Genomic DNA, 41,874 nt, shown 5'->3' on the forward strand with positions numbered 1-41,874 from the left:
TCTAACTTATGCATTTACCATTGCAATAGCTGCAATATTTATTGCATTAGGATTAGGAATGGGACTTGCAATTGGATTAGGAGGACAAGACACAATTAAAAAAGTCTTAAATAAAAAACAAGCAGATATAGAAAAACTTTTTTAAGTTTTTTCTTTTTTTATTTATTTTTTCTTTTCTAATTTTAATTATTTTTTAATTAATCTTTTTCTTTTTAGGGTGAAGACCTTTTTCTTTTCTAAAGAAAAAGGGATTCAATAGAAAAACTTTTCTAAGTTTTTTCTTTTTTTATTTATTTTTTATTATGTATTTCTAATTTCTTTTGTTTCTTTTTTATTAATTAATTTTAATTTATTTTTTGGGATTATTAAACTCTGGGACAATATATAAAAATCTATTTAGATTAATTTTTAATATGCGAGAAGAAAGTAAGAATTGGTTTGAACAGGCGAAGATAGATTTAGATACAGCAAAATTTAATTTTAAAGGAGAACGATTTTATGCTTCAGTGTTCTTTTCGCAACAAGCAGCTGAAAAATCATTAAAAGCATTATATCTTGAGGAAAAAAGATGCCCAGTATTACATCATAATCTTGTAGATATTGCAGATGAGCTTGAAGCCCCTGAAGAAGTCATAAGTGCTTGTAGAATGTTAAATCCACATTATACTGTTTCTAGATATCCAGATGCAGCTAGTGGTATTCCTTCAGAAGTTTATGATAAAAAAATTACTAGTATATATTTAATGGAAGCAAAAAAGGTGGTTAGGTGGGTAAGAGACAATTTAGAGAGTTAGATGGTTTTATTAAAAATCTAAAACAAGATTATTCTGATGCAATAGTTTATTTATTTGGTTCAAGAGCAAGAGGAGATGAATTAAAAGATAGTGATTATGATATATTTATTATTTCAGATAAATTCAAAAATCAAAAATTTGTTAAAAGACTTGAAAAAATACAAGAATACTGGACACTTCCCCAATTACTTGAGTCTTTATGTTATACAAAAGAAGAATTTCAAGAAAAGATGAAACAAATAAATATTGTAAGTCATGGGATGAAAGATGCAATAAAACTTACTTCTTGATTAATTATTTTTAATTAATTTTTACTTTTTGAAATAAGAATTAGATATAATAAAAAATGGACCTGGGGGGAATTGTTCATTTCCCAGTTTCTTTTTGGGATAAAGACCTTTTTCTTTTCAAAGAAAAAGGGATTTAATTGAACCCCCGGCCTCCTGCATTCTCGAGCCCTTTCTTTTCCCTAAAAGAAAGGTCTAGAGTTCACCCCAAAGAAAAGGGTTTTTCTTTCCCTAGGCTTTCTTTTTTCAAAAAAGAAAGGCTATGCCAAGCAGGCGCGCTTTAGCGAACCAAGAACACAAAATATTCTTTACATAGTTTTTTTCGCCATGCGTTTCTTTTTCTTTACAAAGAAAAAGAAAGGCTGACCGCTGCGCTACAGGCCCATATTTTAATAAAATATAAAAAAGAAAATTTATGAAGGAGAGATATAAATTACTGAATCTCCTCTTAGTAATATTGTTCCAAATCCTTTTTGAACTTCACCATCTTTTAGAAATTCTGCTTTTTCTAAAACAAGATTCATATGAATATCATAAGATACCATAACTCCTCTAAATTCTAAATGTCCTTTTAATCCGACTACTACAGTATTATTTAATGCAGTGTTCAAAACATCGAATGGTCTTCTTTTTTGTTCTTCCATATTTATCACCTTTTTTAAAAAATAAAGTTTTCTTATTTTAATTTTTTACATAAAACAATTTAAACTTATGGGTAATTTTTATAAATTATCCATTTTGATTATTACATCTGCAGTATTTTTTAAAGCAATACTAAATCCGGGTTCACCACCAATTACAATTGTTTCTTTTCCATGCTCTTTTGCTTTTACAAGCACAGGTCTAAAATCAGTATCTCTTGTCATTAAAGCGATAGTATCAATATGTGGATTAAATATTTGTTCTACTGCCGCACATGCCATTGTAACATCTACATCACCAGAAGTAATTACTGGTTGATATCCTTGATTTATCATAGCTTCAATTAATTTATCAGAAGCATACTGATCGAGAAAAACAATTCCTATTTTTAATTTTCCATGTTTTTTTAACTCTTTTTTAATTGCTTCTAAATCAAGATGCATATCTTTTCTAATTACATTAGGCCCATCTATAAATAATGCGATGTTTCTATCCTTTTTCTTTTTAAGTAAATCTCCTATTTTGTCAAATACAGTCATAATTATAACCTCCTATATATTGAAGAATTCCTTTGCATTTTTATATGTTTCTTCTTCAACTTTTTCTTCAGATACACCAAGGCTTTTTGATATAATTGAAATACTTTTATAAATATCATAAAGATTCTTGCCTAAATATGGTGCATCCGTTTCTACTACTAAATTATTTAATCCAACATCTTTTATTACTTTCTTTTTTAAATCAGATGAAATCGGAGATATTGAAATTAACATATTATGTTTAACAGCTTTTTTTGCAAGTTCTCTGTTTCCAGAAAAACAATGTAATAATACAGGAAAATCGAAGTTACTTAATCTATTAATTACATCTTCTTCTGCTTTTCTAGAGTGTATAATAACTGGAAGTTTCATTTTATCAGCAAGATCAAGCATCTTTTCAAAAACTATTTTTTCCTTTTCAATACCTTCAATAGTTTTTCCCCAGTGATAATCTAATCCTATTTCACCAATTGCAATAGGTTTATTTTCTTTAATAAATTCAATCCATTTATCAACAATTGTTAAATCATCTAAATCTAGTATCGAATGTGGGGCGATACCTAATGCATAATATACATTTTTATATTTTTTAGATATTTCAATTGCGTTTATATTTGCTTCGTGAGAATAACCGCAAGTAATAGCAATCTGATTTTTTATAAATTCTATTTTATCAAATTTATCCAAATGACAATGAGTATCAAATACAACCATGTTAAAATAAGTAATCATTAACTTTATAAAGTCTAACCTATAATAAGAATTACTTATTTTCTAGGTGATATTATGACAGGAGAAAAAATATTTGTTGATTCAAAGAGTTTAAAAGTAGGGAAATATATGTTAATTGATGATATTCCTTGCAGAATTGTAAATATAGAAACATCAAGACCAGGAAAACATGGTCATGCTAAAATGAGAATTACAGGTATTGGTATTTTTGATAATCAGAAAAAACAATGGCTTGGTGCAGGAGGACATGATGTTGAATCTCCAGTTATCACAAGAAGTACTGCTCAAGTTGTTTCAGTTTCTGGAGATAGTGTTCAATTAATGGATACAAAATCATATGAAATTTTTGAACTTCCACTTCCAGAAGAATTAAAAGCAGACGCAGAAGCAGGAGCAGAAGCAGAACTATTAGAAGCTATGGGAAGAAAAGCAATTCAAAGAATTAAAAAAGCATAGGTGATTTTATGAATATAAATATTGATAAAAAAATTGAAAATAAATCTTTAAAAAGAACAGAAGTTACTTTTTTAGTTTCTTATGATTCTTCTACACCAAAAAGACAGGAAGTTATAGAAGCATTAGCTAATTTGTTAAAAGTTAAAAAAGAATTAGTAATTCTTCAATCCTTAAATAATAAATTTGGAAGCAAAAGCGCAGATGGAAAAGCAAATATTTATACAGATGAAGAAGCATTAAAAAGAATTGAACGTGAATATTTATCAAAAAGATTAGAAAAGAAAGAAAAGAAATAAACCTATATATAAAAAAGGGTGTGATTTATGGGTGCAAAAAAAAGAAAAGTTAAGAAAAAAGGAAAAAAACCAGTAAAAGTAAAGAAAAAAGAAGTTAAAGAATACAAAAAAGCAAAATCTTGTCCAAAATGCGGACCTGGTGTTAAATTAGCAGAGCATAAAGATAGATTATCATGTGGAAAATGCGGTTATTACGAAAAGAAGTAGATAATCTTATTATTGTTTTATTATTTTCTTCTTTATTTTTAGTTTTATTTACTTTACCTGAAATTAATTCTTATTCTTTTAATGAATATATTATAGGAATTAGTATAGTATTTTTATTATCTTTGTTTTTACTTAAAAAATATGGTTTTATTAGATGGAGTTTAATTTTAATTTTATTTTTACTTTTTACTTTAATACGAGAAGACATATCAATATTAACTTCTTCATTAGTTTTTATTTTATTTCCTTTTTATTGGTTAAAATTAGAAGGGAAAAAATATAATTCAATTTTAAAAGAATATGGATTAATTGTAAAAGACAAATTAAAAATTATTATTTCTGGAATTTTGGGATTATTTTTGATTATTTTTATTGTTGGTTTAATTGGATCAATATTTTATTTTTTTGGTATAAATGATCAAGCAAATGTGAAAGAGGTAGTTAAATCTCTTCCTTGGATTGCATTTCCAATCGCTGTTTTAATTGCACCAATAGCAGAAGAAATCTTTTTTAGAGGATTTTTACTTAAAAAAGTAGGAATATTAATTTCAGCAGTAATTTTTGCTTTATTACATTTTGCTTATGGTTCAATAGTTGAGATAACAGTTGCTTTTGTAATTGCTTTATTATTATCTTATTTATTTATAAAAACAAAATCATTATGGCCTTCAATAATTGCACATGGTCTTTTTAATTTAATGTCATTAATAGTTATGTGGTTTTTATGAATGTTCTTGGAATAGAAAGCACTGCACATACTTTAGGCATTGGAATTTTTAATGGTAAAAAAATAGTTCATGCAAAAGATATGTATAAACCAAAAAATGAAGGTATAATACCAAGAAAAGCAGCAGACCACCATTTAGAATTTTCAAATTTATTAATTAAAAATGTACTTCAAGAATCTAACTTAAAATTAAAAGATATTGATGGATTTGCTTTTTCTCAAGGTCCAGGAATAGGTCAAACATTACAATTTGGTTGTTCTTTAGCAAGATATTTAGCAATTAAATATAATAAACCATTAATCTCTGTAAATCATTGCCAAGCCCATATTGAGATTGGAAAATGGGAATGTAATTTAAAAGATCCATTAACAGTATATGTTTCCGGAGGGAATACACAATTAATTATTGAAAGAAATAAAAAATATCATGTGTTGGGGGAAACATTAGATATTGGTATGGGAAATTTATTTGATACTTTTGGAAGAGATATGGGTTTAGAATTCGCACATGGATCTATATTATCTGAAATGGCTGAGAAAGGAAAGTATATTGAATTGCCATATTCAGTTAAAGGTATGAATATTGTTTTTGGGGGCTTATTAACTGCTTCTAAAAAAGCATTAAAAGAACATAAAAAAGAGGATATAGTTTATTCAATGATGCATAATGCTTTTGCTTCTTTAACAGAAGCCGCAGAAAGAGCATTGTGTTTAACCCATAAAAAAGAATTATTATTATGTGGAGGGGTGGCACAAAATAAAATGTTTCAATCAATGCTTAAAAAAATGCTTGAACCACATAAAGCAAAATTTGCAGTTCCAAGGAATGAGTATAATGCAGATAATGGAGCAATGATTGCTTTATTAGGGTATAGATTATTAAAAGAAAAGAAAATAATTTCAATAGAAAAAGCAATTCCAAGACAAAAATGGAGAGTTGATAAAGAATAGTAAGCAATAAATACCTTTTTCTAATAAACAAAGTATGGCAAATGAAATATTAGCTCAAATTGGATTAGGTGGATTCAAAAGTTTATTAGATGAAATTGAATTAGTAACTGCAAATGAAATTTTTTATTTATTTGTTTTGATTTTAGTAATATCTTTAGGTATGCTTATTATTTGGTATTTATATAAAAAATTAGCAAAAAGAGATATGTTTAAATTAAATTTAAAAGCTGAAGATGGAGAAAAATTAACAATTGGAAAAGAATTATTTTCTACATTAATTTATTTATTTAAATATATATTATTATTTCCTCTATTCGTAATTTTAATGTTTATTATCTTAGTAGTGTCATTTTTATTTATGTCTTCTGGAATAGAGTTATCATCTATATTTTTCTTTTCAATTGCATTAATTTGTGTTGTAAGATTATTAGCATATATAAAAGAGGATACAGCACAAGAAATTTCTAAAATGATCCCTATCGCCTTAGTATTATCTTTACTTTTAAATCCTAATTTATCTAGTGGATATTCATTTCCTTCTATTTCAGAATTAGAAATTGCATTAGCAAGTGTTTGGTATTATTTTGTTTTTATATTCTTTTTTGAAATATGTTTAAGAGTGGTACATAAAATAACAAGAGTTTTTAAAAATTAGGAGAATTAATCTTCTCCTCCTTTTGTAAAAGCCTTTTTACCTAATAATACAAGTAATACCATAGAGATTATTCCTACTATAATTCCTTGAGTTAAATCTTTGAATTGCATATACCACATATATCCTAAGAATGCTCCAAATAATCCCATTACTATACTTCTTAAATTATTAGCAAGTCCCCCAGATAAATTTTTTTCAGTAAAAAATATATATGCTATTAAAGCCACTAGAATACCAAGTCCTATTGGATAATAAATTGGATCTGTTGGAGTTTGAAAATGCCATGCAAAACCAGCCCCAAATCCTATTAATAATGCACCAACCACTTTCCCAATTTTTACTGCTTCTTTTGTTATACCCATTTTTAATCACCCATTTTTTAATACATAATTTTAAAAAGACAATTTATATAAAACTATTACTATCCCGCGGTAGCTCAAAGCTTTAAATTTAATATTTTAAAGCGAGTAATGGTAGAGCGATCGGCTGTAACTTTTTTCTTTCTTGTAAGAAAGAAAAAAATTAACAAAAAAGAAAGAACAAAGTAGCTAAAGTTTGTTTGTTCCTGAAAAGGAATTAATGAGTGCTCTACAAACCTATTAGTGTAGATCTGAAACCGATAGGTTGGGATTTCGAATATCCCCCGCGGGACTTTTTTAAAGGTGTTTTTTTATGAGAAAAATTTATATAGCTGGATATAAACCAATTGACGAAAATAGATTAGGAAGTATAAGAGGAAGAAATGTTTTTTTATTTACTGGATATAATCTCATTAGTGTTGGAAGAGTTGCAAAAATAATAAAAGAAGGAATAATCACTAAAGAAAAAACAGGTAAAAAAAGATTTTTTGAAATCTCTTTGTTATCTGATGGAACAGGTATTTTTAATGATGAAGGTTTAGATTATGAATATTGATTTTTGGGGGATAATGAGTTTGATTGGTTTTGTTTTATTTCTTATTTTTGTTATATCTATTTTATTATCTTTAATCGCTTTAATTTTAATTCATTTTTTTCATAGAAAAGGAAAAATTATATTTCCATATTTTATTTTAAGTGTAGTAAGCACGTTAGAAGTTCCTATTGAAAGAATGATTAGATTTTTTCAATTAGAAGGAATTGATTTGGATTTAACAATTACTCAATTAAGGAATAGATTAAACAAAAAAGCATTTTCAAAAGTTCCTGCGAATGAAAGAGCATTATTTTTTCCCCAATGTTTAAGAAGTATTAAATGTCCTGCAACAATGGGAGAACAAGGGATAAATTGTATTAATTGTAAAAAATGCGGGATAGGAGAAATAAAAAAAGAAGCTGAATCTTTAGGTTATAAAGTATATATTGCTCCAGGAAGTTCATTAATAAAAAGAATGTTTAAAAAATACAAACCAAAAGCAGTTTTAGGTGTTGGATGTTCAATGGAAGTTAAAGAAGGAACAGCATTAATTGAATCATATGGAATTCCAGTTCAAGCAGTTTCTTTGTTAACAGGTGGATGTGTAAATACAAGAGTAGATTGTTATGAATTATTAAAAACTATTTATCTAGGTATAGATATTTCTGAAGAAAAATTAAGAGAAAAAGCAAATGAATTTAATAAATATTGGAATTAATTTATACAAAAATCGTGGGTATTAATTGACCAATAAAGTTTGTAATTAATATAACTATCATGGCAATAAAAAGATGTTCTCCTATTGTTTCCCAAGGATTAGTTTTTCTTGTTTTTGAAATTTTATAACTTAATATACTTATTACTAATAATCCCCAAATTATACTTGCTATTATTGCAGTTGATAAATCAAATAAAAGTATTGGAATTAAAAAAGTTAAAGCAAAAATAAATTTACAAATAAAAGTGGATATAGTTGATTCCCAAATTTCACTATCTTTATTATTTTTTTGCGATTCTTCAGATATATGAATTCCAAGCGCATCTGAAAATGCATCAGCAACAGCAATAGTAATTATTCCACCAATAATTACTAATTTAGAATGTGTTCCTGCATTAAGTCCAACTATCAAACCCAAAGTGGTAATCACAGCAGAAGTTAAACCAAAAGATAAACCTATTTTTAAAGATTGTTTCATGATTTTTTAAATAAGAATAAGTTATTAAAGTTTTCTTAGTTCTATACTTATTGTTATTCCATTTTGTTCTTTTTTTAATTCTATTTTCCCACCTATTAATATTAATTGTTTTTCGATCCAATAGAGTTTTTTTAATCTATTTTCCTTTTCATAAAAAGGACATAAACAAAATACTAATTCTTCTTCATTAATTTCATGTGTTTTGAAACTTATTTTTATATCTAAATTTAAGTCATCGAAAACAGTTATATATATTGGGGAATTTTCTTTTGAATAAGGTTTCATAGTTTTTATTATCTCATAAATTGATTTTTCTAATATCATGTGCGCGTTTTTGTTTAATATATTTTCTTTGATTATTAATTTTCTAGGGCAGATTAATTGAACAGGAAAATCAAACTTTCTAATAGCACTGTTTATTATGTCTTTTACGTTTTTTGTATATTCCTTTAATTTCATTTTCATAAATTTATTGGGCGCTTCGGGCGTTTATAAAAGTATGTATTCATAAGTGAATTTAGCCGGAAAACTACTCTTTAATATTATTTATAAATATAATTATTCTAAAATAATAGAAAGGTTTAAATAGATTAATAATATAATTATGATATAATAATGCTATAATAATGCGCAAAAGGTGAGGAAATGAATATAAATTTACATTTAACTGGGGAATTAGAACAATTTATCAATAGTTTAGTTAGTAGGGGGTTGGCTGCGAATAAAACAGAAGCCATAAGACAAGCATTAGTTAATTATTATGAAACCCATAAAAATAATAAATCAAGAGAGGATAAAGATCTTATAAATTTTACAATGGAAGCTTCAGAACCTGCTTTGAAAAAAATTTGGAATAATCCAAAAGATGATGAAGTATGGTCAAAATATTAAACAGAAAAGATATAATTTTAGTTCCTTTTCCATTTAGTGATTTATCTAATTCTAAAACAAGACCTGCTCTTGTTTTAAGTAAAAATAAATTTAATAAAAACTCTGAGGATATTATTGTTTGTGCTATAACTTCAAATTTAGATACAAATAATTCAGTGTTTATAGAAAAAAAAGATTGGCAAAATGGAAATTATTCAGAGAGTGTCATAAAATATAGTAATTTAATAACTTTAGATAAAAAATTAGTTATTAAACAAATAGGAATATTAAGTGATGAAAAATTTGAAGAAGTTTTAATTAAAATAAAAGAAGTTATTTAGCCGAAAATCTACTCTTTAAAAACTATTATAAACAATTCAAGCGCATATTAATCAATGAGTATCATATTAGATATGCGCATTGAGAGATTAATTTCCGAAAGATTCAAAGATTTAACTGAAATACAAAAGAAATCCTTTAAAGCAATACTTAGTGGAAATAATACGTTAGTTATAGCGCCAACTGGACATGGAAAAACATTAGCTGTTATGCTTCCTGTTTTTAATAATATTATAGACACAGAAAATAATGGAATCCAAGTTTTATATGTCACTCCTTTAAAAGCATTAAATAGAGATTTATTAGAAAGAATTACGTGGTGGTGTAATAAACTAGGGATATCTCACGCAGTAAGACATGGAGATACATCACAAGCAGAAAGAACAAAACAATCACAAAAACCACCTAAATTATTAATAGTAACTCCAGAAACATTATGTTCTATTCTGGCTGCCCCAAGATTAAGTTTAGCTTTAAAAAATTGCAAACATTTAATTGTTGATGAGATACATAGCATATGTGATAATAAGAGAGGCGCACAATTGAGTTTAACAATTCAAAGAATAAAACAATATGCAGATCCGCAGATAATTGGTTTAAGTGCAACAGTTGGTTCTCCAGAAAAAATTGCAAATTTTTTATCTCCAGATAAAGAATGTCAAATTGTTTCTTTAGATGAACCAAAAAAGACAAAAATATTTATTGAAAAACCAAAGCCTTCAAAAAACCCACCGAAAAAATTAGATTTAGATGAAGAAGCAACAGGAAGATTATATAGAGTTAAAGAAATAACTGAACAAGATAAAACTTTAATTTTTGTTAATACGAGGCAGGTAGCAGAAGCATTATCTTCGAGACTTCATTTATTAGATGTAAAAATAGGAATACATCATGGCTCTTTAGCAAAACAAATCAGATTAAAAGCAGAAACTGATTTTAAAAATAATATTACAGATGCATTATTAGCAACAAGTTCTTTAGAATTAGGAATTGATATTGGAGATGTGGAAAATGTTATTCAATATATGTCTCCAAGACAAGTTTCAAGATTAATTCAAAGAATAGGAAGAAGCGGGCATGATATACACAGAGTATCCAAAGGACATATAATAGTTTCAGATTTATATGATACATTAGAAGCAACTGCAATTGCTTTATTACTAAAAGAAGGTAAACAAGAAGAAAATATTATTGAATCACAGGCATTAGATGTAATTGCCCACCATTTAGTTGGTATACTTTTGGAAAATGAGCAAATAAAATTAATTGATGCACACAAAATTTTAGAAAAAGCGGCTTCTTATAATATTTCATACGGGCAATTAGAAGAAATAGCAGAGCAATTAAGCAAGCAAAGAGTATTATATTTTGATAGATCAGACGACTCTCTAAAAAAAACTTTGAGTTCTAGATTATATTATTATACAAGATTATCTACTATCCCAAAAACTATGAGGAGAAAAGTTAAGGATATAGAATTAAATAAAATTGTTTCTACTTTAGATGAAGTATTTGTTTCTTCATTAGAAATTGGAGATACATTTATTACAAAAGGATTACCTTGGAGAGTTGTTGAATTAACTACAGAGGAAGTATTAGTTGAAGCAGGAGATGATTTTTCATTATCTTTGCCAGATTGGGAAGGTGAACAAATACCTGTTCCTTTTATGGTTGCCCAAAAAGTTGGAGATATCATTGAAATAATTGATAAAAATGAAACAAATAAGATTAAAGAAAAAATTGAATTAAATGCAGATATTTATCTCCCTAAAGAAAAATGGTATCCAAAAAAAGATGAATTGATAATTGAATGTTTTGCTGATTTGATAGTTATTCATTCTTTATTAGGTTCAAAAGCAAATGAAACTATTGGGCGATGTATTTCATTTTTATTAACTTTAAAACATGGTTCAAGCAATCAATTAATCACAGATCCATATAGTATTATAATAAATACCCCAAAACCTGCTAAAGCACAGGACATAAAAGATATTATAAAAGAGTTAACTGATATTGAATCAATAATAAAAAGTTCTTTAACAGATTCCAAATTATTTGTGTTTAAATTTAATCATATTGCATTTAATTTTGGTTTAATAAATGAAGGGCAGGGAGTTTCTAAGAGAGCAATAAAATACTTAATGGACACCCCAATATATAAAGAAACTATCAGGGTTTTATTATCAACGTATTTTGATATACCCAAAGCAAATGAAATTATTGATTTAATAAAAGCAAATGAAATGAAAATTATATGCAAAAATTCAAAAGAATTAAGTGAATGGAGCAGGCAAGTTTTAACAAAAGTTCATGCTGGAGAATTAATTGCGCCTATTGAGCCCCATTCAGAAATTATGAAAGCATTTGCAAATCATTTATTAGAAAAAAGAATAAAATTAATGTGTTTAAATTGCAATAAACCTTTTTATGTTAAAATTGAAGAAGCTGGAAAAAAAGTAAAATGTTTAAACTGTTCTGGTTCTGTTGTTGGTTATGCAGGAGAATTCAGGCAAGGTAAATTACAGGAAAAACCCCCTAAATTTATAGAAGAAAGCGCGCCTCTTATACAAGCATATGGAAAGCGCGCTTTAATTGCATTAAGTGTTTATGGTGTGGGTCCTGAAACAGCTAAACGAGTATTACAGAAGATACACAAAGAAGATGAACATTTCTTTTATGATTTATTAGAAGCGCAGAAGAATTTTATTAAAAATAAAAAATACTGGAAAATGTAGTAACTTTTTTTTAAAAGATGTTCAAAACTAAAATTGGTTTTGGACAAATGTCCACCAATAAGTGAACAAAAGAACTTAACTAAAAAGAAAAGAAAACAAAGAAAAAATAACAAAAAGAAAATAAGGAAAAAATTTATACTGCTTTTAAAATCCTTTTTTCTTCTTTTTTATTTTTGTTTTTTTGTGCTTGATAGTTTTTTACTAAATACATATATTTATAAACAGTAAAACACATAAATAATAACAGGTGATGTTATATGACATACAAGAATATTTTTTCTAAAGTAAACCCATTTGCAAAGTGTGGGCGAAGTCCCTTTAAGCGAAAGCTTGTACTTGTTGAAAGCCTAATAGGAATAGAGGAACAAATTGAGGAGGGGGACGCAAAAACTTTATTTTACAGAAAGAATTATGATGAAGGAAAAAAACCTTCCGAGGTGACAGAAGACAATCTTAAAGTGGAAAAAGAAAGTGGAAGGTTTATGCCGGTGTGTTGTGGAACCTATAGTGTACCTCTATTCATACCCTCCAGTTCAACGATTACTCTCGGTAATTCTGGCGAAGTGTATTTTTACGAAAGAGAATATGAACAAGGCAGAACCCCTAAGATTATAGAAGCGGAATGGGAAGAAAAGAAAAAGAAACTTGTTAGAGAACAGGAGGAATTAACCCTTAGGATAAAAGCTTTTGCACCGGACCTAATCGTCAAATTAACTAAAAAAATTAGAAATATCCACACTGTCCGTAACGTTATAACAATAGTGGCCGGAGTTTCTTTGGTGACAGCAATACCAACCATGATGATGGTACTTTTTTACAAAATCAACACTTCGATAAGTTATCTATCAGAGCAAGAGATGAATAACCTAATGAAAGTTGCCTTTGGCTCCGGAGGGACTTTTGTTGCTTCTGCTTGCTCGCATATCATCGAAAACGCATTGAACGATGCAAAATATTATAAGTATAAGGATTGTTTGTATAAATTAAAAAACATACTCTCCTAAAGTATAGTGCACTTTGGGAAAATCACATTTTGCTGTAGCAAGATATTTAGAAACAAAATATTGTTCGGATGGTTTGATAGAGAATAAATGGATAGATTTATTAGATTATTATAGAGAGTTTAGACATGATGATCAATATAGTACCTCATTTTATACTACTGATGATGAATCTGAAAAAGCTTTAAAAAACTCAGAACTTTTTTTAAAAAGAATAAAAAAACTTTTTAATGTGCTTTTATTAAGTAAAAAATAATAAAAATAATTTTTATTTAGAAATTCAATCAAGTGTTTTGATTTAAAATATTTAGAAAAATTGCTTAAAAATTAATTAAACATGTTCATAAAACGTGAACAGTTTGTTCATGAATTATGAACATTTATTCTTTAAAACTTGTAGAAATATTAATCAATTCTGCATTTCTTGATATCTCAACTATATAATAAAAATCAGCGTTTTCTGAACTCCAAAGAACGATCCAATTTTCTTGTCCATTTGTTGGTGGGTTTACTTTTGGTTTTGCATTTGGATATTGAGTTATATATTGTTTAATTTTTTCTGTTCCTTCTATTGTATGTGATGCAATTACTGCCTCTTCATTAAAGATTAATTGACAAATGGGCTGGCCTAAACATATTTCACAATTTTTTGTTATATAATCAGGAGGTTGTGTTACAAATCCTTGTTCTGGATAATTATAATATAAATGTATTCTTTCTGGACATGCAGTTTCAGGATTAATAGTGACTCTTGCTTTTATAGTAAAATATTTTCCTTTTTCACCTTCATTTTGAATGTTTTCATTAATGGATAAAATTTCAAATTCTGCTGTTTCTCCATAGTGTGATTTTAAATCCTCTAAAACAGAAGTTCTTGCATCTGTTTCATTAGCTGGTGGTGCCCACTCATAGAAAAATAATAGCATAATAGAAATAATTATTATTAATACAACTATCCAACCTAGCGCTTTCATATATTCACTTAAGAGGAAAGAATTTATAATTCTTATCTCTTTGATTTTTTCTTAAATTTTAAATTAATAGGGTTAACCCCATATTTTTTTAATACTCCACTGCTCGTTAAATTGCATGCATCTTTCATTGTAAAACCTAATTTTTTAACGAGTTTTTCAATATCCTTTTTGTTTCCTTCAATTTCCATATAAGCAGATATTTTAGGGTGCTGGTCTATTTCTATTTTTAAATTCTCATATTTATATGAAGTTCTATATTTTTCGCTTTTATTAATGCATTTTAAACCTAATTTTTTAAGAATTTTTTCTGCGTTTTCAAAATTATCTATATTAATTTCTGTTTCTTCTCTAACTTTAAATTTCCCTTGGTTTTTTCTTTTTGTTTTATGAGTCAATTCTATAGTTTTTCCATATTTTCTTAGTCTTAAAATTGATTTATTTTTTGATATTTTTTCATCTGGAAAATCAAAGAATTCTATTTGTACTAAATTTTTACCTATTTTTTTAGCACCTAATTTAATTAATTTTTTTTCAATTTCTTTTACATTTATATTTAAAATTTTTATTTCTACTTCATCCATGAATATTTTTTATACATTTCATTTAAAAAACTTTTATGTCCTTTAAATCTATAATTAAAGAACTTTTTTATTAAAAATTGGTCTTTGATTAATATTAGCTTTCAAAATAGCAAACATTTAACGACGGTAAGGCCGGAAAAGTACTGTCTGGAAGGGTTTTTAAATATTAAATTAATATTATTATTATGAATAAGAAAGAATCTAAACCTTTTGTGAAGTGGGTGGGAGGAAAAAGACAGTTAATTGATATTTTATTTGAAAATATTCCTACTTCTTTTTCTAATTATCATGAACCATTTGTAGGGGGTGGAGCATTATATTTTAGATTATGGGATGAAGGATTGATTAAAAAAGCTTATCTGAATGATTTTAATTCTCATTTATATAATGTATATAAAATAATCAAAAGTAAACCAAGTGAATTGATTGAAGAATTAAAAACATCAAAATATCAAAATGAAAAAAAAACATATTACAAGCTAAGAAATAAATATAATAATCAAGAATATCAAGATGACACAGAAAGAGCTGCGTTATTTATTTATTTTAATAAAACCGGGTTCAATGGTCTTTGGAGAGTGAATTCAAAAGACCAATATAATGTTCCTATGGGGAAATATAAAAACCCAACACTTTGTGATGAAGATAACATAAAATTAGTTTCAGAAGCCTTGAAAAAAGCAACCCTCTCAAATAAAGATTTTTCTTCGGTTATGGGGAATACCAAAGCAAATGATTTTGTATATTTTGATCCTCCATATCATCCTTTAACTGAAACCTCTAATTTTACAACTTATACAAAATTTGATTTTACAAAAGAAGATCAAATTAGATTAAAGAAATTATATGTAACTCTCGATTTAAAAAAGGTAAATGTTATGTTAAGTAATAGTCCTGCTCCTTTAATTATGCAACTTTATTCCAATTATAATCCTATTAAAGTACAAGCTAAAAGAATGATAAACTGTAAAAGTGATAAACGAGGAGCTATAGAAGAAATTGTTGCCATGAATTATATAAGAGGAGAAAGATAATGAAATATTTAAATGTATATAAAAAAATAGGAATAAAAGAAAACGAAGTTTTTAATTATTTATTAGATACTTTAAGTGATTCTATATTCACATGGCAATATTTTGTTGATTTTAAAAAAGTTAAAATAAATTTATCAAAAATTGAAAAAGAATTAAATTTATTGAATACTTTAATAGGCAAAGAAAATATTGAAAAAGAATTTATTGAAATATTGCGGGAATATCCAAAAGTTAGAAAAGTATTGCCAATATTAATAGCTATAAGAGAAAGTAAAATAAATAATCTTCAAATAATTGATAATTTTGAGATTTTAGAAGCTAAAAGTAAATGTGATTTATTTAATCCAACTAAAGAGTTAAATCAAAGTATAAAAAATGATTTATTGATTTTTTTTAATGATTCTGGATTAAAAGATGTTTTTCAAGATAAAGCAATAAAAAATATCGTTGATTATTGTGTGGGTATAGAAGTTGGGATGGATACAAACGCAAGGAAAAACAGAACTGGCAAAGTTATGGAACAATTAGTTGAAAGAATAATAACTGATTTTTCAAAGAATAATAATTTAGAATTTATTATACAAGCAAACCAAAGTAAAATCGTAAAAAATTGGAATTTTAATATTAAATTAGATAAAGCGAATAGAATTTTTGATTTTGCTATATTTGATAAAAAAATTAACAAACTCTTTTTAATAGAAACTAATTATTATGGTGGTGGCGGTTCTAAATTAAAATCAACTGCTGGAGAATATCAGTATTTAGATAGTTTATTAAAATCACAGAATGTAGAGTTTATATGGATAACTGATGGAAAAGGTTGGTTAACCGCTAAAAAACCATTACAAGAAACATTCATAAAAATTAATTATGTTTTAAACTTAAAATTAATCAAGCAGGGAGTTTTAAAAGAAATAATCTGCTAAATATTTGATACATATGAAATTTGAACCTGATGATTTTGAATTACAATATACTACGGTTTGGTCTTTCCCAGATAGGGGAGATTGGGCAACACACAAAGGAGATTATAGAGGAAATTTTTCCCCATATATACCTAGAAACCTTATTTTAAGATATTCAAAAGAAGAGGATATAATTTTAGATCAATTTTCGGGAAGTGGAACTACTTTAGTAGAATGTAAATTGCTTAATAGGAATGCAATAGGTTATGATATTAATCAAACTGCGGTAGAAACTGCTAAAAAAAGATTAGATTTTGAATATAAAAATAATAGCAAACAAGAAATAAAATTAGGAGATGCAAGAAAATTACCTTTACAAGATGAATCTATAGATTTAATTATTACACATCCTCCTTATTTAGATATTGTAAAATATAATTCTGAGAATAAAAAAGATATTTCTAATATTAAAAAATTAGATGAATTCGTGAATGAAATGAAAAAGGTGGCTGAAGAATCGTATAGAGTACTTAAAAAAGATAAATATTGTGCTATCTTAATAGGAGATACAAGAAGAAAAGGCATGTATATTCCTTTAGCATATAATGTTATGAAAACTTTTTTTGAAGCAGGTTTTAATCTAAAAGAAGACATCATCAAAAAACAATGGAACTGTAAAACTACTCCTTTATGGAAATCCCAATCAAAGAAATATAATTTTCATTTAATAATGCACGAACATTTATTTGTATTTAAAAAAATTAATTAAAAACACCCAAAAATTCAAAAAATAAAGTTTCAAAAGTAAATCTCCGAAAATTAAATAAAAATATTTTTAAATTAGCATTAAAATTGAAGGGATAATTATAACTCCCATTACATGAACTCTTTTTATATTAAAAAATAAAGGTAAGGAGCCTATAGCTGTTCCTGCAATTAAAGTTGCAATTCCTAATGGTCCGGAAATTAAAAAAACCATGACAGCTAAATAAAGTATTAGACATAAATACAAATGTTGAGTGTTTATTCTAAAAATATATTCAAATTTTTTGTAAATTAATAAAAGTAAAATTGAAGCTAAACAAATAGAAAGTATAAAAATAAACATTAAAGGCAGTAAATTATTTAATGAAGGCTCGATTAATTGTGATACATAGTTTAATGCCCCTATTCTTGCTTTTCCTATTGTAGGTAAAGAAGCAAATGCAAATACAATATGGCTTATAGCTAATGAAGAAGTAAATACTAAATATTTTTTAGGACAAGCTAATAATAATGGTGAAACAAATACAGCTAATTGTGCAGGTGTTGCTATACCTGGAAATAAATCTGCAATAAAGCCTAAAATAATACCTGCTAATAAAGGAATCCAAAAATTAAATTCAATTTTTTTATTTATTTGTTTTAAAATTTTAGGTTTTGTCCATAATGTTGCTATTAAAGTACTGAATGCAAATAACCCAGTAAAAATTGGGAACAATGGTTCTTTAATCGGTGCGTTTATTGTGATGCAGCCAAGCACTCCAGCCATAATAAAGACCAAAGACGCATATAATATTTTTTTAATTGATCTTTCAGAAACAATCATAAAACAAGAAGCAAAAATTAAAATGAAAATTAAATATGGATAAATAAAATTGAAAGTTATTGGAAATAAAATTAAAACAATTGGAAATAAACATAAAGATATAAAAGAACTAATTAAACAAGAGATTATAATTAATTTTACTGCGTTTAATCCTTCTCCTTCTAAAACTAATTTTTGTCCTGGTAATGCAGATATATATGTTGAATCTTCCGGCACCCCCAAAAATATTGCAGGAACAAAAGAGATTAATGTATGTGCGCCTAATCCTGCAATTATTATAAAACATAAAGACATTGGGTCTAAGTTTGTTTCCATTAGTAAGGTGCTTATTGTGTTTGAATGAATACCTGGGATAAATCCAGAAAAAACACCTAATAAAAATCCAATAATTATTGAAAATAATTGATCTATCATAAAAATCATCTATGAAAAAGTTAGTTCTTTAATTAGCTGTGTTGGAATTCCAAATTCATTTAATTTAATTTCCGTATATCCTAAACAACCACGATAAATTGAATACTTGTCTTTCCAAATATATCCCCCAAGTAATTTTATTGAATTTTTTTCATTCCAAATTGATTTTATAAAATTAATTGCCCCACACCAATTTGTTCTATTTGGTGTAGGGTTTGCTTCGTAAGTTGGAATTATTATTAATGAATTTTCAGTAGTATTAAAGAACTGAGTTATTATATTATAATTATCATTAACTTCATATTCTTCTTCAAAAACAATTAATGTTGAGTTTAATTTATTTAATTCTTTTTTTAATTTTTCTTCAAAAATTAATGTTTTTTCAACTGGACCAATATCTTTTCTTAAGAAAAAAGGATGAACTGCAATACAAATATCTTTTTTTGGAATAAGTTCTCTTGTTAATCCTTTTGCGTATATTCCTCTTTCAATTCTTTGCAACATAGTATTTTCCTTTTTTCTGTGTTTAAAAAACTATGTCTTAATTATTTATCCAAGATAATTAATTTCTTGTGCATAAACAATAATTCCCTGGTAATATGTTTTTGTTGTTCCTTTTACTTTTATTAAATCTCCTTCTGATAAAATTTTTAAAACATTTAAATTATTATTTGCATTTACAGTTAAACAATTTGTATCGCATACTTTTATTGAAGTAGTTTTTTCATTAAAATTCATACTTTGTATTCTTCCTTGGAATTCTATTAAAGAATCTTTTGGTATTTCATTATTTGAATATAAAGAAATTTGAATTGGTTTTGTAAATTCAATAAATTGATATAATAAGAGAATTGATAAAACTGCTATAAAAATTGCAATGAATATAATTTGTTTATCATCCATTTAATCATCTTATTAGATCTTCAAATAGCATTGTATTTTCTGCTGTTTTCCAATTTATGCTATATCCAGCAGGAGTTTTTTTTAATAAATGTAAAGGTATAAATCTCCACCCATTTCTTGATAATCTCCATGCAACCATAGTTGTTATTCCAGATGTTTCTTCCCATCTTTTCAAACCATCTATCTGCGCTTGTTTTAAAGATAAAGAAGTAGTATCCCATGCTTTGCATTCAAATGCATATTGTTTTCCCTTTCTAAATACTAAAATATCTGGAGATAATGAATTTCCTCCAGATCCAGCTGCGCGTATTACTTCAAATCCTTTTTCAGAAAACCAGTTAATTAATTCTCTTTCTGCTCTCGCGCCTTTTCTATATGTTGCAACCATAATTAAATATTAAAAAGAAAGATTTAAATCTTAAACTTTATTTTTCCACAAAAAGACTTTAAAGGCAAAAGAAGAGTGCTTTTAAATATTATTGTTTAAATTTATTTTATGGAAACACAAATCAAAGTGGGAGACTGTATGACTAAAGGAGTTTTAGTCCTTTCTACCTCAAGTAAAGTAAAAGAAGCAGCAGAGATTATGGCTAATGCTAATGTAGGAAGTATAATACTTATGAATAAAGGAAAAGCAGTAGGAATTGCAACAGAAAGAGACATAGTACGAAAAGTTGTAGGAATTAATAAGGACCCTTCTAAAATAACATTAGAAGAAATTATGAGCAGACCTTTAAGAGTAATTAAAGTTGATACTTCTATTGGAGACGCAGCTTTAGCAATGAGAAAATACAAAATTAAAAAATTACCTGTTATTGATAAAAAAGGAATGGTAATAGGAATGATTACTGAAACAGATATTATTAGTGCTTACCCTGGATTAGTTGATGTTTTAATAGAAACTGCTTTACAAAATAGATTTACTGGGGGAGAAGTTTTTAGTGGAGTCTGTGAACACTGTGGTGTGTATTCTGAACAATTAAAACGTGTAAGTGGAACTCTTCTTTGCAGTGAATGTAGAGAAGAGGAAGATATTGCCTAAGCATTACATTTATAAAGGCAAAAAACCACAAAAAAGTAATAGATGTTAATACATCAAGATTCAAATATGAATCAATCATAACTTACTGCTCATTTATATCAAATACAGAAGAAATTCTGTAAGAGTAGCAGAAAATAGTGACAATATGGAAATAGAAGCAAAAATTGTTGCAAATGCAAAGCAAGACAATATACAAATGGAAAATGGCCAATTCAAAATAAGAATTTCTGAACAGCCAATAAAAGGTAAAGCAAATAAGGCTATTGAGAAATTAATAGAAAATGAATTGGGATATAAAGCAAAAATTATTGCAGGAGCAACAAATAGCAAAAAAAGAATTCAATTGGAATGTAATGAGCAGGAGTTAGTGAAAAAAATAGGTGATATAAATGGGAAAAACGTACATTGATACATTAAAATATGTAGTTTATGGAGATGTAGAAATTAAAGGATTGGTTGAAAAACCAGATGTAGTAGGAGCTATTTTTGGACAAACAGAAGGTTTGTTAGGAGATGAATTAGATTTACGAGATCTTCAAAAAAATGGAAGAATAGGAAGAATTGAAGTAGATCTAGTTGCTAAATCAGGAAAAACAGTCGGAAGTATAAAATTACCTTCTAGTTTAGATATGGTTGAAACTTGTATTTTAGCAGCAGCATTAGAAACTGTTGATAGAGTGGGACCATGCGAAGCATATATTAAAGTAGAAAAAGTTGAAGATACAAGAAATCTTAAAAGAAAAACAATTATTGATAGAGCAAAGAATTTACTTAGAAATTTACTTAATACAGAAATACCAGAAAGTAAAGTAATTTCAGATACAGTTAGAGATGAAGTAAAAACTGCAGAAATTGTTGAGTATGGTAAAGATAAATTACCAGCAGGACCTAATTTAGATAGATTTGATTCAGTTATCTTTGTTGAAGGCAGAGCCGATGTATTGAATTTATTAAGAAGTGACATACCTAATGTAGTTGCAATAGGTGGGGCAAAGATAAATGATACAATAGTTAAATTAGGCAGAGAAAAAGAAGTAACTGTTTTCTTAGATGGTGATAGAGGCGGAGATATAATTTTAACTCAATTAAAAGATGCTACTGAAATTGATTTTGTAGCAAGAGCACAAACAGGAAAAGAAGTAGAAGAATTAACAAGAAAAGAAATTATAAAAGCCTTAAGAAATAAACTTCCAGTAGAGCAAGCAGCAGAAGAGAATAACAAAGGAATTAATTATCAAGAAGAAGATAGACCAATTAGACAGCAAATGCAAAGACCTCCGCAAACTCAACAAGTTCAACAAGTAAGGCCTCTAAGACCTCAGCAAAGAGTAATTAAAAAAATAGAAAGAGTTGAACCAAAAGAGAGAGCACCACAGGAATTAGAAGATAGTTTAAAAGAATTGGAAAATACTTTGAAAGCTAAATTCTATGATAAAGAGTTTAAGCAAATAAAAGAGATGCCAGTAAGAGATGTTATAAAAACATTAGAAAATGAAAAAGGCGTAAATGCAGTAGTTTTTGATGGAATAGTAACTCAAAGATTAGTTGATCTAGCAGAAGCGCAAGGAGTATCTTATCTTATTGGTATAAAATCTGGAAATATTTTCAAGAAACCAGATACTCTTACAATAATAACTAAAGATTAAATAAAAACCTAATTTTTTTAGGTTTTCTTTTCTTTTTATTTTTTAAATATTCGCTTCTTATAATTAGCATGGATTTATTTTCTGCAATAGTTTTAGGTATATTACAAGGAATAACAGAATGGCTTCCAATTAGTTCATCAGCTATGGTTACTTTATTTGGGAAATTAATTTTTAATTTTGATTATTCAGATGCATTGGGAACTGCATTATGGCTTCATTGTGGTACAACGTTAGCAGCAGTAATTTATTTTAGACAAGATATATTGAATATATTAAAAAGTGTTTATAACAAAGATAAAGAAAACAAACAAATATTTATTTTTTTATTAATAACTACAATTTTTAGTTTTATTATCGCAGGTATATTAAGTATGTTTTTATTTTCTATTCAAATTCCAGATTCAATTTTTACTTTGGGGATTGGATTTTTTTTATTAATAATTGCATTCTTACATAAAAATAGAAAAGAATCTGAAATTAAAGAAAAAGTAACAGATATTAAAGCAATTATAGTTGGTTTTTTTCAAGGAATTTCTGTTTTACCCGGCATAAGCAGATCTGGGATAACAATAGCAGTATTATTATATGAAAAATTTTCTTTAAAAGATTCTTTTAGATTAAGTTTTTTAATGAGTATACCAGTTACGTTTGGTGCTTCTTTATTAATACCAGTAATTAAAGAAGGATTTATTATAGATGAATATCTAATTTTAAGCGGAATAATTGCATTCATAACCGGTTTATTAACTATAAAAATATTAATGGATTTTGCTGAAAAAGTTAATTTTTATAAAGCAACTTTATTTTTAGGCCTTTTTGTGTTGTTATTTGGGGTATTGCAACTTTTAATTTGATTTTCATAAGCTTTTTAAAGACCGGCGTACTAAAATAAACTATGTTGGCTTTGATAATTGAAGATAAGAAACCAATAATACGATCCAATAAATCTGATCTAGTTTCAAAATTATTAAGAGCATACTTTGGAAAATCTTTTGAAAAAATAAATATTGAATCAACATTAGAGAAATATAATAGAGGAACATTAAAATCAACTAAAAAAGTAAAAGTTGGGGATGTTATAATTAATATGAAATATTTAGAATTTGCTAATGATGGAGCAACATTTGAATTAATATTTAATGGAAAAATAGATATAAAAAAATTATTTGAAGAGGCATTCATTTTACAAGGATTTAGAGACCAGATAAAAGAACATCCAAAATTTGATAAAATTTCAAAATTAATATTTACAACTGAAGTAAGATTACATATAGCTTCTTTTGATGAAGCTAAATTTAAAAAACATAATTTAAGAGATATAAAAGAAGTCGCTATGACTTACTATGATATTTAAAGTGAGCAATATGGCACCAAAACAAAATGAAGAAATAATAAAATTTAATTATGGAAGAGATATTGAATACACTTTGATTAGTATATTAAATATGTTAAAGACTTTGAATTATGATTTAAGCAGATTATCTCATGAAGAAAAACAAGGAGTAGTTTTTGGAGAAAATATAAGAGAAATTGTTAAACAATTTAGTAGAGATTTTGGCCTTAAGAATTCTAGCGGAGAAATAGATAATTTTGTATTAGGTAAAATAGTAGAAGCCGATAAAATAATTAGAGCACAGAAGCAATTGAAAATATTGGGTTATTTAAAAGAGGAACCAACTGGTTTTATGACTGAAGAAACCGAAGGAGCAATAGCCCAATTTAAAATTGATATGAATAAAAAATCTTCTGTTAAAGTGTTTTTAAAAGTAGATGGAAGATTAGATAATGATACAATTAATTTATTAAATGAAAAAGTAGAAAGAATAAATTCCTTATTAGGTTGTGTACCTGTTAAAATTAATTTTGCTGATTTATTAGTTAATTATACAGTTGATGAAGACGGAACTCTTGCTGTTAATAGAAAAAAATAAATGGGCCCGCCCTGCCAAACCGCAGGGAACCTAGGTTCCCCTCAGTTTTAGGTTAATCCTGATCCCCTCCTAAAAATAGCTTTTCTAGAGTTTAAGCCATATTCTCAGCAATAACTCTTTTTTACTATAAACAACTTATAACAAAAATGGGCCCGCCCGGATTTTCATCCCAATTTTTAGTTTCTTTTTGGGGTGAAGACCTTTTTCTTTTCAAAGAAAAAGGGATTCATTTGAACCGGGGACCTTCTGCATTTTGAAAACATACCTTTGAAATATTTCAAAGTTCTTTCTTTTTCATAAAAGTTTTTCTTTCTTACAAGAAAGAAAAAGTTTTCGTCAAGCAGACGTCTTAACCATTGTCCGTTTTATAAAATTTATGGTTTTAAAAAACTCTGGACCACGGGCCCGCATAATTTATGTAGAATTATTTAGATACATTACCTTTTTAAGAGTTTTTTATACAATTTCTCTGCCTGCTGAATTCTTTTTAAGTCCAAAATCGCTGTTTTCTGCTGAATACCAAGTTGAATATTTATTTTTTATTTGATCTTCAATTGATTTATTTTCCTCAATTGATTTTTTAATATGTTTTTTTTCAATAAATTCAGACTCTTCAGATACTGCCATATCTCCAGCCATTCTTATTATTCCGCTTAATATTCTAAATCTTAATGTATATCCATTTTCATTATCTATTTTTTTAGCTATTTCTTTTGCTTTTTCAATAATTAATTCGCCTGCTTCTAAATTCATATGTGGTATTTTTCCATCTTTCTCAATTTCTTGAGCTATAAACTGAAATAATTTTTCTTTATTTTCTTTATTCTCTTCCATAGCTGTATTAACTAATATTTCATATCCCTCTCCTTGTATTCTGCTTCTTAAAGCTGGAAGTATATTTTGAAGATCATTTATATTTGCAGATGCAACCATAATAAAATCACAAGGCACATTTTCAACTTTTATTGAAGCCCCAGAACTTGTTGGATTTTTTCCACTTATTGAAAATTTCTTTTCCTGCATTGCAGTTAATAAATGTCTTTGAATTTCTCCTAAAGAAGATAATTCATCAATATATAATACTCCTTCGTGTGCTTCGTGTATTGCACCAGGGATTACTCTTAAATAAGCAGGAGTTCCTATTTCTTTATGTCCTCCATATGGGTCGTGTTGTATATCTCCTAATACCTCTGTTTCACTTGCTCCTGTTATTTGAACAAAAGGATTTCTATCAAAAGGAACAATTATTTTTTCTTTTTGTTTTATTTCATAATCCTTTAATTCTTCTTTTTCTTTTTCTGTCAATTCTAATATTTTTTCTCCTTTTCTTATGAATGTAATTTTTTCATCTTTTTGTTTTTCAGTTCTTGTTGTTTCTATCGTGTCTTTTTTCATTGTTTTTAATCCTAAAATGTCATTTGAAAAAGAATATTTTTGTGCTCCACAATGCGGGCATATCCATTCATCACTTCTGCTTAATTTTGAGCATCTTTTACATTTGAATCCCAATGCTTCTGAAACGAAATACGGAACATATGCTGGATCTAAGTATTTTCCTATTTTTGGTTCTTCATATTTTTCTTGTGTTTGTCTTATTTTTATAATTGGTTTATTTTCATTTTTGAGATTTTGTAATACAGCAATTTCTTCTTTTGGTTTTGGCAGTAAATAGGCAATAGAATTTGCTATCATAGATTTTCCTGTTCCAGGGGGACCTATTAATAATAAATGCCTTTTTTGCTTAGCACATAATTTAGCATATTGAACTGCTTTTTCCTGTCCTATAACTCTATTTATTGGTTCTTTAGGAATAGTAATATCTTTAGTAGTTTTACGACCCATGTTTAAATTAACATAAAATAAGCTTTAAACTCTTTCTCCTATTAAACAGCTTTGGGTGTATCCAATTATTTTTACTTTTGTTTTATATCCTTTTTTAATTTTTTTTTCTTTTGTTTTTAATGCTATTTGTTTGTAATTATTTTTGTTCTTTCTTTTATGATTTTATTATTTTTAATCAGTATTTCATAATAAAATAAGAAACAAAAAATTATTTATTGCTTTACGTTAATTAGAAGATCATTAATTTGATTTTCAAAAAATTCTTTGAATCCTTCAAAATCTTCTTCTGGAGTTTCTTCTATAATTTTTTTAAGATATTCAATAAAATCATTTAGTTGATTTTTTAACTCATCTATGTCTCCTTTAAAATATTTTTTATTTGCTAAACAATTAGGAAGACCCATAAAAATTATTTCATCAATTAATGTTATTTTGTTTTTTCCTTCTGCTTTTTCAATTGTTTCCTTTAATATACTAATAAAATATGCTGATTTAACAGAACTATGAGTTAGTGCAAGACATCTGCTTAAATCCCCAATGAGTTCTTTGATAGTTGTTCCATTTTTATATTCTAAAAATTTACCAACAAATTCTTGATTTATTTCGGTAGGAAATAATAATTCTCTAAAAGTAATTCTTTCAGTATTTCCTTTTGTTTCACTCTGATTGGTTTTTTCTTTTAATGACATATTTTCTTTATACTTTTCTGTGTTTATAAAGGTTTTGCAGTGATTTTTATGTATTTTGTGTTAGAAAGGTTTAAAAATTAAAATTGAGTTTTATTTTTATGAAAGAACCTGCCGAAATGTTATCTACTTTACAAGCTTTGAAAAAAGCGTTAGAAACTAGTCCAGAAGATGCTTTATTAGAATTATTAGGAATGGTAGTTAAAACAGCAAATGCAAGTTCAGCAAGACTATGGATAGAAGATTCAAATAATAGAGAATTTATTAGATGCATTGCAAGTCTTCCTCTTGATCATATTAAATGGAAAAAAATTAAAAAATTAAGAATTAAAAAATCTCTTAAATTTATAAAAGATTCATTAGATAATCCAGGAATCGTCCAGGAGAAAATAATAACTGATAATCTAAGAACTAAAGATTTATATGCAGATTTAACTAATCAAAAAGGATTAAATTTAATTTGCGGTGTTGAGTTGGGGGGAAGACGTAATTGTGGATTAATTGCAATTGATTTTATTGATAAAAATCCGAATAAATCAGAAATAAAATTAGCTAAAAGTGCGTTAGAAACTTCAGCAACGTTAATTGGTTTATTATTTACTAATGAAGATTGGCTTCAAAATTTAGAGCAATTATCAAAAATAGATGAATTAACAGGTTTGTATAATATAAGAGAATATAATATTCAATTATCTAAAGAAATGGAAAATTTAAAATTAAATAAAACTAAAAAATATCTATTTTTAGCAGAATTTGATATTGATGATTTTAAAAAGATAAATGATAAATTTGAAAGCCACATAATTGGAGATAAAGTATTAGAAAGGATAGGAAAAAGAATAATCGAATTTATCGAAATAAATACTTTAATTAATATAAAAGCATATAGAAGGGGAGGAGATGAATTTGCTATTTTAATTGCAGATAAAAGCAGAGTAGAAAGTAGAAAAATAATTGAGCAATTATTTAAGAAAATAGCAAAACCAGTTAAAATAAAATATAAGAAAAGAGAAATTTCAATACCTTTAACTATAAGTTTAGGATGTGGGATGTTTGAAGATAGGTTTTCTATTCAAGATTTTAGAAATACAATTGATGCTAGAGTTTATTTTGCTAAAAAAACAGGAAAGAATAAAATTATAGGTAAAAAAGAGCATTTAATAAGTTCGTTTTAATGCTTTTATAACTTTTTCTATTTGTTTAAATGAAGATTCCATATTTTTTGTATATGCATTTTCTATCGAATATGGTAATTCACTATTTTCCGGCATAGATCCGGTTGTAAAACTATATTTTCTCTTTTTAGAGTCGATTATTCCTTTGTTTTTTAATTGTAATAAATGATACCTAACTGCTTTTGGATTTGGTTCTTCATTTTTCTTTTTTTCTAATTTTTCAAGAATATCATGTATATTTGGTTCTTTATTTTTAAAATGAAAATCTAAAAGAACTTCAAATACATCAAGCATTAAAGTTCTAGTTTCATTTGGTGAAATTAATCCCAAAGAAAGAGCAAGCCACCTAACCATCGCTTTTTTTGAAAGTAAAACATCTTGAGATATTTTTAAATCTCTTATGACAATTTCATTTTTTATCAAATCTGATTCAGGTAGTCCCATAAAAACCAAAAATCTTTTTCCCTTAACATATTTAAACTTATTGTGAATAATTGAAATAGATGGATGAAAAAATAATTGCAGTAGCTGCATCCTTTTTTCCAATTAGGCTTATTGCACATACACCAAATAATATAGAAATGGAGATAGTAGTTACTAATAATACAGATGAAATATATTGGATTGAATGTGATGTTGAACTTCCAGATTCAATTTCTTTAGCGCAAGATAAAAAATTATTAAAGGGCAGAACAAGAATAGGTATTGCTAAACCAAAAAGTAAAGTTTTTAAGAGAGTTAAAGTATATGGAGATACAAATACTTATCCTGATTTATATAAAATAAAATTAACTGCTTATGGTTTTAACCAAGAAAGTGTAATAAAAACAAATGCAACTAATATTATTAAATTACGATGCGAAAGATTAGAATGAATAATAATATTCTCCTTTTTGTTTTTGTTCTCTGTCCAACGCGCTGTCTTGTTTGTTTATCCTTGGTCTTAATGTATCTTTATCTCTACGCATTGTAATGTCCATTCCTTTTAAGAATAAATTCATACCTTGTTTTTTCTTTAATGGCGCACTTGTTTTTCCATGTGAACTACTTTCACCTTCAAAAATCATTAATCTATCTGAAATTAAATCTATTAAAACAATATCGTGGTCAACTACAAAAGCGCTTTTTGTTTCTGAATTTCCTATTATACTTCTTATTAATTGAACAAAATGAAGTCTTTGTTCAATATCTAAAAATGCAGAAGGCTCATCAAATAAATAAATATCTGCTTCTTGTGATAAAGTTAGAGTAATAGCAACTCTTTGCAATTCTCCCCCACTTAATTGTGATAAAAATTTATCCATTAAACCTTCAATACCTAATCTTCTTTGTGCTTCTTTAAATACAAAATTGTCTAATTTTTTAGATGCAAATAATTCTTTTACCTGCATATCTTCATCTACTTTTACATATTGCGGTTTATATGCAATTTTTAGATTCATATCATATTCTGTGTTATCTGGTTTTTCAACACCAGCAAGCATTTTTATAAACAATGTCTTTCCAATAGCATTTCTTCCTAAAATACCTATTGTTTCTCCTAAATTTATTTTTCCTTCTTCACTTTTGAATTTAAAATTTTCAAAAGATTTTTCAAATTCAGGATATTCAATTCCTATCAATGTTTTTTTAGTATCTGATGAAGAACGTTTTTCAAAATTTATTTCATAGTCTCTAAATCTAATATTTTCATCTTTTAAATATCCTTGTAAATATTCATTAACTCCTGCTCTTGCTGCTTTAACTCCAGACACAATCCCATATGCATTTTCATATCCATAAAATATATTTACATAATCACACATATAATCCAATAAAGCCATATCGTGTTCAATAACAACTACCTTTTTTGTTTTGCTTAATTCTTTTAATTTTTTAGACATTTCCATTCTTTGTTCTATATCTAAATACGAAGCGGGTTCATCAAAATAATATATATCTGCTTTTTTCATATATGCAGCTGCTATTGCAATTCTTTGTAATTCTCCTCCGCTTAATTTATTTATTTGTCTATTAAGTATTTTTTCTAATTGAAATTCTTTTACTGCTTTTTCTAGATTGTTTCCATCTACTTTATTTAATAATTCTTTTACAGTACCTTCAAAAATTTCGCTTATTTTATCAACATGCTGGGGTTTATGTGAGACTTCAATTTCATTTAAATTTAAAGATTTGAAATATGCTTGTTCAATATTTCCCATTTTTTGTATTGCTTCTTCTAATGTGTAATTTTTTTCATATTCTCCAAAATTAGGGATTATTTTTTTAGATAAAATATTTAAAGCAGTTGATTTTCCTATTCCGTTTTTTCCTATTAATCCTAAAACTCCTTCTCTTGGTAAAGGCAGTTTATATAATCTAAAAGAGTTTATTCCATATTGATAAATTGGTTTTCCTGTTTCTTCTGTTAAATTTATTATAGTAATTGCGTGTTCTGGACATTTATTAGCGCATATTCCACACCCAGTACATAATATTTCTGAAATTTCTGGAAACTCGTCAGAATTAACAGTAACTGTTTCATCACCCATTCTTACTCCTGGGCAGAATTTTTGGCATATATATCCACAGTCTTTTTTTCGGCATTTTCTTTTATCAATAATTGCTAATCTCATACATTTCTTTTCTCCAGTTGTTTTTTTAAATTAAACCTTAATAGATATATTTAAAAACATAAACTCCGTATTAATATCATATTAATATGATATTAAGGTGATTTTATGGTAAAAGCATTTGTAAATATAGATAAAAATACAAATTGGATATTAAATATAATAAAAGCAAAATATGATTTAAAAGATAAGTCAGAAGCTATTGAGGTAATGGCTAGAAAATATAAAGAGGAAATTTTAGAACCAGAACTTAAACCGGAATATCTTGCTGAATTAAAAAAGAAATTAAAAGGAAAAAGGATTAAAGTAAATAATCTTGACGATGTTTTTGCATAAGTGATTTTATGTATCTTTTAGAAATTGAAGAAAAATTAAAAAAGAAATTTGAGAAATTAAAATTTAGTGATATAAAACATTCTAAAGCAATAAGAAAGAAAATTGAGCAAATTTTAGAAAATCCTTATCATTTTAAACCTTTGAGAAAACCAATGAATCATTTAAGAAGAGTCCATATAATGAAATCTTTTGTATTGATTTATCTAATTGATGAAAATACTAAAACTGTTTTTATAGTTGATTATGGACATCATGATACAATTTATAAAAATTAATATTTTTTTGAAGGACATAATTTATTCAATTTGCATTCTTTACATTTAGGCCTTCGTGCAATGCAAACTTTTCTTCCATGTAAAATAAGCGCAATTGAAATAAAATTCCAATCTTGTTTTTTAAATAATTTCATTAAATCCTTTTCAATTTTTTCTGGGTTTTTAGTATTTGTTAATTTTAATAAATTAGATAAGCGCGTTACATGTGTATCAACTACAATTCCTTGAGTTTTATTAAAAAAAGATTGTAAAACAACATTTGCTGTTTTTCTTCCAACTCCTGGAAGTTTTATTAACTCATCAATTGTATTAGGTATTTTTCCATTAAAATTTTTAACAACAAATTGCGCCATTGATTTCAGTCTTTTAGCTTTCATTTTATAATACCCAGAAGAATAAATTATTTTTTCTAATTCATTTAATTTAGCATTTGCTAAATTTTCAATATTTGGATATTTTTTAAAAAGCGCAGGAGTGATTTTATTAATTTGAACATCAGTAGATTGCGCTGATAAAATTGTGGCGCATAATAATTGATATGCGTTTTTATGTTTTAAAGCAGTTTTAGCTTGAGGATATTCTTTTTTCAGGATTTTAAGAATTTTTTCGATTTTAATCATAATATTTATTATAATAAGAGCTTTTTTAAAGACGCATTTTCTAATAAAATACATGAGAATTATTCACCAAGACAGAAAAACAGGGGAAATTAAAGTTATGCCTGAGAATTTAGATGATCTGTGGCATTTAGACAAAATAATAGAAGAAGGAGATGAATTAGAAGCAAGATCATATAGAGTTTATAAGCCGACAGAAGATTCTAAAGGTGAGCGCAAGCCAATTACTGTTAGAATAAATTGTGAAAAAATTGAATTCTCAAAATATGGTGATTCTTTAAGAGTAACAGGTAAAATAATTAGCGGTAAACCAGAAGAGTTTGTTCAAATAGGGAATTATCATACTATAAATGTTGAAATTGAAAATCATTTATTAATACAAAAAGAAAAATGGACTAAATTTCAATTAGATAGAATAAAAAAAGCAATTTCTGAAACAAAAAGACCGAGATTAGGTATAATATTAATAGATAATGAAAAAGCATTAGTTTCTTATTTAAGAGGATATGGGGTTGAACATTCTCATGAATTATATTCAGATAGGTCCAAAAGAGATAAAAATCCAGAAGAAAAATTACAAAAATTTTATGCAGAAATTACAAAACAAATAGAAAATATTCAAGCAGAAAAAATTATTATTGCAGGGCCTGGTTTTGCTAAAGATGAATTAAAAGAATATATACAAATAAAATACCCAGAATTATTAAAAAAATTAATTTTTGAAAAAGTATCAAGCTCTGAAAGAAGTGCAGTAAAAGAATTAATGAATTCTGGGGCAGTATCTCAAGCAATAGGAGAGCACCAAGCTGAAAAAGAGCAGTTATTGATTAATAAATTAAAAGAAAATATTGGAAAAGACACAGGTTTAGCAATTTACGGATTAAAAGAAATAGAAAATGCATTAAATTGCAAAGCAGTTGCACAAATTCTAGTAATAGATGATTTAATAAGGCAAAAACCAGATATTAAACAATTGTTAGAAAATGCAGAAAAAAACAAAGTTGAAATAGAAATTTTCTCTTCTGATGGTGAAGCAGGAACAGAGTTAAAAGGAATAGGAGGTTTAGCTGCGTTTTTATTTTACAAAATTTGATTTTTGGCTGTATAAATAGTTTTTTAAAGAATAACTCACCTTAATTAAGTATGAAAAACCATATTTTTATTATAGGATTAAGTTTAATCTTAATTTTATCTATATTTGGCTGTATACAGCAGGAACCAACAACACCAGATGTTATCCCAAAAGAGGAAATTAATTTACAGAAATTATCTGATGAATTTAATATAGAATTATCAACAAACACAAAAGAACTAAAACAAGAGGATATTTCTTTATCCGGAAACACATTCAAAGCAGAATTAGAGCCTGTTAAAACTTTTACTAAATTAAGTCCTGCTTTTGAAAATATGGGATTTACTTTAAAAACAAATGAATTTTATGGTTTTGATGGAGGATTAGAGTATACAAAAGAAGAATATAAGACTGGATATTTATTAGGAGATATTTCTATAGTAAGTGAATTTAAAAAAGCACCAAAGGATGTTGTTTATTTAGATACTCCTAATGCAAAAGAAGTAGTAAAACATTCAATTAAGATAAAAAATAATGCAGAAACAATTGAAGAAATTTCAGTTGATTTAGAATATGAAGTCCAGAATGCAAAAAAAATAATTTGGAATAATGATGAGTATATCTTAAAACAAGGAGAAATTATTGAATTTAATGCTTCTCAAAATGAAGATGCTAAAATTAATATAATTTTAGAAAATGGGGATAAAGCAGTAATTGATTTTATAGATCTTAAATTAGAAAAACATAAAGCAAAAATAAGTTATGATGGGCAAAAAGCAGTAATTATTTTAGAAGTTTCTGCTGTTGTTAATCCAAATTCAGAATATATTATTGATCCATATCTAAGTTATATTCCTTATTCAGATATTTTAAATTCACAAAAACAAGGAGTTAATTTTATTGAGATAGGAGATGTAAATGATGATAATAAAAATGATTTAATTTTAGCTTATAATAATAAAATAGAAATTTATTATGATTATTTAAATGATATTATTAATATTGATAAAGAATTTTATTTTAATGATGATTCTTCAACTATTTTGTCTTTAGATTATGAAAATGGATTATTATCTGTAGGAATTTTTCCTACTGGAGTTTATTCATTTAATCCAAATGAATTGAGTAGCACGTATATCAATAAGAACAATGCCGAAATAGATTTATTTGATGCAATAGGTAATAATTTTTATTCAAGTAAAATAAAAAACAATTTATATTTTGCATCTGTTCCTATATCTGAGCAAAAAGGAGGGATATTATTTATTTCACAAGTTCCAGATTTTCAAAAGAGCGCAATTTATTATTCAGAATTACTAGGTTCAAAAACTACAAATACTGAAATTACATGTAATGAAGAGATATGTTGTTTTGGGATTTCATACAAAGGAGAAGTATATTGCGTTTATAATCAAGATATAATTTTTGATAATCAATATAAAAATTATAATGAAGCTGCATTTTTATCTTTTTCAGGAGAAACAAATTTAGGACAGCAAGTGTTATTAAATCAAAATAATTTAATTTTATCTTCTCAAGATCAAGTTCATGTTATTAAGGACATAAATTTATTGGCAGGAAATTATGATATTAAAGATATTTCTTTAACAACTTATGGCCCAAAGAATTATGGTAAAAAAATTATTTTTGATGAATTCAATAGTCAATTATTAGTTTTATCTAATTCAGGATTACATTTATTAGATGAAAATGATTTTGGTAATATAAATAATAATCCAAAATATAATACTGAAGATTTATTAGATAAAATTGCAATTGCAGAAAATGGAAATTATGCAACATATTCTGGAGAAGTTATATATTTAGGTTCAGAATTCCCAACTTTATATAGTTCAATGGGTGTTCCAGGCAGCATAACTAATTGTGATCCTTCAATTTCAACTACTTCCGGTTTATATACACTTTTAAATGATGTTTCTATTATTGATGCAACTTGTTTTGAATTTTCAGGTTATTCTTCAAGTTTATTTATATTTGATTGTGATGGACATACAATTTCTGTAGATGGAGATGGAATTTCAGCAATAAAAGCAAATAATGCAGGAACATTTACAATACAAAATTGTAATTTTATTGTTGATGGTTCTAATTCAAATGCAGTAGATATGAATAGTATTAATTCTTTAATAATTAATAATTGTAATTTTTCAATACAAAATGGCGGATATTCAGATGGGATTAAAGCAGTTGGGCCAACTACTTCAATTTCAACTTTAGAAGCACAAGAATTAAATTTAAATTTAATAAATTTACAGCATTCAAATGGTATTAATATTCATCAAACAAGAGATATTAATATAAATAATTTTAATATTTCATTTGATAGTTGTATAGATACGTCTGGATTAGGTATAGATACTCCTTCAAATATAATTTTAGAAAATTCAAATTTAAATACAATAGGATTATTAAATGAACAAATTGCAGGTTATTCAATAATTGGTGGTTCTTCAATAGAAATTTTAGATGTGAATATGAATTTAATTGGCGGAGGAATTACAGGAACTGGATTTTCAAATTCAAATAATATTTTATTAAATAATTCCAAAATAGAGGTTCAAGGAGTTGCATTATCAGGTATAAATATAAAACAAGGCTCAAATAATTTAGTAAATAATACTAACTCTTCTGCTGTTTCAAATATGTTTGTTGTTAATGTTCCTTCAACAACTACCTTAAATCCATTTGTAATTTCTGCTTTAGTAAATGAAGTAGTTGTAGATGGAAAGTATAATTGGTTATATTCTTTAAATTCAAAAAATTCATATGATTTAAAATTACAAAATAATAGGTTTTATGCAGATTGCCCAGCACCAGTATCTGGTTCTTCTTCAGGAGGTTCAGTTCTTCCATGGGCAGGTTATAATACAATGGCAGTTAGATTAAATAATTCGTATATTATGAATATAACAGATAATATTATTTTATCTCAATATTGTGTTGCATTAACAAGTGAAAGTTCAACAGGAAAAATATTTAATAATACAATAGAAAGATATTCTGATGACATAACTGATTTTGATTCACAAATATACGCGCCAGCAAACCAGCCACAACTTTCAGCATTTCCAATAATTAATAATTATGACATAAGTGGTGAAAATTTAATTGTTTATGATAATGAAATCACTTCTTCTTTAATAGGAGTAACATTAGATTCTAAAATAGATAAATATAATTTTAATTTTTCAAATAATAAAATATCAAATTGTCCAGCTTTTGGATTTTCAACAAATGTATTGGGAAATGTATTCGGGCCTTTTACAGATTTTGATTCAAATGTTATATGCAGTAATGGGATATATGATATTTATGGAGTAAATAAATCTGTTCTTACAAATTTTATTACAACCACATGTACTAATTACAATTTCTTATTAGAAGGAGGTTTTGGCAATTGTAATATTTTATGTTATGATTGTCCAGATATTTTGAATTTTAATTTAACTGCAAATTGCACTGATTATGTCAATACAAATTTTGCAGGAGAACAAACAGAACCAGGCGATCCAACTCAAACAATTCCTTCAATCTATTCAAATGATACCATTTGTTTAAACACAAATGTAACAAATCCAAGCCCGCATGATACAATTGCTTTAATGCCTTGTTATGATTTAGGTACAAATCCATTAGATTTATTGAATACTAATTCTGAAGCTTTAACTTTACCTGTAGTTCCAATGATAGGAATTCCAAGTATTCCATCAGTTAGTTTACCCTCAGATAGCACTGGGATAATTGATGCAAGTACAGATTATTTAGAAAGCTGTCATTATTACCAATGTTTTGTTTATTTAGATCCTCAATATCCAATTCCTGGATGTGAAAGTCCAGAAGAATCTTTAGCATTTTTTGTTGAAAATATGGCACCAACAATTTCTGTTAATCCAACAATAACAGAATCACCAACAGGATTATTTTGTGATGTATCTTCATCTATAGCTTCATTTATTGATCCAGATGGAGACTCAGTAGGAATTCCAATAAATTATACTTGGTATATTAATGGAATTGAAGATGGTTTAACATCTAATTTCCTTTCAAATTCAAATTATTCACCAGGAGATACTATCACATGTTCAGTTTCAATTCCAGATGATTCAAATTGTCCGCAGTTATATTCTAATGAATTGAATGCAACATATTTTATACCAGCACAAGGTTGGGTTCATGTTAATCCTTATCCAACTGGTTATACTGATGATATTTATTATTGTGATTATGAATATCAAATGCCTTTAGCAAGACAATATAATATTGAAGTTACGTGGTATTTATTTGATTCATGGAGTACTGGTTGGTCTTCAGCTACTTTAATAGATACAAATACTTTTGTATCAACAGATACTTTTGCGCATTCAAACGCAAATACTATTTTAGATTATGATTTAGAAAAATGTCATTATGTTGCATGTAAAGTAAATATTACTAATTTAGATGGATCTTATATAGATTATTCATTAGCTGGTAATTCAACAATGGCAGAAACTGCTTCTCCAATTGCTGGACAAGGAGCACCTACACAAATAATTAATAGACCACCAACTTTAACAGGATATTTAACTATTGATACATTTTCAACAAGTCCAGATTTAGTTTTATATTGTAATGATGATTTAGTTTTATTTAATGATTTGGATTATAATGACGTAGAATCAAGCAGAACATTTAGCTGGGAAAAAGATGGTGTTTTATTAGACGAAACAACAGATACTTTAACAACTTCAATTCCTTTAGATGAAGCAACATACAAATGCTGTATAGAAGTTTCAGATTCTATTGTAAATGGAAATTGTAAAGACAGTGTAAGTATTTGTAATACAACTTATATTCCTCCAAGAACAATTGAGTTTGATGTTAATTTATCTGCTGATCCTATTGTAGATCATTTGCCTTCTCCAAGTGGGTGCGGTCCAATAAATTATGGTGATTCAAGAACTGATAATTGTGCTTATGAAGATTCTAATTTCACATGTACTGTTGAAAATATTGAGTATACTGGTTTAGGAAGAGTAGAAACAAAAGATGTAAAAATTTATGATGAAGATGGAAATGTTTTTGTTGAAGAGAGTGGAGTACCTTATGAAGATATTGTATATTATTATAATGAACCTGAAGATGAAGAATATGAAGGTTGTTTAGAAAATTTAGAATGCCAAAAAGGAGATATTTTATATTGTAATGTAACTTTATATGATAATTATGGAACTGAATTAGAAACATTTAGAAGCAATCCAGTACAAATACATAATTTTATACCTGAAATTTCAAAACCAGAAGTATTAGTAATTTCAGAAGCAGTTCCTTTAGAAGGAATATCAATTGGAGATTATGATGAAACTGATTTAGAAAGTTATGTTGGAAAATTTGTTTGTGTTCCAAGCGATGTTTGGGAAGATGATGATAGAACACCTGATTATAATAATGATATGTGGAATAAAATAAAATATTATTGGGAATGGTCGCCAATAGATACTGGGTATATAAATTCTGGAAGTTCATGTACTTATTCTGAATATGGAGATAAATGTTCAAATAATCAATGTTTTTCAAATGATATTAAAAATGAATTATGTGATTTAATTTCATCTAGGGGTTGCAGCAATGATGAAATTTCATGCTGGGGTCCTGATGAAAACAATGAAGATCATTGGTTGCCTTTTATTCCTATGGCTCAATTAAGAGATTATTATGCGTTTGATTTTATTCCAAATATGAATGTAACTTATGGTGTTTGTGATTGGGCTTCATTAGGCGGTTTAACTGGATGCGCTCCATCAATTGCAATAGAATGTTATAATGGAATTTTATATACTGCAGAAGATGAAGAAGGAGAATGTAGAAGTGATTTATATACTGCAGAAATGGAACTTTTAAAACAATGTGCACAAGGAACAAGACAATGTTATGAATTATTAGAATCATGTTCTTTTGTAAATGATTATTCAGGAACAGGAATTGTTTATCCAACTAGTGAATGTTCCTCAGATGGTTTAGTAACAATTGCAGGTTTTGATTTAACTCCTGAAGGAATTGATTGGTCAGATCCCTGGGATATAGATAGAGCTTTGGATACTACTTGGAATTATGATTGTATGGGAGATTACGAAGGAACATATAGGTTCTGGCATACATCATGGTATTTAAGAATGCCTGATATTGCATATACAACTCCATATATGGAAGAAGCTTATCCTTGTAATGAAAATGATTATTTTGGTGAAAAAACAGAATTACCTTCATTTAGTATTTGGAATACTTATTTAAGTGATATAACTGGTTTATTTTATGAAAAAGATAAACCAAATGGAATACCTGTTAGATGCTGTATAGAACAAAGTGATGAAGGGTTTGAATCAACATATTCTAATTCAGCATGTTCAGAGCCCACATGCGGTAATTATTTAGATTGCGGTGAATGTGCTTTTTATGAAGAAGAGGGGGAAAATGTTTTAAGATGTAATTCAAATCCTCGTTGTATTACAGGAGAAGAAAGTTCATGTTTTATTTATTTACAAGATTCATGCAATAAAAATATTTTATGGACTGAACCTTCAGATTCTTGTTCTGGAGTAAATGTTTCTTATTCTTGTTATTATAATTATACAAATGGAACAGCTTTTGATATTAAAAAACAAATTGATTTAGTAACTGGTAACATTATAATTGAACAAACAGATGAAGTTCAAATGTGTTATCCTTGTATGCAGTATTGGCCAATGGAAGTAGATCTAGATTTTGTTGAAACAGATTTCAATGACGTATGGGGATATTATTACAATCCTTGGTGGTTTAGAGATATGTTATGGAATTCTTCTTATTTACCAAAAACATATGGATTTGGTTATTCAGAAGAATTTGGAGAATTACCTTACCCAGATAAAGTGAGTTTAGATATGTCTGCAAAAACATATGAGAATATAACAATAGATACTCCACGTAATATTATAGAACCTTGTGATCCAATGACAGACTCTGAATGTGATGTTTCATTACATGAATGGTGGGCAGGTTCTTATGGCGCACAGCAAAATAATACTTTTATATCAAATCCAATAGGAAATAAAAATATGTGGATTTTGAGGTATGAAAATTCAAACAAAACATCTTTATCTTCTCAATTTGGAATACTCGAAGAAAATATTGTTGGAAGATTTTATGCAACTGGATTTAAATATTGCAACCAATGGGATGAAGAATATATACAAGATATTATTAATTATAATTCCACAACAGGCAGAGAAATAATAGATAGTGATTATTCAAATGCTTGGCCTTCAACTGAATTAGCATTATTGAATTTACCCGGAGATGAATATCCTTGGTTAGGAAGAAATGGAAGTTCTGATTATATCACATCTGGCACATTTATGCCCGAAAATAGTTTATCTGGTTTAGTATGGAATGCAGATTGGTCAGATGACTATGAACAATATGGAGAATTAGATTGTGATGAATATGGACAATGCAGAAAACATGCAAGAATATCTGCTGATTATGTTTTTGGGATAGTATATAATACAACATATAATAAAATAAGTTGTGAATGTCCAGACGATTTAAATGAAGAAACATGTATAGCTAATTTTGGATCTTCAGAAAGTTATTGTGGAAATGAAAATAAAACATGGGATTTTAATTCAAAAACATGTTCATGTAATTGTGTTTGTAAAGATCCAAATACATTATATAAACCAGATTGTGATGCAATTGCAGAAGAAGAAGGTATAGATAGATTAGTTTTGAATTTTGATAATGTAAATTGTAAATGGAGATGTGTTGAACCTTCTTTAAGAAGACCAATTATACCAGCAACAGGCGGTTCAGGCTATGGAACAGGAATACATTATTCGGGGGCCGAATTTTCTTCAGTAATTGAAGAAGATACATTTGCATTATTTAGTGATGAAGATTATACATATGCAAGATTTGATCCTATGGTTGACCCAGAAGAATTACCTCCATGTGAATATGATTCATTACAAACTTATGAAGATAATTGTTTTGTATCAGATGAATATTTTGAGAAATTATATGAGTACACTTTATCCAAAGATGAAGAAGATTTAATAGTAAATCAAGAAGCAAGAGATATTGTTTTAGATTGTTCTGCATTAGATGATTGGGATGGATACAGAATAAATCCAAATTATTGTGTTGCAAACACTTTTTGGGATTTAGACAATTGTGTTGCTTATGAAGAAGAAAGAATTGGATATTTATTAGATACAAATTATTTAGAAGAAACAGAAAATGAAGGTTGTGGTTTCTGTCAAGGATTATTAATTAATAATACAGCACCAGAAATTGATTCATTAAATATAACAATGACTACTTCTGCATCATTTAATTGTACTATAGATGGATTTATTGATATTGATACTCATCCAGCAGATGAAATTAAAAATGCAACTTTCAAATGGTGTTCAGATGCATTATGTACAAGAACATATTATTCTGAAACAAAAGAAGGACCAAATCCTTATTCTGTATTTATTCCATATGAAAGATTACCTACAGATGCATCAGGTGATCCAATACTTTATGTTTGCGCACAAGTTTATGATACAGATTGGGATTCTAAACAATCTGAAGAATATTGTCAAGCATATAATTCAGATATTCCAAAAGCATGCGCTTTAGACTTTGTTGAAGTTTCAGATGGAGATACATTTTCAATAGGTAGTTTAATTAATATAACAATAAACACAACTGCAACTTCAATGTTATCTCCAGAAAAAGTAGGAGATGTTTATTTAATAGATTCTTTAGGAAATGAAACTTTTCTTAGTGCTTGTGTTCATTTTTCAGGTAATATTGTATGTTCAAGACCAATTTTAGATACTTCATCAATGCTTCCTGGAACATATACATTAATTGCAAATAACAGTTTTTC

At 26.9% G+C, this 41,874-nt stretch carries 47 protein-coding genes and 1 tRNA gene; 30 read left to right on the forward strand and 18 right to left on the reverse strand.

Translation table 11 applies throughout. The features are described 5' to 3' along the window. Positions 1-413 precede the first annotated feature (413 nt). Together WC356_02435 and WC356_02440 are read left to right on the forward strand one after the other, a co-directional pair. On the forward strand, positions 414-794 hold the full coding sequence (locus WC356_02435; GenBank protein MFA5381996.1) for a HEPN domain-containing protein: 381 nt from the start codon (positions 414-416) through the stop codon (positions 792-794). Beyond that, entirely contained in the window at positions 767-1,084 is a 318-nt protein-coding gene (locus WC356_02440) for a nucleotidyltransferase domain-containing protein (GenBank protein MFA5381997.1), read from the forward strand. Before WC356_02435 ends, WC356_02440 begins: the two co-directional genes overlap by 28 nt. A gap of 57 nt (positions 1,085-1,141) precedes the next feature. Here the strand turns inward: WC356_02440 and WC356_02445 are convergent. From WC356_02445 to WC356_02460, 4 genes are all read right to left on the reverse strand, one after another. Continuing rightward, positions 1,142-1,465, reverse strand: a tRNA-Ala gene (locus WC356_02445). Between the two features lie 29 nt (positions 1,466-1,494). Beyond that, entirely contained in the window at positions 1,495-1,725 is a 231-nt protein-coding gene (locus WC356_02450) for an LSM domain-containing protein (GenBank protein MFA5381998.1), read from the reverse strand. A 78-nt stretch (positions 1,726-1,803) separates the two neighbouring features. Continuing rightward, complete coding sequence (locus tag WC356_02455; protein ID MFA5381999.1) at positions 1,804-2,262, reverse strand: TIGR00288 family NYN domain-containing protein; 459 nt, start codon at positions 2,260-2,262, stop codon at positions 1,804-1,806. A 12-nt stretch (positions 2,263-2,274) separates the two neighbouring features. Further along, the gene (locus WC356_02460) at positions 2,275-2,976 is read right to left on the reverse strand and encodes a TatD family hydrolase (protein MFA5382000.1); all 702 of its coding nucleotides are present in this window, start codon (positions 2,974-2,976) and stop codon (positions 2,275-2,277) included. 72 nt (positions 2,977-3,048) lie between these two features. Here WC356_02460 and WC356_02465 point away from each other — a divergent pair, with 72 nt between their 5' ends. Genes WC356_02465 through WC356_02490 form a run of 6 tightly spaced genes read left to right on the forward strand, consistent with a single transcriptional unit; the run spans position 3,049 to position 6,286 of the window. Further along, entirely contained in the window at positions 3,049-3,450 is a 402-nt protein-coding gene (locus WC356_02465) for a translation initiation factor IF-5A (GenBank protein MFA5382001.1), read from the forward strand. Between the two features lie 8 nt (positions 3,451-3,458). Then, a complete protein-coding gene (locus WC356_02470; protein ID MFA5382002.1) occupies positions 3,459-3,746 on the forward strand; it encodes a 30S ribosomal protein S24e in 288 nt (95 codons plus the stop codon). Between the two features lie 27 nt (positions 3,747-3,773). After that, entirely contained in the window at positions 3,774-3,953 is a 180-nt protein-coding gene (locus WC356_02475) for a 30S ribosomal protein S27ae (protein ID MFA5382003.1), read from the forward strand. Then, entirely contained in the window at positions 3,920-4,681 is a 762-nt protein-coding gene (locus WC356_02480; GenBank protein MFA5382004.1) for a type II CAAX endopeptidase family protein, read from the forward strand. The genes WC356_02475 and WC356_02480 overlap by 34 nt, the downstream gene beginning before the upstream one ends. Further along, complete coding sequence (kae1, locus tag WC356_02485; protein ID MFA5382005.1) at positions 4,678-5,631, forward strand: KEOPS complex N(6)-L-threonylcarbamoyladenine synthase Kae1; 954 nt, start codon at positions 4,678-4,680, stop codon at positions 5,629-5,631. Before WC356_02480 ends, kae1 begins: the two co-directional genes overlap by 4 nt. Before the next feature lie 34 nt (positions 5,632-5,665). Beyond that, entirely contained in the window at positions 5,666-6,286 is a 621-nt protein-coding gene (locus WC356_02490; GenBank protein MFA5382006.1) for a hypothetical protein, read from the forward strand. 5 nt (positions 6,287-6,291) lie between these two features. On the opposite strand, the gene WC356_02495 is transcribed toward WC356_02490, so the two are convergent. Continuing rightward, positions 6,292-6,648: a hypothetical protein gene (locus WC356_02495; GenBank protein MFA5382007.1), complete on the reverse strand. Its 357-nt coding sequence runs from the start codon at positions 6,646-6,648 to the stop codon at positions 6,292-6,294. A 310-nt stretch (positions 6,649-6,958) separates the two neighbouring features. Here WC356_02495 and WC356_02500 point away from each other — a divergent pair, with 310 nt between their 5' ends. Next, positions 6,959-7,201, forward strand: coding sequence for a hypothetical protein (locus WC356_02500; protein MFA5382008.1), 243 nt, complete (start codon positions 6,959-6,961; stop codon positions 7,199-7,201). Then, complete coding sequence (locus WC356_02505; GenBank protein ID MFA5382009.1) at positions 7,191-7,898, forward strand: DUF116 domain-containing protein; 708 nt, start codon at positions 7,191-7,193, stop codon at positions 7,896-7,898. Before WC356_02500 ends, WC356_02505 begins: the two co-directional genes overlap by 11 nt. Before the next feature lies 1 nt (position 7,899). Here the strand turns inward: WC356_02505 and WC356_02510 are convergent, their stop codons facing one another. Together WC356_02510 and WC356_02515 are read right to left on the reverse strand one after the other, a co-directional pair. Continuing rightward, positions 7,900-8,376, reverse strand: a complete 477-nt coding sequence (locus WC356_02510; GenBank protein ID MFA5382010.1) for a VIT1/CCC1 transporter family protein — start codon at positions 8,374-8,376, stop codon at positions 7,900-7,902. 24 nt (positions 8,377-8,400) lie between these two features. Continuing rightward, on the reverse strand, positions 8,401-8,841 hold the full coding sequence (locus tag WC356_02515) for a hypothetical protein (protein MFA5382011.1): 441 nt from the start codon (positions 8,839-8,841) through the stop codon (positions 8,401-8,403). 180 nt (positions 8,842-9,021) lie between these two features. On the opposite strand from WC356_02515, the gene WC356_02520 reads away from it, so the two are divergent. The 5 genes from WC356_02520 (at position 9,022) to WC356_02540 (ending at position 13,577) form a co-directional block, all read left to right on the forward strand. Beyond that, complete coding sequence (locus WC356_02520; GenBank protein MFA5382012.1) at positions 9,022-9,267, forward strand: hypothetical protein; 246 nt, start codon at positions 9,022-9,024, stop codon at positions 9,265-9,267. After that, positions 9,252-9,587, forward strand: coding sequence for a type II toxin-antitoxin system PemK/MazF family toxin (locus WC356_02525; protein MFA5382013.1), 336 nt, complete (start codon positions 9,252-9,254; stop codon positions 9,585-9,587). Before WC356_02520 ends, WC356_02525 begins: the two co-directional genes overlap by 16 nt. A gap of 54 nt (positions 9,588-9,641) precedes the next feature. Continuing rightward, on the forward strand, positions 9,642-12,320 hold the full coding sequence (locus WC356_02530; protein ID MFA5382014.1) for a DEAD/DEAH box helicase: 2,679 nt from the start codon (positions 9,642-9,644) through the stop codon (positions 12,318-12,320). A gap of 257 nt (positions 12,321-12,577) precedes the next feature. Beyond that, positions 12,578-13,324 carry a hypothetical protein gene (locus WC356_02535; GenBank protein MFA5382015.1) on the forward strand — a complete coding sequence of 249 codons (747 nt, stop codon included), beginning with the start codon at positions 12,578-12,580 and terminating at the stop codon, positions 13,322-13,324. Positions 13,325-13,337: 13 nt separating this feature from the next. After that, complete coding sequence (locus tag WC356_02540; protein ID MFA5382016.1) at positions 13,338-13,577, forward strand: HEPN domain-containing protein; 240 nt, start codon at positions 13,338-13,340, stop codon at positions 13,575-13,577. Positions 13,578-13,701: 124 nt separating this feature from the next. Here WC356_02540 and WC356_02545 read toward each other — a convergent pair whose 3' ends face one another. Together WC356_02545 and cyaB are read right to left on the reverse strand one after the other, a co-directional pair. After that, entirely contained in the window at positions 13,702-14,295 is a 594-nt protein-coding gene (locus tag WC356_02545; GenBank protein ID MFA5382017.1) for a hypothetical protein, read from the reverse strand. Positions 14,296-14,327: 32 nt separating this feature from the next. Further along, the gene (cyaB, locus tag WC356_02550) at positions 14,328-14,876 is read right to left on the reverse strand and encodes a class IV adenylate cyclase (protein ID MFA5382018.1); all 549 of its coding nucleotides are present in this window, start codon (positions 14,874-14,876) and stop codon (positions 14,328-14,330) included. A gap of 185 nt (positions 14,877-15,061) precedes the next feature. Here cyaB and WC356_02555 point away from each other — a divergent pair, with 185 nt between their 5' ends. Genes WC356_02555 through WC356_02565 form a run of 3 tightly spaced genes read left to right on the forward strand, consistent with a single transcriptional unit; the run spans position 15,062 to position 17,584 of the window. Continuing rightward, positions 15,062-15,910 carry a DNA adenine methylase gene (locus WC356_02555; protein MFA5382019.1) on the forward strand — a complete coding sequence of 283 codons (849 nt, stop codon included), beginning with the start codon at positions 15,062-15,064 and terminating at the stop codon, positions 15,908-15,910. Then, positions 15,910-16,836, forward strand: coding sequence for a type II restriction endonuclease (locus WC356_02560; GenBank protein MFA5382020.1), 927 nt, complete (start codon positions 15,910-15,912; stop codon positions 16,834-16,836). Before WC356_02555 ends, WC356_02560 begins: the two co-directional genes overlap by 1 nt. Positions 16,837-16,849: 13 nt before the next feature. Next, entirely contained in the window at positions 16,850-17,584 is a 735-nt protein-coding gene (locus WC356_02565; protein ID MFA5382021.1) for a DNA methyltransferase, read from the forward strand. A 66-nt stretch (positions 17,585-17,650) separates the two neighbouring features. Here WC356_02565 and WC356_02570 read toward each other — a convergent pair whose 3' ends face one another. From WC356_02570 to hjc, 4 genes are read right to left on the reverse strand one after another with little or no spacing between them, the layout of a single operon-like run. Further along, positions 17,651-18,817, reverse strand: coding sequence for a tripartite tricarboxylate transporter permease (locus WC356_02570; GenBank protein MFA5382022.1), 1,167 nt, complete (start codon positions 18,815-18,817; stop codon positions 17,651-17,653). A 9-nt stretch (positions 18,818-18,826) separates the two neighbouring features. Next, positions 18,827-19,321: a hypothetical protein gene (locus WC356_02575; GenBank protein MFA5382023.1), complete on the reverse strand. Its 495-nt coding sequence runs from the start codon at positions 19,319-19,321 to the stop codon at positions 18,827-18,829. A 45-nt stretch (positions 19,322-19,366) separates the two neighbouring features. Continuing rightward, positions 19,367-19,720, reverse strand: a complete 354-nt coding sequence (locus tag WC356_02580; GenBank protein ID MFA5382024.1) for a hypothetical protein — start codon at positions 19,718-19,720, stop codon at positions 19,367-19,369. Between the two features lie 4 nt (positions 19,721-19,724). Continuing rightward, positions 19,725-20,108, reverse strand: a complete 384-nt coding sequence (gene hjc / locus WC356_02585) for a Holliday junction resolvase Hjc (GenBank protein ID MFA5382025.1) — start codon at positions 20,106-20,108, stop codon at positions 19,725-19,727. 108 nt (positions 20,109-20,216) lie between these two features. Between hjc and WC356_02590 the strand changes: the two genes are divergently transcribed. The 6 genes from WC356_02590 (at position 20,217) to WC356_02615 (ending at position 24,339) form a co-directional block, all read left to right on the forward strand. Continuing rightward, positions 20,217-20,762, forward strand: a complete 546-nt coding sequence (locus WC356_02590; GenBank protein MFA5382026.1) for a CBS domain-containing protein — start codon at positions 20,217-20,219, stop codon at positions 20,760-20,762. A gap of 145 nt (positions 20,763-20,907) precedes the next feature. Beyond that, positions 20,908-21,171 (forward strand): DUF167 domain-containing protein, encoded by a 264-nt coding sequence (locus tag WC356_02595; GenBank protein ID MFA5382027.1) that lies wholly within the window; start codon positions 20,908-20,910, stop codon positions 21,169-21,171. After that, a complete protein-coding gene (dnaG, locus tag WC356_02600; GenBank protein ID MFA5382028.1) occupies positions 21,152-22,408 on the forward strand; it encodes a DNA primase DnaG in 1,257 nt (418 codons plus the stop codon). The genes WC356_02595 and dnaG overlap by 20 nt, the downstream gene beginning before the upstream one ends. Positions 22,409-22,476: 68 nt before the next feature. Continuing rightward, positions 22,477-23,262: an undecaprenyl-diphosphate phosphatase gene (locus WC356_02605; GenBank protein MFA5382029.1), complete on the forward strand. Its 786-nt coding sequence runs from the start codon at positions 22,477-22,479 to the stop codon at positions 23,260-23,262. Between the two features lie 41 nt (positions 23,263-23,303). Continuing rightward, positions 23,304-23,762, forward strand: a complete 459-nt coding sequence (locus WC356_02610; protein ID MFA5382030.1) for a hypothetical protein — start codon at positions 23,304-23,306, stop codon at positions 23,760-23,762. Positions 23,763-23,772: 10 nt separating this feature from the next. Beyond that, positions 23,773-24,339 (forward strand): peptidoglycan-binding domain-containing protein, encoded by a 567-nt coding sequence (locus WC356_02615; protein MFA5382031.1) that lies wholly within the window; start codon positions 23,773-23,775, stop codon positions 24,337-24,339. A gap of 456 nt (positions 24,340-24,795) precedes the next feature. On the opposite strand, the gene WC356_02620 is transcribed toward WC356_02615, so the two are convergent. Further along, positions 24,796-26,181, reverse strand: coding sequence for an ATP-binding protein (locus WC356_02620; protein ID MFA5382032.1), 1,386 nt, complete (start codon positions 26,179-26,181; stop codon positions 24,796-24,798). 212 nt (positions 26,182-26,393) lie between these two features. After that, positions 26,394-26,870 (reverse strand): hypothetical protein, encoded by a 477-nt coding sequence (locus tag WC356_02625; protein MFA5382033.1) that lies wholly within the window; start codon positions 26,868-26,870, stop codon positions 26,394-26,396. A gap of 98 nt (positions 26,871-26,968) precedes the next feature. On the opposite strand from WC356_02625, the gene WC356_02630 reads away from it, so the two are divergent. After that, positions 26,969-28,042, forward strand: a complete 1,074-nt coding sequence (locus tag WC356_02630) for a GGDEF domain-containing protein (GenBank protein MFA5382034.1) — start codon at positions 26,969-26,971, stop codon at positions 28,040-28,042. Here the strand turns inward: WC356_02630 and WC356_02635 are convergent. Next, positions 28,025-28,486 (reverse strand): hypothetical protein, encoded by a 462-nt coding sequence (locus tag WC356_02635; protein MFA5382035.1) that lies wholly within the window; start codon positions 28,484-28,486, stop codon positions 28,025-28,027. The genes WC356_02630 and WC356_02635 overlap by 18 nt on opposite strands. A gap of 59 nt (positions 28,487-28,545) precedes the next feature. Between WC356_02635 and WC356_02640 the strand changes: the two genes are divergently transcribed. Further along, positions 28,546-28,917 (forward strand): hypothetical protein, encoded by a 372-nt coding sequence (locus WC356_02640; GenBank protein MFA5382036.1) that lies wholly within the window; start codon positions 28,546-28,548, stop codon positions 28,915-28,917. On the opposite strand, the gene WC356_02645 is transcribed toward WC356_02640, so the two are convergent. Further along, positions 28,909-30,657 (reverse strand): ribosome biogenesis/translation initiation ATPase RLI, encoded by a 1,749-nt coding sequence (locus WC356_02645; GenBank protein MFA5382037.1) that lies wholly within the window; start codon positions 30,655-30,657, stop codon positions 28,909-28,911. The genes WC356_02640 and WC356_02645 overlap by 9 nt on opposite strands. Positions 30,658-30,762: 105 nt before the next feature. Here WC356_02645 and WC356_02650 point away from each other — a divergent pair, with 105 nt between their 5' ends. Both WC356_02650 and WC356_02655 read left to right on the forward strand, forming a co-directional pair. Then, on the forward strand, positions 30,763-30,990 hold the full coding sequence (locus tag WC356_02650; protein MFA5382038.1) for a DUF2683 family protein: 228 nt from the start codon (positions 30,763-30,765) through the stop codon (positions 30,988-30,990). Positions 30,991-30,998: 8 nt separating this feature from the next. Beyond that, positions 30,999-31,265 carry a type II toxin-antitoxin system mRNA interferase toxin, RelE/StbE family gene (locus WC356_02655; protein MFA5382039.1) on the forward strand — a complete coding sequence of 89 codons (267 nt, stop codon included), beginning with the start codon at positions 30,999-31,001 and terminating at the stop codon, positions 31,263-31,265. On the opposite strand, the gene nth is transcribed toward WC356_02655, so the two are convergent. After that, complete coding sequence (nth, locus tag WC356_02660) at positions 31,262-31,885, reverse strand: endonuclease III (protein MFA5382040.1); 624 nt, start codon at positions 31,883-31,885, stop codon at positions 31,262-31,264. The two genes, WC356_02655 and nth, sit on opposite strands and share 4 nt — an antisense overlap. Positions 31,886-31,937: 52 nt before the next feature. Between nth and WC356_02665 the strand changes: the two genes are divergently transcribed. Continuing rightward, positions 31,938-32,975 carry an mRNA surveillance protein pelota gene (locus WC356_02665; protein MFA5382041.1) on the forward strand — a complete coding sequence of 346 codons (1,038 nt, stop codon included), beginning with the start codon at positions 31,938-31,940 and terminating at the stop codon, positions 32,973-32,975. Positions 32,976-33,025: 50 nt separating this feature from the next. Next, on the forward strand, positions 33,026-41,874 hold an 8,849-nt coding region (locus tag WC356_02670; GenBank protein MFA5382042.1), incomplete at its 3' end, for a hypothetical protein.

The sequence above is a fragment of the Candidatus Micrarchaeia archaeon genome, from assembly GCA_041653315.1.
Taxonomy (GTDB): domain Archaea; phylum Micrarchaeota; class Micrarchaeia; order Anstonellales; family JAHKLY01; genus JAHKLY01.

Excerpts from the sequence above, each read along its gene's own strand:
- WC356_02435 (MFA5381996.1), top strand. The coding sequence starts at position 414 with ATGCGAGAAGAAAGTAAGAATTGGTTTGAACAGGCGAAGATAGATTTA.
- WC356_02450 (MFA5381998.1), bottom strand. The coding sequence starts at position 1,725 with ATGGAAGAACAAAAAAGAAGACCATTCGATGTTTTGAACACTGCATTA.
- WC356_02455 (MFA5381999.1), bottom strand. The coding sequence starts at position 2,262 with ATGACTGTATTTGACAAAATAGGAGATTTACTTAAAAAGAAAAAGGAT.
- WC356_02460 (MFA5382000.1), bottom strand. The coding sequence starts at position 2,976 with ATGGTTGTATTTGATACTCATTGTCATTTGGATAAATTTGATAAAATA.
- WC356_02465 (MFA5382001.1), top strand. The coding sequence starts at position 3,049 with ATGACAGGAGAAAAAATATTTGTTGATTCAAAGAGTTTAAAAGTAGGG.
- WC356_02470 (MFA5382002.1), top strand. The coding sequence starts at position 3,459 with ATGAATATAAATATTGATAAAAAAATTGAAAATAAATCTTTAAAAAGA.
- WC356_02475 (MFA5382003.1), top strand. The coding sequence starts at position 3,774 with ATGGGTGCAAAAAAAAGAAAAGTTAAGAAAAAAGGAAAAAAACCAGTA.
- WC356_02480 (MFA5382004.1), top strand. The coding sequence starts at position 3,920 with ATGTGGAAAATGCGGTTATTACGAAAAGAAGTAGATAATCTTATTATT.
- kae1 (MFA5382005.1), top strand. The coding sequence starts at position 4,678 with ATGAATGTTCTTGGAATAGAAAGCACTGCACATACTTTAGGCATTGGA.
- WC356_02490 (MFA5382006.1), top strand. The coding sequence starts at position 5,666 with ATGGCAAATGAAATATTAGCTCAAATTGGATTAGGTGGATTCAAAAGT.
- WC356_02495 (MFA5382007.1), bottom strand. The coding sequence starts at position 6,648 with ATGGGTATAACAAAAGAAGCAGTAAAAATTGGGAAAGTGGTTGGTGCA.
- WC356_02500 (MFA5382008.1), top strand. The coding sequence starts at position 6,959 with ATGAGAAAAATTTATATAGCTGGATATAAACCAATTGACGAAAATAGA.
- WC356_02505 (MFA5382009.1), top strand. The coding sequence starts at position 7,191 with ATGAATATTGATTTTTGGGGGATAATGAGTTTGATTGGTTTTGTTTTA.
- WC356_02510 (MFA5382010.1), bottom strand. The coding sequence starts at position 8,376 with ATGAAACAATCTTTAAAAATAGGTTTATCTTTTGGTTTAACTTCTGCT.
- WC356_02515 (MFA5382011.1), bottom strand. The coding sequence starts at position 8,841 with ATGAAAATGAAATTAAAGGAATATACAAAAAACGTAAAAGACATAATA.
- WC356_02520 (MFA5382012.1), top strand. The coding sequence starts at position 9,022 with ATGAATATAAATTTACATTTAACTGGGGAATTAGAACAATTTATCAAT.
- WC356_02525 (MFA5382013.1), top strand. The coding sequence starts at position 9,252 with ATGGTCAAAATATTAAACAGAAAAGATATAATTTTAGTTCCTTTTCCA.
- WC356_02530 (MFA5382014.1), top strand. The coding sequence starts at position 9,642 with ATGAGTATCATATTAGATATGCGCATTGAGAGATTAATTTCCGAAAGA.
- WC356_02535 (MFA5382015.1), top strand. The coding sequence starts at position 12,578 with ATGACATACAAGAATATTTTTTCTAAAGTAAACCCATTTGCAAAGTGT.
- WC356_02545 (MFA5382017.1), bottom strand. The coding sequence starts at position 14,295 with ATGAAAGCGCTAGGTTGGATAGTTGTATTAATAATAATTATTTCTATT.
- cyaB (MFA5382018.1), bottom strand. The coding sequence starts at position 14,876 with ATGGATGAAGTAGAAATAAAAATTTTAAATATAAATGTAAAAGAAATT.
- WC356_02555 (MFA5382019.1), top strand. The coding sequence starts at position 15,062 with ATGAATAAGAAAGAATCTAAACCTTTTGTGAAGTGGGTGGGAGGAAAA.
- WC356_02560 (MFA5382020.1), top strand. The coding sequence starts at position 15,910 with ATGAAATATTTAAATGTATATAAAAAAATAGGAATAAAAGAAAACGAA.
- WC356_02565 (MFA5382021.1), top strand. The coding sequence starts at position 16,850 with ATGAAATTTGAACCTGATGATTTTGAATTACAATATACTACGGTTTGG.
- WC356_02570 (MFA5382022.1), bottom strand. The coding sequence starts at position 18,817 with ATGATAGATCAATTATTTTCAATAATTATTGGATTTTTATTAGGTGTT.
- WC356_02575 (MFA5382023.1), bottom strand. The coding sequence starts at position 19,321 with ATGTTGCAAAGAATTGAAAGAGGAATATACGCAAAAGGATTAACAAGA.
- WC356_02580 (MFA5382024.1), bottom strand. The coding sequence starts at position 19,720 with ATGGATGATAAACAAATTATATTCATTGCAATTTTTATAGCAGTTTTA.
- hjc (MFA5382025.1), bottom strand. The coding sequence starts at position 20,108 with ATGGTTGCAACATATAGAAAAGGCGCGAGAGCAGAAAGAGAATTAATT.
- WC356_02590 (MFA5382026.1), top strand. The coding sequence starts at position 20,217 with ATGGAAACACAAATCAAAGTGGGAGACTGTATGACTAAAGGAGTTTTA.
- WC356_02595 (MFA5382027.1), top strand. The coding sequence starts at position 20,908 with ATGGAAATAGAAGCAAAAATTGTTGCAAATGCAAAGCAAGACAATATA.
- dnaG (MFA5382028.1), top strand. The coding sequence starts at position 21,152 with ATGGGAAAAACGTACATTGATACATTAAAATATGTAGTTTATGGAGAT.
- WC356_02605 (MFA5382029.1), top strand. The coding sequence starts at position 22,477 with ATGGATTTATTTTCTGCAATAGTTTTAGGTATATTACAAGGAATAACA.
- WC356_02610 (MFA5382030.1), top strand. The coding sequence starts at position 23,304 with ATGTTGGCTTTGATAATTGAAGATAAGAAACCAATAATACGATCCAAT.
- WC356_02615 (MFA5382031.1), top strand. The coding sequence starts at position 23,773 with ATGGCACCAAAACAAAATGAAGAAATAATAAAATTTAATTATGGAAGA.
- WC356_02620 (MFA5382032.1), bottom strand. The coding sequence starts at position 26,181 with ATGGGTCGTAAAACTACTAAAGATATTACTATTCCTAAAGAACCAATA.
- WC356_02625 (MFA5382033.1), bottom strand. The coding sequence starts at position 26,870 with ATGTCATTAAAAGAAAAAACCAATCAGAGTGAAACAAAAGGAAATACT.
- WC356_02630 (MFA5382034.1), top strand. The coding sequence starts at position 26,969 with ATGAAAGAACCTGCCGAAATGTTATCTACTTTACAAGCTTTGAAAAAA.
- WC356_02635 (MFA5382035.1), bottom strand. The coding sequence starts at position 28,486 with ATGGGACTACCTGAATCAGATTTGATAAAAAATGAAATTGTCATAAGA.
- WC356_02640 (MFA5382036.1), top strand. The coding sequence starts at position 28,546 with ATGGATGAAAAAATAATTGCAGTAGCTGCATCCTTTTTTCCAATTAGG.
- WC356_02645 (MFA5382037.1), bottom strand. The coding sequence starts at position 30,657 with ATGAGATTAGCAATTATTGATAAAAGAAAATGCCGAAAAAAAGACTGT.
- WC356_02650 (MFA5382038.1), top strand. The coding sequence starts at position 30,763 with ATGGTAAAAGCATTTGTAAATATAGATAAAAATACAAATTGGATATTA.
- WC356_02655 (MFA5382039.1), top strand. The coding sequence starts at position 30,999 with ATGTATCTTTTAGAAATTGAAGAAAAATTAAAAAAGAAATTTGAGAAA.
- nth (MFA5382040.1), bottom strand. The coding sequence starts at position 31,885 with ATGATTAAAATCGAAAAAATTCTTAAAATCCTGAAAAAAGAATATCCT.
- WC356_02665 (MFA5382041.1), top strand. The coding sequence starts at position 31,938 with ATGAGAATTATTCACCAAGACAGAAAAACAGGGGAAATTAAAGTTATG.